The following is a 56,595-nucleotide window of genomic DNA, read 5'->3' on the forward strand; positions in this document are numbered from 1 at the left end:
CCAACGTCCACGCCCCCTGCTTGCTCCCCATGAGCTCCAGGAGAAAGTGGACGGACTCCCTCAATTTCGAGGAAAGGAAAAACTCGATCGGCAGGAGCAGCAGCTCCATGCGCTTATCCAGCGCTTCATCGTTGACTACCAGCTCTTCGTACAGCTTGCAGACCGCAGGGTCCAGCCGTTTGACCTGACTCCACAACTCCGGAGCCGGCTGTTCCCCCTCTGCGAACGCGATCCATCTCGCCCAGGCTTGCAGCGTTTTAATCAACGCCAGATAGGCGTCCAGCGGCATGCCCAGCTGGAGAAAGTCTCTGGTCTCCTGAAAATAACGAAGCATGCGCGAGTACTCCCGGCACAGCATCCGCTTTTGCAGCGAGTCGGACAACCGCCTCAACCGCTGAATCAACTGGATTGTATGGTCGTCCTTGGCCCAGACCAATTCCGCCCGCTCCATCCAGGTGGCCATCTGCTCACCCAGACCGTGAACCGCGCTCTTTTCCAGCTCCCAAGAGCTGATGTGCCGCTCGACCACCAACCGGTCAGACAGCCGGTACTGTTTGACGCTCCCGTTTCCGGCAGCCTGCATGATTACGAGGAGGTACAGGGGGTCCGCCTGAAACGGAGGGATTTTCAAATGGTCCGGCATGATCAGCACCGCTTGAACGTCCCGCCGCCGCTGCAGCAGTTTCAGATGAGTCTGGCAGTCTTCAGCCGGCGACCATTCAGTCACGATTTCCCCCTCCTCTTCCCGCAGTTTGAACTTATGGATTCTACAAGGCTTGTCCGTTTCCTGCTTGTCAACAGACAAAACCTTTCTATGCTATACTGGGAACAGGAGGAATGATAATGAAGAAAACTGACCGCCTGAGCAAGATCAAACGCATGCGTACCTGGGGCAACTGGAGCATGGGGATCGGCATCCTGCTGATGTATTCCGGGTATGCGTTTTTTGCCGGCTATCTGGACTTTATTCCGTTCTTTGGCACATGGTTGAAGGGTTCCTACGCGTTTATGACGCTCCTGTTGGTCATCGGCTTTTTGTTGACGATGGGCAGCACCGTCATGTTCATGATTTCCGGGATGGTGTCCATGTCCGCTCCCCAAGTGGAATGCCCCTCGTGCAAAAAAGTGACGAAAATGCTGGGAAAAAAAGACGCCTGTATGTTTTGCGGGCAGCCTCTCCTGCTCGAGGACGAACAGCCGCAGCAAAACCAGACCTGACGGGAAACAAAAAATCCACCTGCAGCCGATTGGCGCAAGGTGGATTTTTTCCTTGGTCACATGTCATTGCGGCCGGAAAGCCGCGCGCGAAATCACCGTGTATCACTTTCGATTCAGCCCGTCATTGATCGCCTTCCAGATCTCGGGCTGTTCGAAGCCGCGCCGCCACGAAGCGATGCCGGCCAGATTGTACTTGTGCACAAGGGCGACCCGCTTTTGCATGGAGGTGACGTCTTCCAGCCACATCTTGTAGACAGCTCCATCGGCAGGGTCTTCATAGCGGACAAACAATTGTCCGGAATCTTCGTCAAGCGTGGGAGTCAGTTTGCGCTCTTTCATCCATTCTGAGGCCCCGGCCATCGACAGCGCTTTGGATGTGACCTTGACGCTGCCGTCCGGCTGCTTCGTCTCTTTCCACAGCCGGGTGTAAAACGGCACACCCAGCAGCAGCTTCTCGGCGGGCACCTCTTCCAGAACGCCCTGCAGTCCTCTCTCCGTCCACGGCAAGGAAGCGACAGAGCCCGCTATCGGACTGGACGCCCAGTGCTCGTCATACGTCATGACCGCGATGTAGTCCACGACCTCGGCCAGTTTCGCCCGGTCGTAAAAACGGGACCATCGGTCGCTGGACGACTTGATCGTGACGTCCATGGACACGGCCAGTCCCAGCTCGTGCAGGTACGGCGTCATCTCACGGACGAATTGGACAAGTCGCTCCTTGTCCTCTACATAGACGTTTTCAAAATCGATGTTGATGCCGTCCAGATCGTACAGATGAGCGTAGTGCACGATCTGCGCAATCAGGTTTTCCCGCTTGTCGTAGCTGCCCAAAACGGACTGGGTCCAATCGGGGTTAAACCCGTTTGTCACCACCCCCCAGACCTGGTACCCGCGCTGATGGGCCCACTGCACGTACCCGGGGTCCGCCTTGTTGAGCAGCGTGCCGTTGCCGTCCTTCAGCTCAAACCAGGTAGGGGAGACGACGTTCACCCCCGGCATCGGACCAATGTTGGCAACGGCGGGATTGCGGTTGACCACGTGTTCCCAGGTCAAATTGATCTTTGTACCCTCCGGCTTCCACACGGTCGGCTGTTCCCGGCCGGGCTGGTCGAGACTGACTTTGCGCACCTCGGTCAGCGATACCGCCGATGTCGGCAGGTAGCCCGTAATCCCTTTGGAGGACAATACGCGGTACCACTTTTCCGATTCGCCCAAAATATCGACGGCCTCGCCATTGGACAGCTCAGCCACATAGGGGGAACGGTGCGTCGGCTCCAGGCGCAGGCGGACCGGCTCATCCCCGCTGACGACGCTCCCCTGCTGCACGGTGTACCCTTCCTTTTCCACCCGCAGCACCCCGGTGTCGGGATCGCGGCTGAACGAGACGCGGTACAGCTTTTCCAGTGGCTCGAGCGGAATGAAGCGGGTGCCGTTTACTTCCTTGACGGGCACCTGCAGGGAAACGGGCCGTTTGTTCAGGTACGCGACCAGTTCCCCGCTCTGCATGCGCAGCACCTTGTCCTTCGTGGTCACGATCACCGATCGGGTAGGCTCGTCCCAATAGATCGCAGGATCGAGATGTTCCTTGAGAAATTCAAACGGCAGCAGCACCTGCTCCGCTTCAAAGAGATACTTCTTGTCGTACAGGCCGCCCTGCCAAACGATTGCCTGACGGCTGCCTCCATACGGTTCGACATGTTCGTTGGACGGTTTGATGAAAAACCAGTACGCCGCCGCGGCAATAGCCGCCAGCAGCAGAAGGATCGGGGTCACGCGCTTTCTCTTTCGCTTGCGCTTGAAACGAGGGCGAGGGCCCAATTGCACTTCCAGACTCACAGATTTGCTCTCCTTGCACACGGTCCGCCTGCCAGAAAAGACAGGCATCCCGGTCATTTCCGCTTTTTTTGATCATAGGGCATTGTCGGTCGATTCACAACCTTTTGGCTGGAGGGACATGTTGGGAAACGTGCCCCTGTAAGAAAGACGAATCAGACGAAAAAAGGTTACACCAACAAAAAACACCCTCTCTCCAACAGGAACAGCCGGTTGAAGCAGAAGGTGTTGTTCCGGGGCGCACGCGGTTCAATCAATGAGCTTTCTTTTGGCACTCTTCGCACACGCCGTAAATCTCCATGCGGTGACCGGTCACGCGGAATCCGACCGACTCGGCAGCCGCTTCCTCCACATCCTGCAGGTACGGGAAGTGAAAATCGCGGATGGCTCCACACTTCGTACAGATGGCGTGGTAATGGTCTTCCTCCACGTTGGCGTCAAAGCGGCTGGACGCGTCCCCGTAGGTCAGCTCGCGAACCAGACCCGCCTCCTTGAACACGCGTAAATTGTTGTAAACCGTCGCCACGCTCATGTTGGGAAACTTGCCTTCCAAAGCCTTGTATATCTCGTCAGCCGTCGGATGCGACATGCTGTCCAACAGATAGGAGAGAATGGCATGACGCTGAGGTGTCATACGTACCCCGGTACTTTTCAGGATTTCAACAGCCTTTTCCACTCGCTGTGACATTGAGTTACACCTCACAGTCTTATGCAAGCCAAACAAACAAGCGTTGCTTGTTTGTGATTGATTAGAATTACTTTAAATAAGTGTACGTCTATTCTTCGAACGCTGTCAATATCCATTCCGCTGAAAACGGGAATGTCCGGAGCCGTTCCCCGTCATTTGGCCGCGGTCCGCTTGGTCGTTTTCTGTTTCGCTGCCGTGGATGGAGTCCGCGATTTTTTCGCCTCTGCCTGGGCATATCTGCACATCTCCCGCAGCGGACAGACGTCGCACTTGGGATTGCGCGCGGCACACACCCGACGTCCGTGCCAGATCAGCCAGTGATGGGCGTCGGACCACTTCTCCCGCGGAATCCGCTTCATCAACTGCCGCTCCACTTCGTCCACGTTGTCGCTTTTCGCCAGACCCAGCCGGTTGGCGACGCGGAAGACGTGCGTATCGACTGCAATTGCCGGTACGCCAAAAGCGTTGGAGAGGACGACGTTGGCTGTCTTGCGCCCGACACCCGGCAGCGCCTCCAGCTCCGCATGGGTTTGCGGCACTTCGCCGTTGTACTTCTCGTAGAGGATGCGACAGGTCTCCAGGATGTTCTTACTTTTATTCTTATACAACCCCAGCCCTTTTATATGCTCTTCCAGCTCTTCTTGCGTCAAATGGATGAAATGCTCCGGCTTGTTGAATTTTTGAAACAGGGGGCCGGTGATTTCATTTACCCGTTTGTCCGTGCACTGCGCAGAGAGAATCGTGGCAATCAAGAGTTCGAACGGCGTCGTGTAGTTCAGCTCGCAATGAGCGTCCGGGTACATTTGATAGAGGGTATCGAGAATTTGGTCGACTGGTACTTTTCGTTGCGCCATAGGTATGTCCCCCTTTCCTCTTCATTATACGTCCGCCGTCAACCAGTCGTCCTGTACGCCTGAAGCTGCTGCAGGTCATGGCAGGGATGTAAGCCCTGACGTCGAATACGATTTGGAAGAATGTTACACCGGGAAGGTGACGCTGATGAAGGTATTTCTCACGGGTGCAACCGGTTTTGTGGGAAAAGGCGTGCTGTCCAGGCTGACGGCATCCGGTCACGAGGTCACCTGTCTGGTCCGTCCCGGCTCGGAGGCGAAGCTGGCGCAGGCGGACACAGCGCATGTCACGATGGCCCCGGGAGACTTGTTCGACCCGGATTCGCTCCGGCGGGCGATGGAAGGCGCTGAAGCGGTGATTCATCTCGTCGGCATTATCCGGGAACAGCCGAAAGCGGGCGTGACGTTTTCCCGCATCCACGTCGAAGGCACGCGGAATGTGCTGCAAGCGGCCGCACAAAGCGGCGTCCGCCGATTCGTCCACATGAGTGCGCTGGGAGCGCGAGCCGGTGCTGCCAGCGCGTATCACCGCACCAAGCACGAAGCCGAGGAACTGGTCAAAGCGAGCGGCATTCCCTACGTGATCTTTCAACCATCGGTCATCTTCGGCCCGGGCGACGAGTTTGTGAACATGCTGGCCAATTTGGTCAGGCTTCCCGTCACCCCTGTTATCGGCGACGGTTCCTACCCGCTGCAGCCTGTCGCCCGCGAGACGGTAGCCGACGTGTTTGAACAGGCGCTGACACGGGAGAGCGTTACAGGCCAAACGTTTGAAGTGGGAGGTCCGACCCCTCTTAGCTACGCCGAGATTTTGGACGTCATCGGAGAGGTAATCGGCAAGCGGCACGTCCGCAAGCTGCACATACCGGTGGGGCTGATGAAGCCGGTTGTCTCGCTGATGGAAGGCTTCTCCTTTTTCCCGATAACCCATACGCAGCTCACCATGCTGCTGGAGGGCAACGCCTGCTCCGACACCGACGTCCTGTACAGCGCGTTTGATACGCCCAAGATCCCGTTTCGGGAAGGAATTGCCCGGTATGTACGATGACCAGATTACCCCTGAAAGTGTCATCAGGGGTTTTTAGCATTTAGCGTATCTCCAGGATGCCTTTGCCGCCGCGGTAGGCGTGCAGGAGACGAACTTCGCCAACGTCAGCGAAGCCGTACCGGCGGTAAAGGCGCGCGACGTGATCATTGATCGGGAAGACCAAAAGCCGGCTGCAGCCCTCCTCCAAAAACCGCTCCTGGGCATGGCGCAGCAAATGGCCGATCAAGCCGCGGCCGCGAAATGCGGGCAGGGTAGCCACGTTTTCCACCCGCATGTACTCCCCGGCGCGAAGCAGGCAAAGCGTGCTGGCCGGTTCGCCGTTGACGCGCAGCAGGTAATGCGAAAAATCGGGATGGGCAAACTCCCTGGCAAACGCCTTCTCCCTGACTTCGCGTCCGCCCAATTCCGGAATCGACTCGACGGTGAGGCAATCGTCGTAGTTGGCCGCCGTCACCGGTTCGATCACAATCCCTTCCATCGGCCGAGCCTCAGCCAATTCCCCCTGCCACAACTGCATGGGCGAAGGCAGGGATTCCATTTGAAAGCCGTGCCGTTCCAACGCCGCAATCAGCGGCTCTTTGTCCCCCTGTTCGTACACGTATATACGGGGAATGATGCCGCGCTCTGAAAAAAACGAGATGGTCTCACGGACAATCGCTTCCGCCTCAGCTTCCCCGGTGACCGGCTGGGACACATGGGCGTGATTGGCATCGTAGTGCATGGGATTTGCTTCATTCACAAACAACATCCCCCAGGAACGGACCTCCATTCGGGAAAACGCCCGCTTGTACGCAATGTCCGTCTGTTCCGTAATCGACAAAATTGCAGCCTGTGAGAAGACAGTCACTTTTGCTCACCCGCCTTACGTGTCATGTTCGAAAAACGGCAGACAGTGCAGCAGATAACCGATTTGCTGCGACACGCTCCATTTCCGGTGTGTTTAACGTCAGCAGCGAAACTGCCGTAAAAAGGGGCGATCTCTAAACGTCTGCCGATCCGACGGGATGCTCAAATCACGCTGATAACCTTTTTAAAAAATTGCGATTTTTCTGTCTGGAGGGAAGACATCATGATCCGCCATGCCCCTGATTGCTCTCTCACCAGTTCAGACATATAGCCGGACCGGCCGCTCCTGTTCACTGAGCGGCCGGCGACTGATCCGGCGACAGATCCTTTGCACTTGCAGAACACAAGCTGCCCGGGTGCTGACAGTCCTGCTGCCTTCTATCTGCTGTTGCACTAAGTACAACGCAGTCAGTCTGTTCCCTGTTCGTGCAGATGCTGCTCCGCTTGGCCCGTATTTCGGTTGACCCAGCGGGCGACGACAAACAGGTAATCGGAGAGTCGGTTCAAATACTTGACCACCGCAGCATTCAGCTGCTCCTGACTGCTGACCAGCACCGCCTTGCGCTCCGCTCTCCTCACTACCGTCCGCGCCACGTGAAAAGCGGCCGCAGCAGGGTGACCGCCGGGCAGGATAAAGTTGGAGAGCGGCGGCAGAGTCGCGTCAAGCTTGTCGATCTGTTCCTCCAAAAACTGAACATCCTCGTCACGAATCGGCCAGCCCACCGTTTTTCCTTCCGGCGTCGCCAGCTCTGCACCGATGTGGAAGAGCTTGGTCTGCACGATGTGAAACACGCCCCGCAGTTCGTTCCATGCTTCCCCGTCAGGAAGCAGCGACAGCGCCAGCCCAATGGCGGAGTTGGCCTCGTCGCACGTGCCGTAGGCCTCCACGCGGTCAGCGTGCTTGGGAACGCGCACGCCGGATACCAGAGACGTTTCCCCTTTGTCACCCGACTTGGTATAGATTTTCACAAACAGCCCCCCATTCCCGTTATTTCCCTGGAAATCGACAAAAACACGCGGCTTTTTGAATGCACCGCCGTTTTACATGGCTTCGGCGACCACAATCAGCTCGGTGCTGGAGGCGTCAAACGGCGCCTTGGCAAACGAGCCGAACCGCTGCGTCACTTTCAATCCATTAAGCCGAAGCAGGTGGTGCAGCTCAGCCGGAAAGATGTAGCGCAGTGTAAAGCGGCCCGTCACCCGCTCAGTCACCACTCCTTCCGGGGAGATCCGCTCGTAGGTCCGGGTCACTTCGGCCAACTGCTGAAAGTGGTCGTAGCGAGTGTAATCCCACATCGCGACCTCTTCGCCCGACTCCAGCCGATAAACCCCGCGCAAGGACATTTTTTCGCTCTCTTCGTAAAGATGAGCGATTTTCGGGACAAATACGTTCATCACGAATTTCCCGCCCGGTGCCAGGTGACGGCGGATACAGGAGAGGGCCTTCATCTGCTCCTGGATATGCAGCAGGTGCAAAAACGAGCGAAACGGAATCATGATCAGCGGAAAGGTTTTGCCCAGATCAAATGCCCGCATGTCTCCCTGCACAAATGTAAGCCGTCCCGATAATCCGCGCTCGTCCGCCTTTTTTTGGGCCCGCTCCAGCATTTCCGCCGACAGGTCCAACCCGGTAACGCTCACCCCCGCCTCTGCCAACGGAATGGCAATGCGTCCGGTACCGCAGGCGAGATCCAGCACCTCACCCCCGGCAGCGCGGGCCATCTCCAAGTAAAATTCGACGTCCCCCGGCAGACCGCGCTGCGTCAGATCGTAATACTGCGTCCAACGATAGATCTCACTCATCATCTCTTCACCTACGCCTGCATGACTTCCGAATCGAGGTAGGCCAGCACCAGTTTGGCCGTGTTTTCCAGTGCCTCCTTGTGCGTCCGCTCGTGGGAGTGGGACGCGTCCACGCCAGGCCCGATCAACCCGTGCACGATGTCGTATCCGGCACGAAGCGCGGCGCTGGCGTCGGAGCCGTAGTACGGGTATATGTCCACCTGGTAGTTCAACCCATGCGCTTCAGCCAGCTTCACCAGGTGCTTGCGCAGTCCATAGTGGTACGGACCGGATGAATCTTTGGCACAGATGGAGACGCAGTACTCGTCCGTGGTCTGTCCTTCGCCGATCGCCCCCATGTCCACCGCCAGATACTCCACTACCCGTTCCGGCACGCTGGCATTGCCGCCGTAGCCGATCTCCTCGTTGTTGCTGAAGAGGAAATGGGTCGTGTACGGCAGTGTGGCTCCGCTCTCCCGCAAGTGTTTCAGCACGCCAAACAGGATGGCCACGCTGGCCTTGTCGTCGATGTGGCGGGATTTGATAAACCCGTTCTCGGTAACAGTCACCCGCGGATCAAACGAAACAAAATCACCGACGCGAATGCCCAGCGCCAGCACGTCTTCCTCGTTTTTTACCTTTTCGTCCAGCCGCACTTCCATGGTTTCCTCGGTGCGCTCCATTTTGCCTGCTTCCCGGCCGTAGACATGGACCGACGCCTTGGTCGAGAGGATCGTGCCGGTAATGATCCGGCCGCTGTCCGTCTCGATCATGCAGTGCTCACCTTCCACGGCGTTCCACGCGAACCCGCCGATCAAGTCCAGTTTCAGCCGGCCGTTTTCCTTGATCTCTTTTACCATTGCGCCCAGCGTGTCCACATGGGCCGTCAGCAGTCGTTGCTTGTCGTCGTTTCTGCCAGGCAGGGTGGCCAGCACCGCTCCCTTGTTGGTGCGAACATAGTCGATGCCCAATCGGCTCAATTCTGCTTCGATCAGGGCCATTACTTTGGCGGTATTGCCGGTCGGACTGGGCGTGTTGGCCAGGCGGCAAAACATCTCCACCATGTAGTCGGTCGATACGGTCATCGTATTTCCTCCAATGTCTTGCATCATGATGCGTGCAGTATCCTTGAATGAAAAAGCCTTCCTCGCGTGAGCAGGCGCGACAGAGGGGCTAATGTTATTGCTGCTGCAGTTGCTCAATCGTTTGCAGCACTTCCTCGACGTGCCCCTTCACTTTTACCTTGGGCCACACCTTGACGATCGTGCCTTCCGGGTCGATGAGAAATGTAGAGCGTTCAATGCCCATGTATTCCCGGCCGTACATCTTTTTCAGCACCCAGACGCCGTACGCCTCCGCCACCTGATGATCCGGGTCGGCCAGCAGCGGAAACGGCAGCTCGTGCTTGGCAACGAACTTGTCATGCGATTTGACATCGTCGGGGCTGATGCCGAGCACCACCGTGTTCAGCTCGGCAAACTTCGGGTGATAGTCGCGAAAATCGCACGCTTCCGTCGTGCAGCCCGGGGTCATGTCCTTGGGATAAAAGTACAACACTACGTATTGACCGCGAAAATCCCGAAGAGAAATCGTCCGATTGCCGTTCGCCTGCAGGGTAAAATCAGGCGCCGCTTGTCCTACTGCTACCATCATGAAATCCCTACTTTCCGTTTCAATTTTTATTGACGCGTTTGTCTCATTTTACCACAAAGCGCAGATCCACTTCATCTGCTCGCACGTTGCGTATTTGGGAGGAAGACGATAAAATGGAAGGATAGGAAAATTGTCAAAAATAAAGAATTATAAAATTTGGCGTAGTAGCTGGATGGTGAATCAATCATGAAGGAGTTTTTTCAGGTAACCGAGCCGGATGCCCTTAAATCTCTTGCCATACCGGAGCGCGTAAAGATTTTGGAACTGTTTGAAGACCTGGAGCCCCGCACGGCGAAGCAGATCGCGACCGAACTGGGCGAAAACGCCGCTCGCCTGCATTACCACGTGAAGGAGCTGGTCCGCGTCGGTCTTTTGGAACAGGTGGACACCCGGGTCAAAGGCTCGATCGTGGAGAAGTACTATCAGCCTGTGGCCAAGGTGATCCAGGTCAAACTGCAGCTGATGATCGAAGAAAACGCACAGCAGTTGAGCGACATCATGTTTACGCCGTTCCGCACCACGGAGCAGGATTTGATGCGGACACTCAACCGGTTTGTGGCCAGCGATGTGGACGTGCGCAAAGAGTACAAGGACACGTTCGCGTTCAATTTAACTGAATTTTATTTAAATCAAGAAGAACGGAATCAGCTGGTGGACGAGATCAGCGAACTGCTGCAAAAGTACAAGGGGCTGAAAAATGAAAACGGCCGCCGCAAATTCAAGTTCTTTGACGTGCTGTTTCCGCTGATGCCGCCCGATCCGGCCGAAGACGAGGGCGACGGGGTTGAGGACAGCGACGAATAACCGCTTTGCCTGACGCATAGGAATGACTGTCACGCTGACACACGAACATCATGTTCGCGCGATGGTTTTCGCCCATGTTTGACGGCAAGGAGGTTGGCAATGCGCACCATCCTGTTTGATTTTGACGGCACCGTCGCAGATACGCTGCCGCTGATTTTCACCGCGTTTCGCTCGACGTTTCAGCAGTATCTCCACCGCCACTACACAGACGAGGAGATCCTCGCCATGTTCGGACCGACGGAGACTGACATTCTGCAGGCGATGATTCCGCCAGAACAGCTGGAACAGGCTCTCGACCACTTTTTCCGGGTCTATGCGGAAGGACACCGGCACGTGCACAATCCAGCGGAAATCGCGCTGATGCTGGACCGGCTGCGCGAGGCCGGCTTCGCCATGGGCATTGTCACCGGAAAAGGGCGGCGCAGCGCCGACATTTCCCTGCAGGCGTGGGGGCTGGACCGCTATTTTGACGTGGTCATCACTGGCGACGACGTGTCACGGCCAAAGCCCGATCCCGAAGGCATTCTGTCGGCAATGAAACAACTGGGAGCACGCGCCGAACAAACGCTGTACGTGGGAGACAGCGATGCCGATGTACTTGCGGGACGGGCCGCATCCCTGGTCACGGTCGGCGTGGATTGGCTGCCAGTCACACAAAAAGCGGGCTGCTTCCAGCCCGAACCGGATTACCTGTTTACAGACCCCGGGTCCTTTACAGATTGGGTCCTGGGTAATGAAAAAGCGGGCACCCGATAGACACGGGTGCCCTTTTGTGTTGAGGACGGTTTAATAGGCGCGAGCGAACCAGACAGTATGTTTGGCTTCCCCGCCGCAGGTGATGCAGGTATGCTTGACTGTCGGCGGCTCAAACGGAATGTTGCGGGAGGTGAACTTGGTCTCCTCTTTCACTTTCGCCTCGCAAGCGTCGTCGCCGCACCAGCCGGCCAGCACCCAGCCGGCAATGCGGTTTTCGCTTTCCGCCTTGGCGATGTGCTCCTTCAGCGCATCCAGGGTGTCGATGTCCAGGTGGGAGTGGGCGGTACGGAACGCCAGCGCCTTTTCAAACATGTTCCGCTGAATCTCTTCCAGCAGGTCGGCGACCGCTTCCACTGCCCGGTCCAGGGCGACCGTCACCTTTTCGCCGGTATCGCGACGGGCCAGGACCACCTGTCCGTTGTCCACATCGCGCGGACCAATCTCCAGGCGAATCGGCACGCCGCGCATTTCCCACTCGTTGAACTTCCAGCCCGGCGTCTCTTCACGCAGGTCTGCCTTCACCCGCACGCCCGCCGCCTTCAGAGCGTCAAACAGCGGATCGAACTTCTCCATCACCTTTTCCCGCAGTTTGGGCGGACCGACCGGGATCATCACCACCTGGGTCGGTGCCACACGCGGCGGCAGCGCCAGACCGCGATCGTCACCGTGAACCATGATCATCGACCCGATCAGGCGGGTGGACGTCCCCCACGAAGTGGTATGGACGTACTTGAACTGATTGTCCCTGTCGAGAAACTTGATGTCAAAGCCTCTGGCAAAGTTTTCACCCAGGTAGTGCGAGGTGCCGGCCTGCACCGCCTTGCCGTCCTTCATCATCGCTTCGATGGAATAGGTGTCCACTGCGCCGGCAAAGCGTTCGCTCGGCGTCTTCTGCCCTTTCCAGACAGGGATGGCCAGCTCCTGTTCGACCACCTCGCTGTAGATGTCCAGCATCTGCATCGTTTCCTGCCGCGCTTCCTCCTCGTTGGCGTGGGCGGTATGCCCCTCCTGCCAGAGGAATTCAGACGTGCGCAGGAACGGCAGCGTCCGCTTTTCCCAGCGAAAGACGTTGGCCCACTGGTTGATCAGCACCGGCAGATCGCGATAGCTCTGAATCCACTGGCTGTACATGTGGCCGATGATCGTCTCCGATGTCGGCCGCAGGGCGAGCCGCTCTTCCAGCTTTTCGCCGCCCGCTTCGGTCACCCAGGGCAGCTCCGGATTGAAGCCTTCCACGTGCTCCTTCTCTTTTTGGAAAAACGACTCGGGAATCAGCATCGGGAAATAGGCGTTGCGGTGGCCCGTCTCCTTGAACCGTTTGTCCATCGCCGCCTGAATCCGCTCCCACAGCTCGTACCCGTCCGGCTTGAACACGATGCAGCCGCGGACTGGTGTGTAATCCATCAGATCCGCCTTGGTAATCGTATCGATGTACCAGCGCGAAAAGTCTTCCGACTGCGGGGTAATCTCCTTTACATACGCTTTTTCATTCGCCATGTCACACACTCCTCTAAAATAAATAAACCCCCATCCCAATTAGGGACGGGGGAATTACCCGCGGTACCACCCTGATTGACCGCAACGGCGTGCTGCGGCCCACTCAACGCCCGATAACGGCAGGGCATCCGGCATGGCTCATCGCCAGCGGCTCCAGGATGGGGAGCAGATACGCCTGTGCATCGACCTTCCAGACAAGGGCCGACTCTCTGGAACACGGTCAGTACCTGCGGGTCCTTTCATTGCCTTTGATTAGGCAATATCATAGCAAGCCAAGAAATCATTGTCAATTTGTCATGCGAAGGTTGAGCCGTCCGGACAGCTTTACGTACAGCGGATACGCTGCCAGCGAGAGCACAACCCCTTTGAGTATGTTAAACGGCACGATGCTGTACAAAACAAACGACCAGACGCTGTCCGCCTGGAACTGGGCCAGCAGCTGTTCCAGCGACACCTGGTAGAGAGCCGCGTAGGCGGGCAGCAGGAAGTAGGCGTTGGCAGCCGCCATGACCGCCGTCATCAGCACGGTTCCCAGCACAAGTCCTGCGGCAAAGCCCTTTTTCCCCATGCCGCGGCGCTGCAGATAAATGGCCGCCAGGATAAAGCTGGCGCCGGCGACGACGTTGGCCGCCTCGCCGATCAGCAGGCCATCCGTATTTTTTAACAGCATGTGCAGCGTGTTTTTCAGCACTTCCACCAGGACCCCGGCCACCGGTCCGTACAGCAAGCCCCCGATCAACGCCGGCAGCGTGCTGAAATCCAGCTTCAGGAACGGCGGCAGCAGCGGCACCGGAAACTCGAGATACTGCAGAACAAATGCGACCGCCGCCAGCATGGGAATCGCCACCAGCCGCTGCGTCGCGTGTGATGGGCGCATCGTCGTTGCTTTCATCTGTACCATCTCCTCACGTGTTACTTCCTTCTGATGAGGAATGGCAACAGAAACGTCCACCCCTGCCCGGTCGTCTATCCGTACGTTCACCAAACAAAAACCCTGAGGACTGACTTCTCCTCAGGGCTTGCGAACGCGGACAGCTGACCATGCCAGTGCCACAGGTATGCGAAATGAAAGGGGCCACAACAGGCATACGCCCCCACATCCCGTACCCGCGCACAGACAAACAAGCACGTGCGGTGTACGTACTGTCGTCATCCTTCTCCCATCCAGACTGTACTGTCGGCTCCGGACTCGCACCGGATCCTGCACTCCAAGCGTTTACGCCGGGAGGCTCGCGGGCTTACGCGCCGTGCGCGATCACCGCCGGTCGGGAATTTCACCCTGCCCCGAAGGAATTGTATATTGGTTGTTACCAGCTTATTATACGACGACGCTGATGAAGTTGACAATGCCGGAAGTTTCCAAATCTCCAAATCATCAGGGAGCCCACATGGTCAAACCGCAGATGATGGAATCTACGGTTTGAACCGTTACTGCTTCGGCTGTTTTTTACTGGGTGGCCAAGCGTTCTACGATATTGTTGACCAGCATTTCTTTTTGCAGAGCTAATTCATTTGGTTTATCGCCGACCCAGAAGTATTTCGACACAGCGACAGCAAGGTAAATGGTTACTGCACCACCGGCATTCAAGGCCACTATATGGCTGTATATAGCCGCTGCACTGATCGCCGCAGCAGCGTACGCAACGTACAACACGCACTGTCCAGTTCCGTATCCTTCTTTTCCGCTTTTTACCCTTCGTTCATCTTCTTTGATTACCTGATCCAAAATTTGGCCGCCCTTGTCGATTGCCTTATTAATTTTGAGGTGGTCACCGCTGTATACTGCGCGCTCAAATTCCGCGAAGTAGGACGGAGATTTCGCCTTCATCCGCGCAACCAGGTGATCAATGACTTGCTTCGTTTCTTTTTGATTTACCTTGCTCAGCAAATCTTTCGTCCAGATTTCAGGGAAAAGGTGGGCAACAGGACCTTGTCCAAAGATAATGCCGCGGAAGAGCGTTTCCCCATCGTACTTCACTTTGGAAGGTTGAGTTGCGTAAGCATTTACGCTTACCAGCATAAGCAAAAAGGCCAGAAAAATGGGAAGTGCTTTTTTGAGATTCATCCCTACTCAAACCCCTTTTCACAATATTTTTTCTTCTCTGTGGTCAATTAGCGATGATTCAAAATCTTATAGGCGTCCCCTCCCTTTCAACATGGAGCAAAGCCAACCTGAATCCTTGCCACGTTGAAATGAAAAGTGCCGCTGCCTTCGCCATGGACAAGACGGTTGTTGCTGCTCCAACGTGTTGTTGTAAAGATTAAGCACCTTTCACTTGTTGAGGAGAAAGGTGATAATCTTTCTGCGTTGGGCTTGTCTCCTTCTTGAACAGTCTGATCCGATGCAGAGACGTGAACTCTTGCTCCACTGGCCGCAGATAAAGGATCAAAACGGCGCTCATGATCATGGAAAAGCTGATTAACCCGAGCATAACGGCAATCACTTCATGCATGAGCAGGGCAGCAATGAGGAAATATTTCCAATACTTCTTGGGGGCAAACAGCGCGCCAAACAAACACACTTGCAGAACAAGGGTGCCCCATGTCGGCAGGACGACCGCTGGCGATGTCAGGATGGGGTTTACCAGTTGCAGAAAGAATGAGGGCAGACCCAGCATCGGGTCCCGCAAATAGTAGTAGACGGAGGTTCCGTTGAGCCACGTTGACTCGAACATCTTGGCAACCGATGAATGAAAATATATGATCGCAACCTGCAAACGAATGGCAAAGAAGGTTACCAGTGCGATGATGCGCCGAATAATGACGTGATCGGAAACAACTTGCGGTTCATGGGCTTTTTGCCAATGCCATTTTCTCGAATCGGTCAGTGTGATCGGCAGCAGCAAAAACGTAAAGACAGCAGCTACCTGGTCTCCGCCGTCCAAGGTGATGGCCGACACGTTGAAACTGTAGCAAATCCACCAGTGAATGACCCCGGTAATTCGCGGACGCCATCCGGAAGCGACGATCAGCAGCAAAACGACCGCGATCCATCTGACCATGTCCAAATAGAAATAGTCGTTGGGAACGGTGCAAAACAGGCTGATCGTGTTCACGCAAGTGGGGTAGACATCCATGCCGGACGAAGGTCGGAAAAACGTATGGGCATCGTTTACCGCCAACGTCAGCGCGGTCGACAATGCCATCAACGATCTGGCCAAGCCATACACGTTTGTCCACGGGTTTTGCGTCAACGCCAGGTTGTAGGCAAATGATCCTAATTTTTCGAACATTTCACGTTCACCCTCACAACTTTTGATGGCATATCGATTTTCTTACCGCTGCGGCTCCACGCCCAGGGAACCGGTTCCTGATACACAAAGCCGATGTCTCCGCAAATGGTCGGATAAGGCGTAGGGTTGTCCAATTCCGCGTAGACAGCTGCCTTGTTCAAGCAAGCATAGGGATTTTCTTCGCAATCCGTTTTGGCGGACTCCGGTATTCTGGAACTGAGAAGACCGGCCTCGATCCCTTGACTTCTTCCAAAGCGCTTCAATCCAAAAAAGTTTTCAGACCGATTATTTGGCCAGGCGGCTGCCAGTGTCCCATTTGTTATGTCCACCACTTGAAACGTGAGGTCTCGCGCATCTTTGCTGTAAAAGCCCCACCCCTGCGGAAACCACGAGGCAATGTACAGTTCCTTTGCAAGCGGTAAAGCGGAAATGGGATTGGTGGGCATCACTGCGTGAATGGCTGCGACAAAGATGTAGAGCCAAAAGGCAGCCACCAGAGCGAAGATGAGCCCAAAGCGTGAAAATCTGGTTACACCGACAGGCTTCAACATGCTTCTCCCCTTTCACTGTTTTTTCATCTGGATTGGCCATGGTTTCGCTCCGTACACCCAGGATAGAAATGATTGAAAAAATTTATATATTTTTCCATCCATTAGTAGGATTGGACCATGACTTGCATCAGTTTTTGGGAGTGGAAAATCTATCATTTAGACACAGATTATTCCTTTTTTACTACTATATCCAATATTTTGAAAAAATCAACTATTATTATCGCAGCATGTCAGTCTTCTCGCGGTGCATCATGGAAATATCTGCATAAAATTGTATAATATATACTTGCGAGTTCTTTTTTGGGGTGAAGAGGTTACTTGTGGGGGAGGTTTGCGTATGGGAGAAAAGGTGTATCATCGTGAAGTCCAGCGCTTTCGCCAAAAAGTGCTGTGGACGATCGTCATCATCGTGGATGTGATCCTGTTGTCCGCATTTAGCTATGATTTGTACCAACGAATCGTTTTGCGAAAAGTGGTCAGCGAGCCGGTAACCGATGTGGAAGCGTGGATCATTTGGATTCTGTTTGGTATTGCTACGCCGCTGTTGATAACCTCGCTGTTCTTGACAAAACTCGTCGTTGAGATCAGGGAGAAAGGGTTGTACCTGCGTTTTTTCCCATTCGCGAAACACTTTATCCCCTATAACGAGATAGCAGCGTATGAAGTATGTCAATTCAGCCCTTTCTGGGATTTCGGCGGTTTGGGTGGAAGATGGATCTTTGGCGGATGGGCCTATACCGTGAGCGGAAATAGCGGAATCAAAGTACGCCTGAAGAACAACAAGGTATTTGTGATCGGTTCGCAACATCCTGAAAAACTGGTTGAAGCCTTGGCCAAAGCAATCGGAAATTCATAGTCTCCCGTTTGAAGGCCTGCACATTGATCTGCCAAAGTTGCTGGTCGGCTTTGGCAACAAAACTGGAGCGGGGTCACGACCCCGCTCCTCTGTATTTGCGCACACCCCAGTTCCAGATCGCCAGCCCGATGCCGAAAAAGATTACCCCCATGACCGGCGTAAACGCCGCGTACACGTACCACGTCTCCTTGCGCAGAAAGTAGGCGGCCGGATAAACGCCGACGAAAGCAAACGGCAGAATGTACGTCAGCACGAAACGAATCACCTTGTTGTACACGTCCACCGGGTAGCGGCCGTACTGCTGGATGTTCCAGATCATTGGCGCGATGCCCGTGCGCGAATCAGAGAAAAAGCTGACGGCGGCAATCGCCGTGTACACCCCTGCATAGATCAGTGCCCCGCCGATCACCAGCACGACAAACAGCAGCGGATCGTACCAGTGGAAGGACAGATCCAGCTTGAATGCGGCGTAGCCCATGATAATCAGCCCGGAGATGATGCCAAAGATCCGGTCCGGTGCCATCGATTCCAGACACACCTGGGCCAGGTTGTGCAGCGGCCGGGTCAGGATGCGGTCCATTTCGCCGCGGATGATGTAGCGCTCGTTGAAGTCCCAGAAGCTGAAAAACATGGAGAACAGCGCGTACGGAATCAGGAAAAAGCCGTAAATGAAGATGATTTCGTCCCGCGTCCAGTCTTTCAGCAGCGGCACGTGCTGAAAGACGACGATGATGAAGACGAGATTAATCAGCTCGTAGATCAGATTGGAGACCAGATCGCCGAAAAAGTCGGCCCGGTATGCCAGCCTGGTCTTGAAATACTGTCCGAGGTAATCGGCGAAGACGCCGATGATGTGTCGCGCGTTTTGCATCGGTTACCCTCCCTGCACGACCAGTTTGTGACGAGCCCGCCGCCACAGAATCAGGATCGGCATGAAAATCACCGCAATCCAGACCGCCTGCAGCCCGATCAGCTCCCACGCCTGCTCCGGTGAAATCGCGCCGGTGAAGATCAGGCTGGGATAGTAGTTGATCGCCTGGAACGGCAGCCACCCCATCAACGTCTGGGCCCAACCGGGGAAAAAGCTGATCGGCAGCACCAGGCCGGACATCAGATCGACAATCACCCGCTTGGCCCGCATCATCCCGTCGTTGCGGAACAGGAAAAAGGTAAACAGGCCGGTCAGCAAATTCAGCTCCGTGTTGATGACAAACGCAAGCGTCAGGCTGACCAGGTACAGGCCCCAGCCTTCCGGCGTTCCCGGGAAGCGGAACGGGATCAGCAGGCTGACCAGAAAAATGCCGGGCGCTGCAAAAAAGAGCAGGCGAAAGATGCCCTCGCCAAAAGCCTGCGCCGTTTTCACCGAAAGGTAATTGTAGGGCCGGATCATCTCGATGGCCACCTTGCCTTCCCGCACGTCCTGGGCGATCTCCATGTCGATGTTGTTAAAGTAGAACGCTCGGGACATCCAGGCGATGGCGACGTATGCGGTCATCTGCTCCACGGTGAGGCCGCCGAGCTGCTGCTGGCCGCCGTAGATCGCTCCCCAGAGGAAGTAGTAGGCGCCGATGTTGATCGCGTAGATAATGATGCCGCTGTAGTAGTTCACCCGGTAGGCGAGCATGGTGAGAAACCGGATGCGAATCAGTTCCAGATAAAGTTTACCCATGGCTGACAACCTCGCCGTCAGTCGAGTAGATGTTGCGCACGATGTCTTCCGTGCTGGCCTCCTTGATCTTCACGTCGCTCACCTCAAACGAGCCCATCACCACAGACAGGACGAACGGCAGCATCTCCTGGCTGCGCGCCACTTTTACCCGCAGCGAGAACTCGTTGTCCTGCAGGATTTCACAGGGCAGCTCGCCAAGCGCCGCCCGCATCTCTTCCGGCGCCGTCCGCTTCTTGAACTGGAATGCCACCTCGGTGCCGTTGCCCCACTTCTCTTTCAGATCAGTCAGTTGGCCGTCAAAGATCAGCCGGCCTTGGTCCATCACCAGCACCCGCTTGCAGAGCGCCTCGATGTCGGACACATCGTGCGTGGTCAAGAGAATCGTCGTATGTTCCGTTTCATTCAGATTGCGGAGAAATTCCCGGATTTTCTGCTTGACCAGCACGTCCAGTCCGACCGTCGGCTCGTCGAGAAAGAGCAGCTTCGGCTTGTGAATCAAGGCGGCGGCCACTTCGCAGCGCATGCGTTGGCCGAGGCTCAGCTTGCGCACCGGCTGGCTGACGAACGAGGCGATGTCCAACTCCTCGATCAACCGCTCCAGCCAGCGCTCTCCTTCCGTGTCGTCCACCTTGTAGACGTTTTTCAGCAGGCGGAACGACTCCAGCGGCGACAGGTCCCACCAAAGCTGGGAGCGCTGTCCGAAAACGACGCCGATCGAGCGGACGTACTGCTCCCGCTGCCGGTACGGCACGTATCCGTTGATGACGATCTCGCCGCCGCTCGGGGTGAGAATCCCCGTCAGCATTTTGATCGTGGTTGATTTGCCGGCTCCGTTTTCCCCGATCAGGGCGAACATCTCCCCCTCCTCAACGGTAAAGGAAATATCGTCAACCGCCTTGACCGTTTTGTACTCCCGGCTGAACAAGTCGCGAAACGCACCCGCCAAGCCGGCACGGGCCTGGTGGATGCGAAATTCCTTTTGCAAATGACTGACACGTATCATGACAACCCGTCCTTTGCTTAACCTCTACATAATCCATAGCTAAGTTTATCGAAGGCCATTCATTTCTGCAAAATCCAGTGTGCTGAAAAGCGTCGAGACGCCAATCTGTTCGACAGATCGCCATCCCGTCGTCCTGCTTTTTAACGGGGACAATTGCACCTTTTCCAATTACGCCCCCAAGCCGGCTGTGGTAAGATGATGGAGGACTTTGTGGACAGAAAAGAGGGAGTACATATGAAACGAGAGCGATCCGCACAGCTGCACGAAGAAGCGATGGAGGTCATCCTGGGCGGGGTGAACAGCCCGTCCCGCTCGTTCAAGGCAGTCGGCGGCGGCGCCCCCGTCACGATGGAACGGGCGCAGGGCGCCTATTTCTGGGACGTCGACGGCAACCGGTACATCGACTATCTGGCGGCGTACGGTCCGATTATCACCGGCCACGCCCATCCGCACATTACCAAAGCGATCAGTGAAGCGGCGGCCAACGGCACGCTGTACGGCACGCCGACGCCGTGGGAAATCCAGTTTGCCCGCATGATTCGCGAGGCGATTCCGTCGATGGAGCGCATCCGCTTCAACAACTCCGGAACGGAAGCGGTGATGACCTGCATCCGCGTCGCCCGCGCGTATACAGGTCGCGTCAAGATCATCAAATTCGCCGGCTGCTACCACGGCCACTCCGACCTGGTGCTGGTGGCGGCAGGTTCGGGGCCGTCCACGCTGGGCATCCCGGACAGTGCCGGCATCCCGCAGAGCATCGCCAACGAAGTGATCACCGTTCCCTACAACGACATCGACGCGTTTGCCGAAGCGATCCGGGTCTGGGGACAGGAGACCGCGTGCGTCCTGGTGGAGCCGATCGTCGGCAACTTCGGGATCGTGCCGCCCAAACCCGGTTTTCTGGAAGCGGTGAACCGGATCGCCCACGAGGCGGGCGCGCTGGTCGTCTACGACGAAGTGATCACCGGCTTCCGCTTCTGCTACGGCGGGGCGCAAAACCTGCTGGGCGTAGAGCCGGACCTGACCGCACTGGGCAAAATCATCGGCGGCGGGCTGCCGATCGGGGCGTACGGCGGCCGACGCGAGATCATGGAGCAGGTGGCACCGCTCGGCCCTGCGTATCAAGCCGGTACGATGGCGGGCAATCCAGCCTCAATCCGAGCCGGCATCGCCTGCCTGGAAGTGCTCCGGCAGCCGGGCGTCTACGAGGAGTTTGAACGGTTGGGCCAGCTGTTGGAAGAGGGCATTCGCCGCGCTGCCGAGACACACGGAATCACCATTCAGGTGAACCGCGTCAAAGGAGCGCTGGCCGTCTACTTCACGGACCAGCCGGTCACTGACTATGCCTCCGCTCAGGCGGCGGACGGAGAATTGTTTGCCCGCTTCTTCCGGCTGATGCTGGACGAGGGCATCTGCCTCGCGCCGTCCAAATACGAAGCCTGGTTCATCACCACCGCCCACACGGAAGACGATATTCGCGCCACCGTGGCGGCAGTGGACCGTTCATTTGCCGCACTCGCGAAGTAAGCGGTCAAAAATTGCCTGCGACAGCCGCCGGCCGCTCGGGCATACTAGCCTCGAACAGCATTCACACAGGAGGGAACCCCGTGTCCAAAGGCGAACACACTTACCCGCAGGCACCGGAAAAGACGATGGACCCAAAGATGAACTCCAAGATGATGGAGGTCGTCGGCTTTCAAAATCCGCGAAAAACCGAACATCACAAAACCCAACAGCACGACCGGTAACAAATGCAAATTAATGCGCATTCCTCTATTTACCACAGACGAATGCGCTTTTTTTTATGCGCGTGGGACAGGCGTTTTTATCGAACAAAAACATTTTATTTGCATAAAAACGCTTTCATTTGCATAAAAAGCCAGACGATTTCTTGTGTCCCCCTTATATTCGTGGTATTCTAAACATTACAATTTTGAACTTTCCGAATTGTACGCAGGGGAGGTGGAGGGTCAGGCCAACTGACCGGGACCATGCTAGACAACAGACAGAGAAATACGATTGAGCAGTTTCAAGGCTATCATGTGATTGAACACGACAGTTGCGGCATCATCTGTATCATCGAGAAGTCGGGAACGCCGACGCGGACCAACGTGCAGGAAACGATTCGCTCGCTGATCCAGATGGAACACCGCTCCGGCTTTATCGACGGGGAAGGAGACGGCTGTGGCATCCTCACGGACATCCCCCGCGCGCTCTGGTCCGCCTATCTGCACCAGGCCGGGCTGGACGGCGATCTGGCCCGTGATCCACGCTTTGCCGTCGCCCACATCTTCGTGCCGCGCTCGGGCCACGACCCGCAGGCCGTTCAGGAAGCGATTCGCGGACTGTTTGCCGCGCACGGTGTGGAGATCCTGCTGGAACGGGAAAACGCCGTCAACTCGGCAGTGCTTGGCAATAACGGCAAGCGGGACGAACCGGTTTTCTGGCAGTTGGCCGTCTTCGCGCCGGAAGGCTTGAACCAAGCTGCGTATGCCAGCCGCCTGTTTGAATTGCACGTCGCCATCGAAGCGGCCCACAACGTTCACGTCGCTTCGCTCAGCCCGGTGACCAGCGCCTACAAGGTAATGGGCGCCGCCAACATTCTGCCTCAGTATTTTCACGACCTGGCTGACGAACGCTTTGTCTCGTCCGTCACCATCGGTCACAACCGCTATTCCACCAATACCTTGTCCAACTTCTTCCGCGTTCAGCCGTTTTCCCTCCTGGGCCACAACGGTGAGATCAACACGATCAGCAAGCTGGAAGAAGAGGCACAGATGCTCGGCGTGCCTTTGGTCGACGGAGGGAGCGACTCGCAAAACCTCAACCGCACGATCGAAACCTTTATCCACCGGTACGGCCTGAGCCTGTTTGAAGCGATGGAAGTGGTGTTCCCGCCGATCCATCACGAGATGAAAAACCTGCCGGATGACCTGCAGGACTTGTACACGTACCTGCGCCAGGCTTGGGGTCACTTTGCCCAGGGACCGGCCGGGATCGTTTCGCGGTACGGAAATGAGTGCGTGTTCAGCGTCGACGCCCTGGGGCTGAGACCGCTGTGGATGGTGGAAAGCGCCACGTCCTATTACTTCTCCTCCGAGCAGGGAATCATACCGGTTCATCAAATGGCAAGCGAACCAAAACCGCTCGCCCCCGGTGAAAAGGTGGGCGTCATCCTGCACGCGGAGCAAGAGGTGGAAGTGATCCCCCACCACAAGCTGCAGCAGATCGTCCGTGACCGCTTTGCGGAAAAGGTGGAAGCAGCCGGTGCCCGTCAGCACCTGCACTTCGCCTATGAAGCCAACGCGCTCGTCGCCGAACCGGACACGTCGGCACCGACCTCTTCCGTCTACAGCGCATTTGGCTGGGACCGTGAACAGATTCAACTCGTGGAGCAGATGTCCGCCAACGGAGCCGAACCGATCCGTTCGCTCGGCCACGACGGCCCGCTGGCTGCACTGTCCAAGGAGCGGCAAAACCTGGCCGATTACATCAAGGAAAGCGTGGCTGTCGTCACCAACCCGGCGATTGACCGCGACCGGGAGATGGAGCATTTCTCCACGCGCGTCGTGATCGGGACCCGCGTACCGCTGTCCGGCACAGCCTCGGACGGCCTGCGTCTGGAGCTGCCCTCGCCGCTGCTCTTCGAAGGCCAGTCGCTGCAGGAGACGGCGCAGCAGCAGGGCACGCTGTCACTGGAACAGGTGATCCACTACTTCAACAACCACCCGTCCAGCATCGCGATCCTCTCGACCCACTTCGAACGGGAAAGCGGACTGGAAGGCGGGCTGAAACGGCTGCAGGAATCGGCCGTACAGGCAGTGCAGAATGGAGCCGTGCTGATTGTGTTGGACGACACAGAGACGCATCAGAACGGCCGGTACTGGATCGACCCGCTGCTCGCCGTATCCGTTGTCGACCAAGGCTTGAAAGCAGCGTTTGACGCTGATGGTATCAGCCTGCGCCGCCGGGCCGGCATCATCCTCCGCTCAGGTGCCGTCCGTTCGCTGCACGACCTGGCCTTGTCCTTTGGTTCCGGTGCGGACGCGGTTTCGCCGTACCTGATGTTTGCCACCGCCTTTGCCAAAGCAGGCGCGGCATCAGCCGCCAATCTCTACGCCGCACTGAACAAGGGGCTGGAGAAAGTGATCTCCACCATCGGCATCCACGAGCTGCGCGGCTACGGTCGGCTGTTCTCCTCCATCGGGCTGCAGGCAGACGTGGCGAAGGCTCTCTCCATCGTGAACTTCTGCGGTTCCGATCAGGTCGGCCTCTCCTATGCCGATCTGGAGGCGGACAGCATCAAACGGCACGAGGATTACGCCAGTGCAACGGCGAGGGAAGCCAAGACGTTCCACATTTTCCCCCGCCTGTGGAAACTGATCGGACAGGTCGCCGCCGGAGAGATTCCGTACGCCGACTACGCGTTGAAGCTGGAAGAAAACGAACGGGACAACCCGATTGCGATTCGTCACGTGGCCGACTTTGCCTTTGACCGTGCCGAGCAGCAGGTGGACCCGGCCCAGGTGGACATCAGCGTAGGCGATCATTCGCTGCCGTTTTTGATCTCCTCCATGTCGTTCGGCTCGCAGAACGAAACGGCCTTCCGCGCCTATGCCGAAGCCGCCGACCAGCTCAACATGATCAGCATGAACGGCGAAGGCGGCGAAATCAAAGACATGCTCGGCCGCTACCGCAAAACGCGCGGTATCCAGGTGGCGTCGGGCCGCTTCGGGGTCAACGTGGAGCTGGCCAACGCGGCGGATATCCTGGAAATCAAGATCGGCCAAGGGGCAAAACCGGGCGAAGGGGGACACCTGCCCGGCTCCAAGGTAACGGCGAAAATCGCCGCTGCCCGGAACGCCACGATCGGCTCCGACCTGATCTCGCCGTCCAACAACCACGACATCTACTCCATCGAGGACCTGGCCCAGATGATCACGGAGCTGAAGACGGCCAACCACGAAGCCAAGGTGTGCGTCAAGGTGCCGGTCGTGCCCAACATCGGGACCATCGCCGTCGGCATTGCCAAGGCAGGCGCCGATTTCATCACGCTCTCCGGTTTTGACGGAGGAACGGGGGCGGCACGCGTCCACGCCCTGCAGCACGTGGGGCTGCCGGCCGAGATTGGCGTCAAAGCCGCCCACAACGCCTTGCTCGAAGCAGGCCTGCGCCACAAGGTGGAACTGTGGGCCGACGGTGGCGTGAAAAGTGCAGCAGACGTCGTCAAGCTGATGCTGCTTGGCGCCAATCGCGTCGGCTTTGGCACCCTGGCGATGATCGCTGTCGGCTGCACCACCTGCCGCGGCTGTCACCTGGACACCTGCCACGTGGGTATCGCCACCCAGATCGACTCGCTGGAAGAGGCCCACGAAAAAGGGCTGCGCCGCTTTGTGCCGCGCCAGTTCGACCAGGCTGTCAACGGGCTGAAAACCTTGTTTACCCTGTTTGGCGAGGAAGTGCGCCGCATCACCGCCGCGCTCGGCTTCAGCCGTACGCAGGATCTCGTCGGCCGCTCCGACCTGCTGGTCCAAACCCGTCTGCTGGAGCGAATCAACCTGTCGGCGCTGCTGGCCGTCCATCCGCTGTACACGCCGGAGGCAGCCGCCGTTCGGGCGGAAGAAGCGGAGGAGCGCGTGCTGGTCACCGCCGGTGCTGCCGCCGCTTCGGAGAACCGCTACTTCAGCCCGGATCGACCCATCCGGGAGACGTTTGCCGGGATTTTGTCCAGTGAACGCGTGCTGGGCAGCCGCTGGTCCGGTTCCCGCGTGAAAAATTACCTGGACGGCAGTTACGCCTCGCTGCCGGAAGTGTCGCTCCACTTCACCGACGGCAGCGTGCCGGGCAACGGTCTGGCCGCTTACAACGCACAGGGCGTTACCATTCGGGTGGAAGGCGGCGCCCAGGACGGCGTCGGCAAAACCAGCTTTGGCGGCCGCGTCTCCATCCTCAAGCACAAGGGTCATAACGGTGCGTACATCAACGGCTCCGTCGGCAAGAGCTTCTGCTACGGTGCGCAAAAAGGCTTGTTCATCGTACAGGGCAATGCCGATTCCCGCGCCTGCATCCGCCTCTCCGGTGCAGACGTCGTGTTTGGCGGCGAGATTACCGAGCCGATTCGCGACGAGCTGGGCGGTATCGGAGCACGGGCCAATCTGAAAGGCTTTGCCTTTGAATACATGACCAACGGGCGCGCCGTCGTGCTGGGCGATCCCGGTCCGTGGATCTGCGCGGGCATGACCGGCGGTGTCGTGTACGTCCGCCTGCAACCTGAGATGGGCTTTGACCAGGCAGCTCTGGAGCGCAGGATCGCCAAAGGGGCAAAGGTGTTCCTCTACCAACTGGACGAAAAAGGCGTAAACGACGTGCGCGAGCTGCTCTCCGCCTACAAGGAGGAACTGCTTGCCACCGAGCAGTACGAAACAGCCGGCCGCATCCAGAAGCTGATTGACGATCCGGCTGCACACTTCCTGATGATTTCGCCGAAAAAAGAGCAGGCCGATCCGTCTGTCTCCACCGAGTAACCTCCCCGACAAGATCAGCAGCCTGCCAGAGAGGACTGACGTCCTGAAAACACTCGCACTCTTCCCACTATGGGAAGAGTGCTTTTTTACCACACATAAGCATTCACTGATATTGTCAAGATTGGTCAAAGACTGTACAATAAAAAAGTGAAACTGTCACCTGTGATGATCGTACAATTGAGTATAGGGCAAACTATCATACGTGCTCTCATTGTTCATGATCATATACGAAGGAGTGATTTTCCCCCATGTTCTTTCACCCCATGGACTTCCTGATTTTGATCGCGTTCGGCCTGTCGCTGTGGGCCCAGTTTCGCGTCAAGGGAACGTTCAACCGCTTTGCCGATGTTCCCGCGTCTTCCGGCCTGACCGGTGCGGAAGCGGCACGCCGCATGCTGGACGCCAATGGCCTGACGCACGTTCCAGTTGAACACATCCCCGGTACGCTGACCGACCACTACGACCCGATTTCCCGCACGGTTCGTCTGTCCGATCCGGTCTACTTTGGCAATTCCATCTCGGCAATCTCCGTCGCCTGCCACGAGGTAGGACACGCCGTGCAGCACAAGGTCTCCTACCCGATGCTGGTGGCCCGCCACCGCATCTTCCCGGTCGTCAACTTTGCGTCGGGGGTTGCACCGCTGCTGCTTTTGGCCGGCTTCTTCTTCAAGGCAGCCAATCTGCTGCTGCTGGGGATCATCTTCTTCTCCGCAGCCGTCGCCTTCCAATTGATCACGCTGCCGGTCGAGTTCAACGCAAGCAGCCGCGCCAAAGACATGATGGTCAAAATGGGCTTCATCCGCAACACGGAAGAACGAGGCGTCAACAAGGTGCTGGGCGCCGCTGCGCTCACCTATGTGGCCGCCGCGCTGATCTCCGTGCTCGAACTGGCCAAATACGTAATGATCTTCAACAGCTCCAACGAAGACTGATAAATCTTGCAGCACATGCACGAACAGGTACAGCCTCCTGTTTTTAAGGAGGCTGTACCTTTTTCCTTATATCCGCTACGATAGGTGATGAAGCTTTACATAGGTATAATGGATGTGAACGTGGCTCGGTAAGCCAAACACGTCCTGCCGAATGAACGATTGCAGTTTTCCGCAACAAGAAAGGAGACAGATGTGATGAAAATCGGATGGATCGGGCTGGGCAACATGGGGATCCCGATGGCCGGCAATCTGTTGGTTGCCGGATATGAGGTGAAGGTGTGGAACCGCACGCCCAGCAAGGCAGAGCCGCTGCTCGCGCAGGGAGCCACCCTGGCTGGCTCTTTGGCGGAACTGGCGGAATGCGATATCGTGTTTACAATGGTGAGCGATGACGAGGCCGTCAAGGCTGTCTACACCGGACCGGACGGTCTGCTCACTTCCGGTGCTCGCGGCACATTGGCCGTGGACATGAGTACGGTCTCTCCTCAGACGTCCCGCTATCTGGCCGAACAGTGCCGACAGGCGGGATTTCGCTTCCTCGACGCACCGGTCTCCGGCAGTGTCGGCCCGGCCAAGGAAGGCAAGCTGGTCATCATGGTCGGCGGCGACGAGAGCGACTATACCCAAGTCAAACCGCTGCTGGACAAGCTGGGCAAACTGGCACTTCACCTCGGCCCCAACGGTGCCGGCACGTCGGCCAAGCTGGCGATCAACCTGCTGCTGGGCATTACCGTGCAGGGAGCGGCTGAAACCCTGCTGTTCGCCCGCAGCATGGGTATCGAAGCCGAGCAGATGCTGACCATCATCAGAGAGAGCGCGGTCGGCACGCCGCTGATCCGCGGCAAGGAAGCGTCCATTCTCGCCGACAACTACCCGGCCGCGTTTGCCCTCAAACACATGGCCAAAGACCTTCGCCTCGCCCGCGAGGAAGGCGTCTCCACGCCGTTGGCCGAATCGGCGGCCGCCTGCTACCGCGCCGCGCTGGAGGACGGCCTGGGTGATCTGGACGTCATGGCAATCTTGCGTTTTCTGGACCGGCAGTAACGCCGGTCCTTCAGTATGTAGACAAAGTCCGTGGTGTCATGTGTGAAGGTGCCCGCTCGCTCGCTAGGCCCATCACTTCATGTCACGTACTTTTTCTCCCACTTCGGTTGATCATCATGTTTCCATTTCCCGCTGGGGCTTTTGACGGAAGAAGCTGAAAAACACCCAGCCGGCGTTGATGAACAGCAGGGCACTGGTCATCAGAAACACCCCGTTGATGCTGATGAAACCGGCCAGGAAGCCGCCGATCATCGGTCCCAGCATGCTGCCCATGCTGACAAAGCTGTTGTTGTACCCGTACACGCGGCTGATCATGTGACTGGGCGTGAGTCGGCGCAGCAGGGCATTGACAGCGGGAAGCAGGCCGCCAAGCGACAAGCCGAGCAAAAAGCGAAGCACCACCAACTGGGTGACGTTTGCTGCCAGAGCCTGCGGCACGAACAACACGGCTGCAAACAGCAGGCTGCCAAACAAAACGCGATGGGAACCGTAGCGGTCTCCCAACCGTCCCAAGAGGGGCGCCGCCAGCACGTTGGCGATGCCGGTAGACGCCTGGACCACACCCGCCCAGAAGGCGACGTTTCCCTGCTGATGCAAAAGCTGTGCAATGAAAATCGGCAGCACCGGTACGATACTGAACAAGGCAAACTGGATCATGATCGTCACGAAGAAGACCGTCGGCAGCTCCCTGGAAGAGAAAATCTTGCGAAAGTCATCAGACAGACTGGAGCGTTCCTTGGCCTTCGGGGGCACAAATGTTTCCTTTACGGTAAACGTAATCACCAGCGTCGCCAACAGGACCAGGCTGCCGGTCACGACAAAGATCATGCGGAACCCGATTCGATCGGCCAACACCCCGCCGATCAGCGGTCCCATAATGGAGCCGGCGGTCACGAACGACTGCAACAGCCCCAATGCCCATCCCGCTTTTTCCCGAGGGGCATTGGAGGCGACCAGAGCCGTGCTGGCCGGGACAATTCCTCCCACCGTTCCGTTCAAGAGGCGCAGGGCCAAAAGCTGCCACAAACTCCCGGCAAAACCGGTCGCCGCGATGATGACGGACATGAAGTAACCGGAGCGCAAGATCATGATTTTGCGGCCGTACTTGTCAGCCAGATTGCCCCAGATCGGGGACACCAGACTGGCGGTCAAAAAGTTGGCGCCAAAAATGACTCCTGCCCATGCGGTCACTTCATGCGGGTCTTCCACCCCGAAATCCTGCTGGATATACAGCGGCAAAAACGGCATGATCATGCTCATCGCCATCATGACGACAAACAGCGCCCCGCACAATACATACAAGTTGCGTTTCCACGTTTCCACGGGCGCCCTCCTCCTTTCCGGTGCGAGGAAACGCGACTGCCTCGCCGTCTCCTCGCGGCCCCGCGCGTTTCGTCCACTGGCCGGGTTCCCTATGACACCGGATGCTCTGCTGTGGGAGCGCCCAGATCCTGTACGCTCCACAAATTATGATACACACCTTTTAGCGCCAACAATTCTTCGTGTCTTCCCTGTTCGACGATCCGCCCCTCTTTCATGACCACGATCTTGTCCGCGTGGGTGATGGTGGAGAGGCGGTGGGCCACGATGATCGTGGTGCGCCCTTTGGTCAAGCGGGCCAGCGATTCCTGAATCATGTGCTCAGACTCCAGGTCGAGTGCTGATGTGGCTTCGTCCAGGATCAAAATGGCCGGATCACGCAGAAAGACGCGGGCGATGGCAATCCGCTGTTTCTGCCCGCCGGACAGCTTGACTCCCCGCTCGCCCAGCTCGGTGTCGTATCCATCGGGCAGTTCCATGATAAACTCGTGGGCGTTGGCCGCCTTGGCCGCTTCGATCACGGCCGCTTCATCCGCGTCGGGATCGCCCATCAGGATGTTTACCCGCGCTGACTCGCTGAACAGGATGTTGTCCTGCAGCACCATGCCGATGTGGCTGCGCAGATTCTGCTGCTGCACGTCGCGAATGTCAACACCGTCGATGGTGATCCGTCCTTCCGTCACGTCCCAGAAACGGGGCAGCAAGCTGATCAGCGAGGTCTTGCCTCCGCCCGACATGCCGACGATGGCGACCGTCTCGCCCGGATTGATCGTCAAATTGACGTGATCCAGCACCAGCGGCCCATCCTTGCGATAGCGAAACGAGACGTTTTCAAACCGGATTTCGCCGCGAATCCGCCCCGTCTGCGGATCGACCGGGAGCCGGCCGGCGCCGGGCTTGTCGACGATATCGTACGACTCGTCGATAAATTCAAACATCCGATCCATCGAAGCAACGGCCTGTGTCAGCGTGGTGGAGGAGTTGACCAACCGGCGCAGCGGCGTGTAGAGGCGTTCCAGATAGGCGTAAAACGCCACCAACGTCCCGATGGTGAGCGTTCCCCCGATTACCTGGTAGCCGGCGTAGGCGATCACCATGAGCGGCGCAATGTCCGTCACCGTGTTGACGGCAGCAAAGGTGTTGGCGTTCCAACGCGTATGCTCCAGCGCCTTTTGCAAAAAGCGGTTGTTCTCCTTGGCGAACACCCGGGATTCGTGCTCCTCCAGGGCAAAGCTGCGCACCAGCGACATGCCGTTTACGCGCTCGTGCAGGTGTCCCTGCAGGTGGGCCAGGGCGGCCGAGCGCTCCCGCGTAAGCTGCCGCAGCCGCTTGTAAAAGTATTTGACAGACATCGCGTACAGCGGAAAGACCAGGATCGCGACCAGCGTGAGCTTGACGTCCATGTACAGCATCACACTCAGGGTCAAACCGATCGTGATCAGGTCCAGCCAGATGTTCATCAGGCCCGTTTCAATAAAGGACTTGGTTGACTCCACGTCGTTGATTACCCGGGAGACCACTTCCCCTGTCTTGTGGTTGTTGTAGTAGCGCATGGAGAGCCGCTGCAAGTGAGTGAACAGTTGGTTGCGAATGTCAAACAAGATGCGGCTGGACACCCACTGGGCGAAGTACTGCCGCCAGTACTCCACAGGCGCTCGCACAACGGTAAAGACCACAAACGCCACGGCCATCAGCCAGAACAGTTGAGTCAACTTCTCCTCCCGGGGCAGGGGGCTGGGCAGCAGGTCATCAATCACGTACTTGATCATCAGCGGCAACAGCAGCGGTATCGAAAATTTGATGATGCCGATAAAAATGGTTCCCAGGATCTGTTTCCAATAGGGCATGACGTATGCCATGTAGCGCCGGATGCTGTTCACGGTCGTCCCTCCTTTTGCCAGTTCCCGCTTTCCCTCCTACATGTATTCGTTCCGGGACAGGTGATGACCGACAAACAAGGAAATCCCTCTCCCGGCCGTTCGGGAAAGGGATCATACCTCGTCATCGCGCACCAGCAGGTAACGCTCGTACCAGCGTTGGACAAATCCGTTTTGAAAAGGGCCACGCCGCAAACGGACCCAATCCAGCACTTCCCGGAGAGCGGTCTGCACGCGTTCGACGACAAACGGAGGGTAGTTCATCTGCTTGCTGTGCAGCAGAAACTCCTCTTCGTCGAGAATCGTGTAAGTCATGTCGGGAAATACCTTGACGTCCAAATCGTAATCAATGTAGCTTAACAGATTTCCTTTCAAGCTAAAAGGCGAACCAATGTTGCAGTAGTAATAGATGCCGTCATCGCGAATCATCGCGATCGTATTAAACCACTGTCCGCGGCCAAACGTGCAGATGGCAGGCTCTCTCGTCCGCCATTCCCGGCCGTCTGCCTCTGTTACCTTGACCCGGTCGTTGCCTCCAATCACGACCGCATCGCTGGAATGAATCAGCGTCGTCTTATCCCAGATGCGGTGCAGTGAATGGTCGTGTTTAAAACTTTCAATGCGGATAATGGAGCCTGGAGCTGGCGACATGACTCTCCCCTTTCTTCTCTTCTCTGTATGAATGGGGATAAGCCTCCCTTAACTTAAGAAGAGAGCTTTTTGGAAAGTGTAACATATTTTTGCATCTCGTAGCCAAGTGAATAGTAAAAAGGGAGAACCTCCGGGTTGTCCTGATTCACCATGATCAAGACGCGATGGACGCCCCGTTGCCGAAAGCGTTTTTCAATCGCCTCCACCAGCTTCCGCCCGATGCCGGTCCCCTGCAGGCGGGGAGTAACGGCCAGGCGGTAAAAGTAGGCGCGTGATCCGTCTATCGTGCCGACGACCACCCCTACCACTTCTCCATCCTTCTCCGCAACCATGACCAAATCGCTGTCCCAGGCCAACTGTTTGGCCAGGTCGTTCAATGACTCCGTGTCCGATTCTTCCAAACCGGTTTCCTGCCAAATACGCGTTATCGCCGAATAGTCACCGAGCCGAAACGGTCGAATCAGCATACGTTGCCTCCTTCGATGCCTTCTGTTCTTATTGTACACCACTTGGACAACTTTGTCTCCGTATGAACGCGAGAAACAGGTCGCAATTGGGAATACAAACCCGTCGGCCCGGCCCAAACGGCCCAAACGGACTTAGGTCAGCAGCGACAGACCGCCGTCCACGATGAGGGTCTGGCCGCGGATCATCCAGGCCTGATCGGACAACAGGAACATCACCGCATTGGCCAGATCGTCCGGCTCCACGATGCGGCCAGCCGGTGTACGCGCCGCTGAGTGGGCCAGGAGCTCCTCGCGGTTGGGGAAGTGACGGAGCGCGTCGGTGTCCACAGCTCCCCCGGACACCGCGTTGACGACAATGTTGTACGGCGCCAGTTCGACAGCCAGGTAGCGGGTGAGGGCTTCGAGTGCCGCTTTGGACACGCCGACAGCGGTGTAGTTGTCCAGCACGCGAATTGAGCCAAGGCTGGAGATGCTGACGATTTTCCCGCCCTCGCCGTTCTTCATCATTAGTTTGGCCGCTTCCTGTCCGCAGAACAACAGGGCCTTGCTGTTAATCTCCATCGTCCAGTCCCAGTGATTCTCTTCCAGCTCCATGAGCGGGCGCATTACGCCAGACGCGGCGTTGTTCACCAGTACGTCCAGGCGGCCGAACTCCCGGTCGATTTCGGCAAACAGTTCTTTGATTTTGGCCACATCGCCCACGTTTGCCTTCACCAGGTGAACGCGGACACCCAGGGCTTCCAGCTCCGCCGCTGTTTCCCCGGCGGCCGTGCGGTTGCGCAGGTAGTTGAGCACCAGGTCATATCCCTGTTCCGCAAGTCGACGGGCGATCGCCTTTCCGATCCCACGGGTTCCGCCCGTAACGAGCGCCACTTTTCGGTTTGTATGCATGAGGGTTCCTCCTATCACACCAACTATTAATATCAGGTACCAAAAAAGAACATTCTCATTATACACCGTGACTGTCTGATTTGCCACCTGACCACTTGCTCCCAGACAGCGCGACTTCAGGCATGGAAGCGGCAGCGGACAGCCATACTATGCGAAACAGCTTGTGCCTGACGGCGGGGAAGGAGTGTTTTCATGTTTATTGGCCGCGAACTGTCGGAACTGACGATGACACCGCTCTCCCAATGGGAAGTAAACGAATTGCTTTACTACCATCACGCCATGTCTCAACTGGCAGCCTATCTCAATGCTGAAGGATGTTCGCTCCACGCCCGCATCATCCGCGAACTGGAATCACGCGGACCAATCGGAGGCGATGGCGGCGGCTGGGATCACGCGTCTGCGCCGATTTACGATTGAACAAAAGGAGGGAATGAAAAATGAAAACAGAGACTCGTCAATGGGGCATCATCATCGGAATCGTGGCAATCAGCCTTGCCGCGATGATCGGACTTTTGTACATGTTTTGGTAACCCGCCACCAGGCTGTCCGGCTCCCGTTGTAGGCCGGCACCGCGCATTGTTGTCAGAAAATACTTTCTTCTTTAAATTGGGCAAAAAATACTTTACATCAAGAAAAAGTTGCCATATGCTAAGATTACGATTTTTCCCTCGAATGGAAAGGAGGTTGTGCTGCTATGATGTTCAAAGGAAATCTCGACCGAAATGATTGGCTCACAGTTGTTCCAACTTCATACGGCAACGCCTCCCGGACGGACGAATCGTAACAGGACTCGTTTCTTTGCCATACCCCTTTCGTCGCATACCCGACCGCAGGCGCTGTCGCTTGCGGTCTTTTTGTTTCCTCGTTGCTGGAAACACGACCGCAGCCGTTTGGCTTGCGGTTTTTTTCTTGAAAGGAGGTGAGACGGATGGTATTCCACTTCTTGTTTTTCACAGTGAGGATTGAGCGCAAAAAGTCCAGCGCCAATCAGCGTGCCGCCGAGTACCAGCGCTCCCGCTATCTGCAGGAACGCGCCGAAGCTCAGGCGCTCGAAGCCGCCCGATATCCGGAATTTCTCACTCGCGTGTAACGCGCATATATACCTTGAGGAGGGTGTTCTTATGAGCAGCAAGCAAAGACGTCAAAGGATGCGGTTCACGGGAGTCAAATCGATAGAGGGCGGCTGACTGAACCAGACAATTTGCACAGGAGGGATTGGGTCATGTACATTCCGATGATTTTCTTTGCCATCATCATCGAAAGACGCGTGATCTCTACGGATGAGCGCGAAGCCCGCTACAGGCAGCAGCAGGCGATTAAGGCATGGGAAGAGCAGCGCATCTATCAGGCGTCCCAGTTTCCCGAGTACTGTACGCGGCTGTAATCGCAAAGACACTTCACCTGCAAAAAAGCGACCGGTCACCGGTCGCTTTTGATCGTTTCCAGGATTTTTTGATGAGCCACGGGAAACGCGAGCCCAGCCAGTTCGTCCGCTGTCGCAAACCGGGCGTTCGGCGGCAAGTCGTCGCCCTCGATCCAGTCGCACTGCCACACTTCCATGTGCCACTGCAGGTGGGAAAACGTATGTGTCAGCTCCATCAGCGGCTCGATCACCTCCACGTCCACCCCGAACCGCTTCCTGAGCCCCTGTAAAAGCGCCTCCTGCTTCAGGGAACGGGTGTCAGCGTCCGTCTCCACCATGGGAAACTCCCACATGCCGGCCAACAGCCCCTGCTCCGGACGCTTGTTGATCAAGACGGCATCCCCCCGCTTGACCACCGCCACCTGCAATCGGACGAGACGCGGCGGTTTGGCCTTGCCTTTGACCGGCAATTCGTCCTGTACCCCTTCCTTCCGGGCGAGACAGTAGTCAAACACGGGACAGGTGAGACACTGCGGCGTACGCGGCAGGCAGACGAGAGCGCCCAGCTCCATCAACGCCTGGTTGAAATCACCTGCTCGGCCATGCGGAATCACCTGCCGCACGAGGTGTTCCACCTTGACGCGGGTCGCCGGCTTGGCGATGTCGTCCGTCAGGTAGAGCAGCCGGGAAAAGACGCGCATCACGTTGCCGTCCACGGCCGGCTCCGGTTTTTCGTAGGCGATGCTCAGAATGGCGCCGGCGGTGTACGGTCCGATGCCTTTCAGCGTGGCGATCTCTTCCGGCGTGTCGGGAATGACGCCGCCGTAGCGTTCCTGCACCTCCCGCGCGGCCGCCTGCAGATTGCGGGCGCGCGAGTAGTAGCCAAGCCCTTCCCATGCCTTCAGCACTTCCTCCTCCGGCGCTTCGGCCAACGCGGCCACGGTGGGGAACTTGGCCATGAAGTTCTGGTAGTACGGCTTTACCGTTTCCACACGCGTCTGCTGCAGCATGATCTCTGACACCCAGACGCGGTACGGATCGCGGTTGATCCGCCAGGGCAAATCCCGTTTCTGGGAATCGTACCAGGCCAGCAGATCGCGGGAAAAGCCAAACACGTGAAACTCTTCCGGTAACGTATACGTCAATGCCTTGCGTTTTTTACCTGCCATCAGATTCCTGCTTGCTCCTTTTGTCAGCCAAATCGATCGGGCGAAACGCCCAGATGTTCAGCTTGGCGGCCCCTCCCGCGATGCACTCGCAAAACGCCTGATCGGCACGCCGCCACTGTTTGATGCGCTCGTACTGCTCCACCGTTTCCACGTCAAACGCTTCGACGAACAGGCCCGGCTGCTCCAGGCCTTCCCAATGCCGGTACTGACGGGCACCCATCGCTTCCATCCTTCCGGCCATGGAAGCCAGCAGCTCCAGGCATCGGTCCCGCTTCGACCCGTCCGTCTTGTATTCGATAAACACGGTAAGCACAGCTTCTTCTCTCCTTTCGGTCCCTTCCATCATACCCGTCTGAGCGACAGGGAACAAGCGCGCATTTTTTTCGACTGTGAAGGGGAAATCTCACGCCCAAATCGCTATAATAAGGAATAGAACCGGCAGGATCAAAGGAGGGAGAACACGTAATTCATGGACACCGCCACACACTTTGTCATGGGCTTCGGACTGGCCGGTCTGGCCCACCTCGATCCCGTTGTGGCCGCGACGCCGGGTTTGGCGGAGGCGGTGGCGCTCGGCACCGTCATCGGCTCTCAGGCTCCTGATCTGGACGGTTTTACCCGCATCCGGGGAAGCGCCGCCTACATCCGCCATCACCGGGGAATCTCCCACTCCATTCCCGCTCTGTTTGTCTGGACGGCAGCGGTGTTTGCCCTGGTACAGGCGATAACACCGCAGACGCACTGGCTTCACCTGTTGGGCTGGATTTTTGCCGCGGTCGTGCTGCACGTTTTTGTCGACCTCTTTAACGCGTACGGAACCAAAGGCCTTTATCCCTTCCGCGACAAGTGGATCGCCTGGAACACCATCTTCATCTTCGACCCGTTTATTTTTGGCGTACATGTGGCCGGCCTGATGCTGTGGGGCGCAGGCGCGGCTCCGGGACCGCTGTTTTTCTGGATTTATGTGCTGATCGCCTGCTATTACGTCTGGCGCAGCCAGGCGCATAAGCGGACGACCGCACTGGTCAGGGAAAGCATCGGCAAGGAAGGCACGTACACCGTCATTCCCACGCTTTCCTGGAACCAGTGGACGTTTGTCATCAGGACGGAGCAGCACTGGTACGTCGGGGAAGTGCACGGCGGGGAGGTCACGATCCTCGACGTGTTTGCCGTCAAACCGGAAAACGAGCTGGTGGCAGCAGCCAAACAAAGTCCCAAGGTACAGGCGTTCTTATCGTTTACCCGCTACGCCCACGTGGAGACAAAGGAACAGCCCTTCGGCTACGAAGTGAAGTGGTTTGACCTGCGCTACCGCGCCCGCTTTCAGGGCAAGAGCCACTACATGTTTGTCGCCGTCGTCTATCTGGACAAGGAACTAAACATCCGCGACTCGTTTGTCGGCTGGATTCACCGCGGCGAGGAGCAGTTGGCCAAAAAACTGGACCCCGGAAAAGAGATTCAGCTTAACTAACGACCGTTTGACCGTAATAAAAGCGCGTGCCCTGAGAGGCAGGCGCTTTTTTGCATACCTTTGGCGCGTCATGTCACAACATCAGTCCGTCCCCGCGCCAAATTGCCAGATCACGTGGCTTAAGCTGCCCAACTGGAAGCTGAGGTGCAGCCGTTGGGCGCGGCGGTCGTCGTCGGCTGCTCCCATGGCGTAGAGAAGCGGAACAAAATGTTCGCTGCCGTGCCGGGGAACGGCCCAATTCGCATAGGGAGCCAGCTCCCGGTAGCGGTACAAGGCGGGCAGATCCCAGGCAGTCAGTGTTTCCGCGAGCCATTCTTCAAACTGGACCGCCCACTCGTCCGCCTGCCCTGGTTTGGCCCACATGTTTATTTTGGCAAAGTTGTGCACCGTACCGCCGCTGCCGATGATCAGGATGTCACGCCGGCGCAGCGCGCGTAATGCCCGGCCAATGTCGTACTGTTCTTGGGGAGTGAGGGCAGGGTTGACGGACATGGGCACTACGGGAATGTCGGCATCCGGGTACATCAGCCGCAGCACGACCCAGGCCCCGTGATCCAACCCCCGCGACGGATGGAAGCGGACCGAAACGCCTGCCGACCGCAGCAGGGTCGCCGTCTCTTCTGCCAGCAGCCGATCACCAGCAGCGGGATACTGGATCTCATACAGTTCGCGGGGGAAGCCGCCGAAGTCGTGAATGGTACTGAACACGTCAGCTGAACCGATTTCCTGAACCGGACTCTCCCAGTGAGCGGAAAAAATCACGATGGCCCGGGGACGTTTCAATTGGCCGGCCAACTCCTTTAACGCATCCGTATACGCGTTTTTCTCAACGGCCAGCGTGGGCGCTCCGTGGGCGATAAACAGGGATGGCAACATGTATGTTCACTCCAATTTACTTTTGTCAGTAGATTACTTTTTGTAACCATCATACCAGATGTGATCGTTTTTTACTATCCCCGTGTTTCTCCCATTTTTTCCGCGCTGAGAAACGGTGTCTGCCGCGCCCTTCGCTCAGGCGGTCGTCTTCACTGGGTTGACGGCCGCCCGTCATCTGCCTGCCGCATTTCGCTCGCCAACGTAAAAAAGGCATGCCGCACAAAAACGGCATGCCTCATTCATTCACGGACCGTCAATCGTAATTACTTTGCTGCTTCAAAGCGCTTGCTTACTTCGTCCCAGTTGACGACGTTCCAGAAAGCGTTGATGTAGTCCGGGCGTTTGTTTTGATACTTCAGGTAGTACGCGTGCTCCCACACGTCCAGACCGAGGATCGGCGTTTTGCCTTCCATGATCGGGCTGTCTTGGTTCGGAGTAGACGTGATGGCCAGCTTGCCGCCGTCTACGACCAGCCAAGCCCAACCGGAACCGAAACGGGTGGTTGCCGCTTTGGTGAACTCGGCCTTGAAGTTGTCAAAGCTGCCGAAAGCCGCGTTGATCGCGTCAGCCAGCGCGCCGGACGGAGTGCCGCCGCCGTTCGGGCTCATGATTTGCCAGAACAGGGTATGGTTGGCATGGCCGCCGCCGTTGTTGCGAACCGCCGTGCGGATGGACTCCGGCAGTGCGTCCAGATTGCTGATCAGTTCCTCTACGCTCTTGGATTGCAGATCCGGATGACCTTCCAGAGCAGCGTTCAGGTTATTCACATAGGTAGCATGGTGACGTCCGTGGTGGATCTCCATGGTTTGCGCGTCGATGTGAGGCTCCAGCGCGTTGTGCGCGTACGGCAGTTCAGGAAGTTGGTGTGCCATTCTTCATTCCTCCTCGTGATATGTATGGGTCAAGCTACCACTTATTATAATGCAAGCAGAGCACTTTTACAACAAATCGGTATGCTAAGTATCGTAATCTATCAGCATATATCACGCAATACTATCTTGCAATGCGGAACCGCCGTGCTAGACTTGGAGTATTCCATATTTCCAACAGACAGGGTGATTCTTCGTGGACTTGGACGTAACAACGATCTTGTTTCTCGCATTCTTCGGTTTCGTGGCTGCCTTCATCGACAGTACAGTGGGAGGGGGAGGGCTGATCTCCCTGCCGGCGCTGCTCGGTCTCGGCATTCCCCCGTATCTGGCACTGGGGACCAACAAGCTGGCGGGAACCATTTCGTCGGCGACCAGCTCGTTTACCTTCATCCGGATGGGCAAATACGACAAAAAGCTAATGATCCTGCTGTTTCCCGTTTCGCTGATCGGGGCCTACCTGGGGGCCAAAACGGTCCTGTTTGTCCCGCAGGAAGTGCTGAAAGTACTGGTCATCGTGATGATGGCCGCCATTTTTGTCTATACGCTTATCAACAAACGGTTTGGTGAACAGTCCAGCTATAAGGGACTGACCACATTTTCGCTGGGATTGGGGATTCCCCTGACGTTTTTGATCGGCTTTTATGACGGTTTCTTTGGGCCGGGGACCGGTTCCTTTTTCGTTTTCCTGATGGTGCTCCTGTTTGGCTACGACTTTGTGATCGCCGCCGGAAACGGGCGGATTCTCAACCTCGCCAGCAACATCGCCGCGCTGTTCGTCTTTATCGTCGAAGGCAAGGTGATTTTCCTCACCGGCCTGACAATGGGGCTCGCGATGCTCTTGGGCGCCACCCTTGGCGCGCGGCTGGCGATCAAGACGGGCGTCCGCTACGTCCGCCCACTGTTTTTGCTGGTGTCCATCGGCCTGATGACCAAAATGATTTACGAGCTGATTTTCACGTAGACGCGAAAATCGGCATGCCGGCTAGCAAACGGAGCCGGACCAATACAAAAAGCTTGGCGCATCGGCCAAGCTTTTTCATTTTTCATTCCCTTTTCGCTGTTTCAGGCGCACGATGATGCCGTCGATCAACAGACCGATCCCCGCGCCGTAAAACGGACTGGCGAAGCGAATGCCTTCGCTAATCGGCAGTTCTTTCAGATAAACGATGACCACGCCGAGAATAAACCCGATCATCGTAAAGCGCAGACGGGTCGGACCCATTCATCCCCACCGCCTTACTTGCCGAATTTGTTGGGCAGCTTCATGTTTTTCATGTTGCGGCTCATTTGCTTCAGCTGTTTTTGATTCAAATTGACGCCCATCGCGCGGGCCATCGCCTGCAATTGCTTTTCATCCATCTGCATGTTCTGCAATTGCTTCTTCAGGTAATACGTGCCGCCGGCAAATCCGCCCACCAGGCCAATAATCAGCGTAACGATCGGAATTACCCAGTTGTACCAAGCCATTGATTCATTACCATCCTCTATTGGAATTACAGTCGTACCTATTGTACCACATCTGCCGCCGCTGTACATCGCGGACATGGGGAAGATCGAAAGGTTGAAAGGTTACCCGCGGCATTCCGGCGCGAACCACAGGTGCACCGGTATCAATCCGCGGCGTACCGCGTCAGCGGGGTGTCGCTCAGCCCCGAATAATTCTCTCGGGCCGATACACTCAAAAGGTCGTCCTCGGGAAAACGGTAGGCGGTCAGCATTCCGCCAAACACGCAGCCCTGGTCGATATTGAGCGTGCCGTTTTTACGTTCCGGTTGGGGCCGGGGGTCGTGCCCCCAGATGATCAGCGGATGGGTCGTTTTTCGTTCTGCCGCCCAATCCCGGCGGATCGGCCGGCCGTCCGCTCCCGTGCCGGCCACGTCTCCGTAACGGCAAAAGGTTTGTACGGCTGGAGACTCCATCCCGATGTAATCGTCGCGGATGCCGGCGTGAACCGCTACCGCTTCCAGTTTTCCGCCGTACTTGATCATCATGTGCGACGGGGAGGAAAACAGCAGCCGCCTGCTCTGCTCTTTCAGGAGCAGCGCGTTTTTCGTTCCGTACTCCTGCTCAAAACGGCGAAACTCCTCTTCCACTTTTTCATCGCCATGCGCCAGCGTAACCGGTCGCCCGTCCAGCCAGCGGGCAATCTTCCACCCATGATTGCTGTCCACCATCTCCGCTACGCCGATTTCGACGTGGCGGATGAAAAACTGCAGCATCTTGATCGAATTCGGCCCTCGACTGGTAATGTCTCCAAGCGAAAGAAGCGTGCGGCCGCGGGGATGGCGGTACGTCCCGTCGTGACTGCGCTCGTAGCCAAGCCGCTGCAGCAGCTCCATAAATTCGTCGTAACAGCCGTGTACGTCGCCGATAATATCGACACCCTTGTCCGCTATCAGCATTTTGGAGCGCATCCTCGGTTTGCGTTTCATGCCCATCCCCTCCTTTCCACATAACTATTATTGTCTACTGTTTACCATAAAAAAGAAAAAAACTCACCCCCTTTTTTCCGGGATGAGCGGGACTGCCCCCATATCGTGAGACAAATCAAAACACCTTCAAGAAATTGCATCCATGTCGTAAGATATGGAGACAACCTTGGAGGTGTTTTTTCTGTGGCCACGAGAAGATCCCGCTAAGATCAAGTTAAAGGCTGTTGAAATGAGGCTGGCAGGTATCCCCATAAGGGAAATAATGGAGCAACTTGGGATCAAGAACAAGACACACGTGACAACATGGTTACTGGTACAAAAATGGCGAAACTCATCGCTTTACCCAGCCGGTAGGAAAACAGTACAGCATATGGAAAATGACCAGCGTTTGCCACTGAAGTTGAAAGGTTAAGACAAGAAAATCGTTTCTTAAAGCAACAATTGGATGTCTTAAAAAAGTACAAGGAGTGGGAAAGGAGGTGTCACCAGGCAACCGCATCAGATCGTAGATCATCTGTTGAAACGTAATTTTTACACGGAAAAACCGTTGCAGAAGCTTGTTGCGGATATTACTTATCTGCCTTTCGGCAGTAAAATGCTGAATTTATTGAGCATCATGGACTTGTACAATGGTGAGATCATCGCATACAGTATTGGGGATAAACAAGGTACAAGTTTGGTTATCGATAACATTGAATCAGTTGCCAGCAGTGACAAACTGCATGTTACATAGCGACAAGGATCGGTTTATACATCTTATGCGTTTCAACAGGCGGTAAAGGAAAAAGGCATTACCATGAGCATGTCCCGTAAAAGGTACACCTGCTGATAATGCCCCGATAGATTCGTTTCATTCCACGTTATCTCGAAGATATAACCTGTACAACGACTGCCATCGTTGAACAGATTGTGCAAGACTACATTCATCACTATAACTCAATTCGCATTCAAAAGAAACGAAACAACCAGTCACCGATTCAATATCGGCAACTGGCTGCTTAAAAACTAAGGTGTTTTGATCCCTGTCTTACAGATGGGGGTCAGTACCGGCCACTTCCATTTTACCAAAATTTACAATGTGAATAGTGTCTCTCTCCGTCATCCTAAATGACTTTTGGGACAACCCCTTGTCTGCATATTAGACTTTCCTACCTACTACTTTACGATAGGTATCGCTAAATGTAATATCCGAAAGGCTTCTTGAGTACCACGGGGAGGTTCCGCACCAGGAGTTTGCGTAATTCATTAATCTGTAAATATTTTCTCCATAGCAACTAAAGTTATTGGGAATCCGCCGCCCAGTAGCAGTTCCTCCATTTTCTGCTGAAAAAGGGTAAAAAGTGAGTGTATACGTACCACTACAAATACTTCCATTCCAATTTGTAGTTGCGTCTTTCACCAATCGGTCTAGTGGATACGTATCGGTAGAAGCGTCTAATGCTGTTAACGCGTTCGATATAAACTCTGCAAAAATTTTAATAGCTAGGTCGGCTGCTGCAGATTCGGTTTTGATAGTGGGACCATCCCCAGTTAAATCTGTTAGCTTATAAGACGTTTTTTTCGCTTTGTTGTACATGTCCAGGATCCCCTGTCCAATTTGGGTCAATCCAACATAAGAAGTTCCTCTTCCAGCCCCAACATTACCATTTGACTCTAAGCTGATAACAGCGAGAATCAAACCAGGATTGACCCCAAAGTGTTGGCCCCATCTGTTTGCATATGTTCTCCACTGTCGAATCATTTTATTGCGGATATCGTGCACTTCCCAACCTGATTCTGAACAAGGCGGACAAACTTCCACAGTAAATGGCATGCAATGCTCCTCCCATTCCTCACTAATTTGAGAACGACAGTTTGACCGGTCAATTAGTCGTTTCAGCTATCTAGGAAAAAATAGAAGACAATACGCAACCATTTTTTTCTCCATGAATTGAACTCCGAACGTAAAGTATTGACATTTCTAGAAAATAAATCTAAAATAGTACCATTCGTTACAATGAAAAAAATCTGCACAGGAGGAGGGCCTCTTTGCATAAAACGGTAACGGTGTACTCATTTTTACTCGTTACGTGCCTGTTTCTTATTTGCCTGGGGACTCCTAAAGAATTCTCTGCATCCGGAGAGAAACAGAATACAAAGATAAGAGAAACCGTCCAATTTCCCGCAGATTTTTTCTTGCCAAACCTGCAAGAACAAACCTTTGAGTTCGTCTACACGGTTTCTGGAGATAGTCTGCAGTACGAGTTGTACCGCTATCCTGAATTTCGGATTCTCACCCATGAGGAACATGCAAACTTGCAGCACCCTCACACCCTTCATGATTGTTTCTTCAGCTATGAACAAAGCCTGAAATCGCGTGAACTGCCCAGTCGTGAACAGGTTGGAGAGATGTTTCAGGTTGACCTCAACGATGTACGAGAACTCACGCCCAAGCTGCGCCTGTATGGCAACACGCTGCTCGAATACGAGGCTGACGGAATAACCGGGTACTGGGTGCTCAATCTTAACAGCACAGAACCGTTATCTGTACCCACGGCAAAACTACAGCAGCTTATGGATTTTTTAAAATCAGAGCAGATAAGAGACGGACGGATTATTGCAGTAGATCTGGAGAGGAATGATCAGTTCTGGTTCGTTTTTCCACGCCATCAGTGGATCTACCAGGTGATTGTTTATACCGATGATTTGGCAAGTCTCCCGAATCTACTTAAAGGGATTGGGAGAACCAATTTTCAGGAGAATGAACCGTCAGTACAAGCAGAAGAATGACTTACGGATTAGCTGATACAATTCCGCAGCCTTTGGGCTCTCTATACTCTACCAACTTAACAAAAATAAGCATCCCAACCATTCTTAGGTGAATTGGGATGCTTTTCTGTTTATTATGGAGTCTATAAACTATTTTGTGTAAACTCCTAACCTTCAAAATAGAGTACAATGAATTCTAAGAAAGGTTGGGAGAGCCCATGAGCCTGATGACCAAAGAGCAACTCAAGCAGTGGATCAAGGAAAAGAACATGCAATCGGTGGAAGACGTCCAATCGGCCCTGAAGGAGTTGTTTGCCGACACCCTTCAAGAGATGCTGGAAGCCGAACTGGAGACATCTCTTGGCTACGCCAAGCACGACACGAAAAACAAGAAAACCACCAACAGCCGGAACGGCTACAGCAAGAAAAAGGTGCGTTCCGAGTACGGCGATGTGGACATTCAGGTTCCGCGTGACCGGGCCGGTGAGTTTGAGCCGACCATCGTCAAAAAGAACCAAACGAACGTGACGGGTATCGAAGACCAAATCATTGCCATGTATGCCAAGGGTGTTTCTACCCGCGACATTCAGGATCACCTGCAGCAGCTCTACGGCATCGAGGTTTCTCCTACCCTCATCTCCAACGTGACCAACAAGATCGTCCCGCTGATCAAAGAATGGCAAAACCGTCCTTTGCAGGCGGTATATGCGGTCGTGTTCCTGGATGCCATTCACTTCAAGGTGAAACAAGACGGTGCCATCGTCAACAAAGCCGCCTACATGGCCATTGGCATTGACTTGGAAGGCCACAAAGATGTACTTGGCATCTGGATCGGGGAAAATGAATCGGCAAAGTTCTGGCTTCATGTCGTAAACGAGTTGAAAAACCGGGGCGTGCAAGACATCCTCATTACCTGTGTGGACAATCTTCGCGGCTTCTCCGAGGCCATTTCCGCTTGCTATCCCATCACGGAAATCCAGAAGTGCATCATCCACCAGATTCGCAACTCGATCAAATACGTTTCCTACAAAGACATCAAGAAGATCACGTCGGCCCTGCAGCCGATTTATAAAGCGGCCACGGAAGAGGCCGCCTTGGAAGAACTGAATCAATTCGAGCAGACGTGGGGACAAAAGTACCCCCTTATTGTCCGTTCCTGGCGTACGAACTGGGCGGAAATCTCCACCTTCTTCAAGTACTCACCCGAAATTCGCAAACTGATCTACACAACCAATGTCATTGAGAGCTACCATCGCCAACTGAGAAAAGTCACCAAAGGAAAAGCCATTTTCCCTACAGACGAAGCCCTGCTCAAAATGCTCTACCTGGCAACCATGGATGTGTTACGAAAGTGGACGGGGAGAGTTCAGAACTGGGGCCAAATTCTGTTACAACTGTCCGTTCAGTTTCCGGAGCGAGTTCAACCATATCTCCGCTGAGCCTAACGGCTATTGGAGTTTACACAAAATCATTGACAGACCCTTATTATGTGAGGTACAGCAGTCCGGTGTAACCCTTACCATCATTTTAAATGCTTGATGCGCCTGGCAAGAGTAATTTGTCCTTTACCGACAAGGGTCAGTAAAATGCAAGAAACAATTAAAACTAGTTCCATAATATTCCTTTCACCTCTTTCGTTTTGTGAACGTAAGCATTATGGGTAAGCAAAAAAGATTATCGCACATTCATTCTTTCTCTGCCCTTTTACAACTCCTTTGACTTGGAGGTTTCCCCTTCCTGCGGAACTTCTCCTTTTCGTTCAAACAGTTCGTTCTCTCTATTTGCTTTCAACCGCAGACTCAATATATTTTTGACACGAATTTGTAATTCTATATGCTTGCAAGTTACCACAAGCGTCAATACGCAAACAACAGCTCCCAAAACAGTCTGCCAATCCATTTTATTATTCTCCACACCCAAGATCACCGTGGCGTATCGCTTCTATCATTGCCAGTATCATTTCTTGAATACTATCTTCCTTCGACATTTTGATAAAACATGCGAGGTATTCTAAGTCCGGCTGAAGAAAGTCGATGATCTTCATCAGCTGTCACCGCCGGGATATAATTGACCCAGGTTCGCCGGAATGAAAATGACCCACCCTTAGCGAATATATCCCCTTCGGATTTAACCGGCAAGTTAATTTCGGAGGGAGACACATGCTAAGGAGTGGGATAGTGATATCGTTACATACCATGAGGGCAGAAGGCAAGAGTATTCGTGAAATTGCCCGTCTAACTGGACATTCTCGAAATACAGTTCGCCGATATCTCCGGGGTGAATCCTCCCCGAAAAGGGAACCCGTAAATCTCGTGGTTCCAAGCTTGATCCGTATAAACCGTTCCTGCAGGAACGTCTTCAAGAAGGTATCTATAACTGCGAGGTTTTATTCGATCTTCTACAAGAAAAGGGATACACCGGTGGACGCACCATCTTGAAAGACTATGTGAAGAACTTCCGTCCTCCCAAACACATTCCCGCTGTTCTTCGTTACGAGACGAAACCTGGTGAATATGCACAGGTCGACTGGGGACTGTGTGATTACGTAGATTTGGACGGCAACGTCCGGAAAGTGCCGGTATTTGTCATGGTATTGGGGTACTCTCGTGCTACGTATATCGAGTTTACAAAACGTTGTGACATCTACAGCTTTCTTCGTTGCTTGATTCATGCTTTTGAATATTTTGGAGGCATCCCAAAGGTAATGCTGACTGATCAGATGAAAACCGTCGTACTTGGTATGGGAGACGATCGAAAACCTCGCTGGCATCCGCTTTTTGCCGACTTTGCTGCAGCGATTGGGCTTGTTCCAAAAGTATGCAAAGTTCGACGCCCCGAAACAAAGGGAAAAGTGGAACGAGGCGTTCAATACGTAAAAAACAACTTTCTTCCTGGCAAACGCTTCGTTGATTTACAGGATCTCAATCAACAAGCCCTACACTGGTGCGAGCGGATTAACCGCCGTATTCATGGAACAACCGGCGAACGTCCCATCGACCGACTCCGTGAGGAAAATCTGTCGCCTATCCCTTCAGCTGAACGATGGGAAAAATACTTGCATGAACCAAGACAGGTCAGCCGAGACGGATTTGTTAGCTACGATGGTGTGCGATATGGAGTTCCATGGAGGTACAGTGGACGTGAGGTAACCGTTCGAGAAGTGAATGGGTGGGTGGAAATCTGGGCCGACGGCACATGTATTGCTCGACACCAAAAGGCCTATCGATCCCGCGCAACTGTTTTTTGTGAAAACCAGTATGCAGGTCTTTCGACCGCTCAAGGATATGCCTATCCGCGTCCGCAAGCCCGACAGATTTCATCGCAGCAAGTGGAAGTGCGTTCGCTGGATGTCTATGAGCAGCTAACAGGGGTGGGAGCATGATCGAACTGGAACAGGCACGGCTACGTCTCGAGGAACTTGGACTTCAGCAAGCGGCTCTACTCTTGGATGCTCACTTGGAAGCGGCAAGTCATGGACAGCCCACCTATCTGTCCTTTCTCAACACGCTCCTTGATGCCGAGATAGCGGAACGTCAAAAACGGAATATGGAGGTACGCACCAAACTTGCACACTTGCCTTACCGAAAAACGCTGGAGGATTTTGATTTTGCTTTCCAACCCAGCATTGACGAACGGTTGATTCGAGAGCTGGCCACGATGACTTTTGTAACCCGACACGAGAATGTCTTGTTCTTAGGGCCTCCCGGAGTAGGAAAAAGTCATCTGGCGGTGGCGTTGGCTGTAGAAGCCATCTCGCAAGGGATATCCGTTTACTTTGTCAGTCTCTCGCAACTCATCGAAGATCTGCGAAAAGCTTACACGGAAAACAGGCTGGATAAACGCATCCGTATCTATATTCGACCAAAGCTCCTCGTTATTGACGAGATTGGCTACTTACCGTTTGACAGTTTGGCAGCTAACCTCTTTTTCCAGGTAGTAAGTGCAAGATACGAGAAAGGGAGTATTCTGTTGACCAGCAACAAGAGTTTCGGTGAATGGGGGGAACTGATGGGCGATCCGATCCTTGCTACAGCTATTCTGGATCGACTCTTACACCATTCCCACATCGTCAACATTAGGGGGAATAGTTACCGCCTTCGTGAGAAGATGAGGACTGGAGCCTACGGCTCCCCCTCTACCACCTAACCAACAAAAAATCGCCGGGTGGGTCAATTCTAAACCGGCGATGGTGGGTCAAAATAAAGTCGGCGTTGACACAGCGCCTGATTATCTCCTAATTGAGCCTTTTTTACTATTGTGCTGAATGACTCAGTTTCTGTGCCAATTGGCGTAAGTACTTGTTTTTGCATTTGTTCACTCCCTGCCTTGTCATTTTAAGCTTTCGGGCCACTTCCTCCTCCGTCATGCCGTCAATGATGATACTCTTGATAATATAACGAGCTTTATCAGGAAGTTGATGTAACAACTGCTCAATGTAGACTTGAGATACTATTGTACCCATCGAATCTTCACCCATTACTTGTTCGATCATGGCCACCTCGCGGGTGTAGCGTTTTCTTGAGACATACTGAAGACGCCAAGCGATTCGTCTCAACACTCTTTTACAGTTCTCCTTCATCATCTCGTCAGTCAAAAGCATCACCGCCTGGTAAATCACTCCAGAAATATAGAACATATGTTCTTATTATACAACACACTTAAATTTTTCAATAGATCCATATTTTTTAAATTAATTGTTTAATATTGAATAAATTTTGCTGTGACACCGAGCACCTCCTTTTTAATTCCATTTGTTAAAGCAACTTCTAACAATATAGGAAAATAATAGGCATAAAAAGCAACTACCAGTTTTCCATATAGATTACGGGACTGCCCACAACGTGAGACAAATCAAAACACCTTCAAGAAATTGCATCCATGTCGTAAGATATGGAGACAACCTTGGAGGTGTTTTTTAAGTGGCCACGAGAGTAGTAAGTTATCCCGCTGAGATCAAGTTAAAGGCTGTTGAAATGAGGCTGGCAGGTGTACCCGTAAAAGAAGTAAGGGAGCAACTTGAGATCAAGAACAAGACACAGGTGGAAACATGGTTACGTTGGTACAGAAATGGCTAAACTCACCGCTTTACCGGTAGGCAAACCGTACGCATATGGGAAAGGCCCAGAGTATGCCACGGAAGTTGAAAGGTTAAGACAAGAAAATCGTTTCTTAAAGCAACAATTGGATGTCTTAAAAAAGTACAAGGAGTGGGAAAGGAGGTGTGACCAGAAGCCGCAGTTCAGTGGATGGATTCTTTTTAAAGGGAGAGGTCTCTGTAAAACAAGCATGCAAATGGCTAGGTATTGCTCGTTCCAGCTATTATCGATGGAAAAATCAACGAAATACACAGCAGTTTGCCAATCCAATTTTCACTCGAATTCGGAAATTGTGCATAGCCCATAAATTTCGCTATGGATACCGAAAAATCACCGCACTGCTACGTCAGGAGATCCAAGTGAATTATAAACGAGTACAACGAATTAGAGAGAAGAAGGCTTGCAATGTAGAGTGAAAGTCAAAAAGCGAAAGGGAACCGGGCAACCGCACCAGGTTGCTGATCATCTGTTGAAACGGAATTTTCATGCTGAAAAGCCGTTGCAAAAGCTTGTTACGGATATTACTTATCTGCCTTTCGGCAGTAAAATGTTGTATTTATCGAGCATCATGGACTTGTACAATGGTGAGATCATCGCATACAGTATTGGGGATAAACAAGGTACAAGTTTGGTTATCTATAACATTGAATCAGTTGCCAGCAGTGACAAACTGCATGTTACATAGCGATCAAGGATCGGTTTATACATCTCGCGGTAAAGGAAAAAGGCATTACCATGAGCATGTTCCGTAAAGGTACACCTGCTGATAATGCCCCGATAGAATCGTTTCATTCCACACTAAAGTCTGAAACATTCTATCTCGAAGATATTACCTGTACAACGACGACCATCGTTAAACAGATTGTGCAAGACTACATTCATATTCGCATTCAAAAGAAACGAAACAACCAGTCACCGATTCAATATCGGCAACTGGTTGCTTAAAAACTAAGGTGTTTTGATCCCTGTCCTACGGACGGGGGGCAGTCCCAGCACTCCACCGTCACACGAGATTGTGTTTATGCACGTAAATGGCGGCTTGTGTTCGGTCCTCCACATCCAGCTTGGCCAAAATGTTGCTGACGTGCGTTTTGACGGTTTTGATGCCGATAATCAGCTCATCGGCGATCTCCTGGTTGGATTTCCCCTGGCCGATCAGCTTCAGCACTTCCAGCTCACGCGGGGTGAGCTGCTCATGGGGCAGCGGCTCCTGACCGTGGCGAAAACGGGCCATGATCTTGCCGGCCACGCGGGATTCCAGCACCGGTTCTCCGGCCACGGCGGCTCGGATAGCGCGGGCGATTTCAGCAGCGCGCGAGGTCTTCAGCAGGTAGCTGAACGCCCCTGCTTCGATCACCGGGTATACCTTTTCGTCGTCGATGAAACTGGTCAGCACGATCACCTTGCAGGAGGGACACTGCTCCCGGATGCGGCGGGTGGCTTCCACGCCGCCGATGCCGTCCATGACCAAATCCATCAGGACGACATCCGGTTTCAGCTCCACCGCCAGCCGTACGCCTTCCTCTCCGCTCGCCGCTTCGGCCACCACCTCTATGTCTTCTTCCGTGGACAGATAGGCGGCCAGGCCCATCCGCACCATCTCGTGATCATCCACCAACAATACACGAATCACGGATGCTCACTCCCTTCCTGTTCCGTTTGCGGCATCACCGGGATGCGCACCTCGATTTGCGTCCCTTTGCCTACTGCAGAGTAAATGTCAAGCGATCCGCCCAATTCCGCCACGCGCTCGCGCATGCTCCGAAGACCATAGGAGGTCAGTTTTTCGCCTTCCGGATTAAACCCGACCCCATCGTCCGTCACCCTTAGCCGCACCTGTCCCTGCAGCGTAAACAGCTTCACCGCGATCTGGTTGGCGCGGGCATGGCGCAGCGTGTTGGAAAGGGACTCCTGCAGGATGCGGAACAGATGATCTTCAATGCCGCTGGGCAAGCCTTCGACGTCTTCGATTTCCCAGGAGATCGCGAGTGTATTTTTCCGCGACAGTTCTTCCAGCAGATCGACGATCGCTTCCTTCAGGGTCTTGTTCTGCAGCGTGGCCGGACGGAGATGCAGCAAAAGCGCTCTCATCTCCGCCTGGGCGGCCGCCGCCATCTCCTCCACCAGCTCTATCTGCTGGGCAGCGCGCTGCGGATTTTTCTCCACCAGCCGCTTCAAGGCGGCCGTGGTCATCGCGATGGCAAACAACTGCTGGCTGACGGCATCGTGCAGCTCCCGGGCAAGCCGCTGCCGCTCTTCCGTAACGGCTGCCTGTTTCAACTGCTCCGCCAGCGCCGCGTTGTGATTGGACAGCCGCTGCAGCGACGCCACCTGCTCTTCCCACTGCGACGCCAGGCGGTTAAACTGCCAGCCCAGCTCGCCGATCTCGTCCGCGCCCAGATCGGGAACGCGGTAGGACAAGCGGCCGCGGCTCAGATTCATGGTCGCTTCGCCCAGCACGTACAGCCGCTTTTTCAACAGATTGCCGAAAATGTAGCCGCTGATCACGCCCAGCACCGTCCCCACGGCAAGCGAGACGGCAAAGGCTGCCAGCATGATCACCCAATCCGGCTCCGCCGGCAGTTTTATTTGCAGATTGGCGGCAAGCCACTGGCTCAGTTCCGGGTCGTCTACCAATGTCGAGTAGAGGAGACGGATCTTTGGATCGTTGGCCCAGGCGATGTGCATCAATAGGAAACAGAGGAACGTGGCGGTTACCGTGCCGATGACCAGCATCAGGCCGAACCGCACATACTGCCATTGTACGCTCGCTAATCGCTGTCGACGCATCGGTCAGTACCCCCTAGATGTACTTGACTTTTATATCGCCGACAAGCAGCGAGAGTTGTAAATGGACTTTTTGAGCGGCCTGCTCGTACTGCTCGGAGCGGACCATCACACTGCGGCTGATGCCGCCTTGCCGGTGTCCAAACACTTCCAGGTCGCCTAAGCTCACCTCGGCTGTAACGGCAACCGGCATGTCGACCGGCACGTAAATGGTGACGTCCCCCACCCAGCCGTCGACAGTCAGGAACGCTTCCTCCTGCATCACCATCGCCCGCGACAGGTCGATCACCACATCCCCGATGCCGTGCCAGATGTGCAGTTCATTCAGCTCAAACCTGCCGGACGTAAGATGAAAATCGCCGATCAGGGAACTGCGGGTATCCTTGGGCCGCAGAATGCTGCCGGGGTGATGGGTCTTAACCCGTTCCTTGTAGACAGGCCCGTATTCTGTTGGCTTGGCCAAGCGTGCCGCCTTATCGTGAAACGACTTATCGTCGGGCGCGTCCCATTTCGGGGAGAAACTGCTCATGTCACCGAGCGTATCCACCCGTCCGTCGCGCCGCTGCGAGCGCCCCCGGATCAGGCGGAAGCCAAAGTAGATCAACGCCAGAGGGACGAAGAAATGGAACAGCTCATGGAATCCCACGCCGAACCACATCTCCAGCGCAATCAGGATGCCAAATCCGGCCAAAAGACCGCCTCTGATGCGTTTTCGCTTCTCCCACATGCGCGCGCCGACGTACACCAATATCATCGGCCACAGGCTAAACAAACTGAACGAAATGATATGCAAGGTGTCGAGCAACAGGCCAATGCCCGTCAAGATGATCAGAACACCAGCCGTCATTTTGTGCAAGCGGGACAGTTTCACAGGAGTCTCCTCTCTTACGCCCCATGCCGCTCATTTTCCTTCCAAACTGTTACGGCATGTATAGATAAACGCAGGCGGAATGTTCAACGGCGTGAAATCAGTCTCGACCCGTTGAAAACGCGCCTGCAGCTCCGATTTCAGTTGCAGTGAGTATTGAAACGTGATGAACAGCCCATCAGGGGCCAGCGCGGATTCAATTTGGTCCAGAATGCCGGTACGCAGCGTTTCCGGAAAGATGGCAAACGGAAGGCCGGAGATGATTACGTCGGCTTTGCCCAACCTCATTTCCTCCATATACTGCCCAAGCTTTAAAGCCTCTTCCCGAATCGGCACGTCGGGAAACCGGTCGCGCAGCATGGTCCGAAACTGATGATCACGCTCAACCAGAAGGTAACGGGCGTCCGGCCGCTTCTTTTGGAGAATGGCTTGCGTAAACACGCCCGTGCCCGGCCCCAGTTCAACGATGACGCCAGCGTTTGCCCAATCCACATGGGTCAGCATGCGCGCGCAGAGAAACCGGGAGCTGGGGATGATGCTGCCGACTCGGCCGGGTTCGGCAAAAAACCGTCGTAGAAACACCAAGAAGTCTGACAAAAAAAGGACCTCCTCTAGGGGAAAAGCAGCCTGTTTCCCAGGCTGCCTTAGGTTCAATTCTACATCAAACGCCGCCGTTCCTCTCGCTTACGCTTGTTCCGGATGCTGTGGCGTTTCCTTTTTATCAAGCAGGGAGGCTTTGATCTGCGCCAGTTCCGCATCCAGCTCGTCCTTCTCCCATTTGCTCAGCGAGTGGTCCAGGCCTGCGTTGGTCAGGCGCCACTGGGCGCTGAGATCCGCTTCCGCCTCCATGCGCATCACTTTTTCTTCCATCCGGGCAAATCCGCGGCTCGCCGTTTCGCTCCCCATCCCGACAATGGCCTGATTTACCTGTTTTTGCGTCTTGGCTACTTGGGCGCGGGCCATCAGGGTGTATTTTTTCGCCCGCATCTTGTAAAACTCTTCTTTCAGCTCAGCCAGCTTTTCGCGCATCTTTTGCGCCGCGTCCGAAGCAGACTGATAGAGCGTCTCGTACTCCCGGGCACGCGCTTCGTACTGTTTCTTGTCGGCAAGCGCGCGGCGCGCCAGTTCGTCTTCACCCTCGCTAAGCGCCAGTTTTACCTGGCGATCCCGTTTTTCCACGAAGGCCAGCGCCTCTTCCCACTGCTGACGGAATTTCTTCTCCAGCGCCACCTGGCGGGCGACGGCCACTTCCACCTGTCCGATCTCCACTTCCATGTCACGCATGTACTGGTTCAGCATTACTACCGGATCTTCCATAGAATCCAGCACGTCATTCACCGAAGCCACAGTCAAATCACGCAAGCGTTTCAAGATACCCATCGTCACTTCTCCTCCTCATCATACCATATGATTCTCGTTGGATTAACAACCTTGTCCTGCGATCCGGCAATGCCGATGCGAGGATTACGGCTGCTGCCGCCTGGTTACACTTTTCTCCCATCGATCCAATACGTCATCGTCTTGCAGCACGCGCTGTGCCCACTGCCGCTCCCCGACGGTCGGAACCGTTTGATCCGGCACATCCCGTTGGCGAAGCAGGCGGAAGCCCAGGTACATGACACCAATGGCCAGCACGGCGTGGAACAAAACATGCAATTTGCCGATCAGCATCAGGAACCCGATCAGAAGGATCAGGCCGCCGGTAAACCGGGAACCTGAGCTGCTCATCATTTTGCGGGCGCCGTACAACATGATCAGCCCGGGAATCAGCACGCGGAGCAGCTCACTGCTGTCAATGCCAAGCTGATCGAGTATGACTAATCCCCCAATGAGCAGCAGGATCAGTCCGAGAAGCACTTTTCCAGACCGTTCGCTCATTAACTGCTTACCCTCCCATCGACTTTGTTTGGGTGTCACCCTTATGGCTTTATTGTAGACGGCTGACAGGTCTCGTCATAACGGGCGGGCGGTTGGTTTTTCCCTCCGACCCGGGGCGGAGGCACCTTCCTTCCGCAATCGGACAAGCACCCTGGCGAGATGTGGTGAACCATGCGCTGACGTGATCTGACACGAATCGTTTCCTGCTTGAGGGTGCAAATTGTGACAAAATTATGAACTCCACCAAAAAAAGACAGGAAAAATCGGACAAGTGTTGAATTGTGCTGAGGTGCGTGTAAAAAACATCGAATTTAGCCGAATTCCGCGGTGCGGAAACGGGGGACCCACGTTTTTCGGGGTGAATGGCAGCCGCCTGCCGGCCGCCTAGGGCATTCCTTTCGACCGAACCCATCAGCTAACCTCGTAGGCTTAGGAAAGGAGCAGTTTCTTTTGCGCAAAACGGTGGTTACTCTCTTCATCGCCGGGATGCTTGCAATAGGAGCAGGCGCTGCACACGCCCAGGAGGAAAAAACCCTGATGGGTGTTGTCAACAGCCTGTATGGTGTTCCTTACAAGTCGTCCGGCACAACCAAAAACGGATTTGACTGCTCCGGCTTTACGCGCTATGTGTTTCATGCGCTGGGTGTAGATCTGCCTCATTCGTCGTCTGCCCAATTCAAGTTGGGAGTACCGGTGTCCCGCAACGATCTCCAGCCCGGTGACCTGGTCTTTTTCAACACCAACGGGCACAGCGTTTCACACGTGGGCATCTACATCGGAAATGGCTTGTTTGTACACTCGGAGAGCGGCAGAGGAGTCGTCAACACGAAGCTGAACGATCCGTATTACTGGAGCAAGCGCTTTGTGGGTGCCAAGCGGATTGCGCTGCCTGCCATTGCCGAAGCTCCGCAGAATCCACAGAAAAAGAAACCTGTACAAGCAGCATCGCTGCCCGAGGCCACACAGCCGTCGCAGCAGCAAGAACAATCGACGCAACAACAGCAGAATGCACAACAACAACAACAACCGAATCCACAACAA

Annotated in this window: 57 protein-coding genes, 3 pseudogenes and 2 riboswitches (2 of these 62 cut by a window edge); of the genes and pseudogenes, 22 read left to right on the forward strand and 38 right to left on the reverse strand. The window is 55.1% G+C overall.

What is annotated here, in order from left to right; genetic code table 11:
• Positions 1-727: the 5' portion of a hypothetical protein gene (locus tag Q7F15_RS16625; protein WP_304414689.1), read on the reverse strand. 152 nt of this gene lie to the left of the window's left edge; 727 of the gene's 879 nt are visible here — the first part of the coding sequence; the start codon lies at positions 725-727; its stop codon lies off the left edge, out of view.
• Positions 728-843: 116 nt separating this feature from the next.
• On the opposite strand from Q7F15_RS16625, the gene Q7F15_RS16630 reads away from it, so the two are divergent.
• A complete protein-coding gene (locus tag Q7F15_RS16630) occupies positions 844-1,218 on the forward strand; it encodes a DUF2614 family zinc ribbon-containing protein (protein WP_171565026.1) in 375 nt (124 codons plus the stop codon).
• Between the two features lie 102 nt (positions 1,219-1,320).
• On the opposite strand, the gene Q7F15_RS16635 is transcribed toward Q7F15_RS16630, so the two are convergent.
• From Q7F15_RS16635 to nth, 3 genes are all read right to left on the reverse strand, one after another.
• On the reverse strand, positions 1,321-3,054 hold the full coding sequence (locus tag Q7F15_RS16635; protein ID WP_304414690.1) for a glycosyl hydrolase family 18 protein: 1,734 nt from the start codon (positions 3,052-3,054) through the stop codon (positions 1,321-1,323).
• Between the two features lie 250 nt (positions 3,055-3,304).
• On the reverse strand, positions 3,305-3,739 hold the full coding sequence (perR, locus tag Q7F15_RS16640) for a peroxide-responsive transcriptional repressor PerR (RefSeq protein ID WP_212132677.1): 435 nt from the start codon (positions 3,737-3,739) through the stop codon (positions 3,305-3,307).
• A 152-nt stretch (positions 3,740-3,891) separates the two neighbouring features.
• A complete protein-coding gene (gene nth, locus Q7F15_RS16645; RefSeq protein WP_212132676.1) occupies positions 3,892-4,593 on the reverse strand; it encodes an endonuclease III in 702 nt (233 codons plus the stop codon).
• Positions 4,594-4,738: 145 nt separating this feature from the next.
• On the opposite strand from nth, the gene Q7F15_RS16650 reads away from it, so the two are divergent.
• Positions 4,739-5,638 (forward strand): complex I NDUFA9 subunit family protein, encoded by a 900-nt coding sequence (locus Q7F15_RS16650; protein WP_212132675.1) that lies wholly within the window; start codon positions 4,739-4,741, stop codon positions 5,636-5,638.
• Between the two features lie 40 nt (positions 5,639-5,678).
• On the opposite strand, the gene Q7F15_RS16655 is transcribed toward Q7F15_RS16650, so the two are convergent.
• From Q7F15_RS16655 to bcp, 5 genes are all read right to left on the reverse strand, one after another.
• The gene (locus Q7F15_RS16655; protein WP_304414691.1) at positions 5,679-6,485 is read right to left on the reverse strand and encodes a GNAT family N-acetyltransferase; all 807 of its coding nucleotides are present in this window, start codon (positions 6,483-6,485) and stop codon (positions 5,679-5,681) included.
• Positions 6,486-6,892: 407 nt separating this feature from the next.
• Entirely contained in the window at positions 6,893-7,453 is a 561-nt protein-coding gene (locus Q7F15_RS16660; RefSeq protein ID WP_171565032.1) for a cob(I)yrinic acid a,c-diamide adenosyltransferase, read from the reverse strand.
• A gap of 72 nt (positions 7,454-7,525) precedes the next feature.
• Entirely contained in the window at positions 7,526-8,287 is a 762-nt protein-coding gene (locus Q7F15_RS16665; RefSeq protein ID WP_304414692.1) for a class I SAM-dependent methyltransferase, read from the reverse strand.
• A gap of 11 nt (positions 8,288-8,298) precedes the next feature.
• On the reverse strand, positions 8,299-9,351 hold the full coding sequence (locus tag Q7F15_RS16670) for a M42 family metallopeptidase (RefSeq protein ID WP_171565034.1): 1,053 nt from the start codon (positions 9,349-9,351) through the stop codon (positions 8,299-8,301).
• A gap of 94 nt (positions 9,352-9,445) precedes the next feature.
• Positions 9,446-9,916, reverse strand: coding sequence for a thioredoxin-dependent thiol peroxidase (gene bcp / locus Q7F15_RS16675; protein WP_171565284.1), 471 nt, complete (start codon positions 9,914-9,916; stop codon positions 9,446-9,448).
• Between the two features lie 189 nt (positions 9,917-10,105).
• On the opposite strand from bcp, the gene Q7F15_RS16680 reads away from it, so the two are divergent.
• Positions 10,106-10,723: a winged helix-turn-helix domain-containing protein gene (locus Q7F15_RS16680; protein WP_171565035.1), complete on the forward strand. Its 618-nt coding sequence runs from the start codon at positions 10,106-10,108 to the stop codon at positions 10,721-10,723.
• 99 nt (positions 10,724-10,822) lie between these two features.
• Entirely contained in the window at positions 10,823-11,479 is a 657-nt protein-coding gene (locus Q7F15_RS16685; protein WP_171565036.1) for an HAD family hydrolase, read from the forward strand.
• A 30-nt stretch (positions 11,480-11,509) separates the two neighbouring features.
• On the opposite strand, the gene proS is transcribed toward Q7F15_RS16685, so the two are convergent.
• From proS to Q7F15_RS16710, 5 genes are all read right to left on the reverse strand, one after another.
• Positions 11,510-12,976 (reverse strand): proline--tRNA ligase, encoded by a 1,467-nt coding sequence (proS, locus tag Q7F15_RS16690; protein ID WP_171565037.1) that lies wholly within the window; start codon positions 12,974-12,976, stop codon positions 11,510-11,512.
• 286 nt (positions 12,977-13,262) lie between these two features.
• A complete protein-coding gene (locus Q7F15_RS16695) occupies positions 13,263-13,868 on the reverse strand; it encodes an ECF transporter S component (RefSeq protein ID WP_171565038.1) in 606 nt (201 codons plus the stop codon).
• A 256-nt stretch (positions 13,869-14,124) separates the two neighbouring features.
• A riboswitch (FMN riboswitch) is annotated at positions 14,125-14,272 on the reverse strand.
• Positions 14,273-14,423: 151 nt separating this feature from the next.
• Entirely contained in the window at positions 14,424-15,041 is a 618-nt protein-coding gene (locus Q7F15_RS16700) for a sporulation delaying protein family toxin (protein ID WP_304414693.1), read from the reverse strand.
• Positions 15,042-15,237: 196 nt separating this feature from the next.
• Complete coding sequence (locus tag Q7F15_RS16705) at positions 15,238-16,209, reverse strand: sporulation-delaying protein SdpB family protein (RefSeq protein ID WP_171565040.1); 972 nt, start codon at positions 16,207-16,209, stop codon at positions 15,238-15,240.
• Entirely contained in the window at positions 16,194-16,760 is a 567-nt protein-coding gene (locus Q7F15_RS16710; RefSeq protein WP_171565041.1) for an SdpA family antimicrobial peptide system protein, read from the reverse strand. Before Q7F15_RS16710 ends, Q7F15_RS16705 begins: the two co-directional genes overlap by 16 nt.
• A 337-nt stretch (positions 16,761-17,097) precedes the next feature.
• Between Q7F15_RS16710 and Q7F15_RS16715 the strand changes: the two genes are divergently transcribed.
• Positions 17,098-17,616 (forward strand): DUF6141 family protein, encoded by a 519-nt coding sequence (locus tag Q7F15_RS16715; protein ID WP_304414694.1) that lies wholly within the window; start codon positions 17,098-17,100, stop codon positions 17,614-17,616.
• Between the two features lie 73 nt (positions 17,617-17,689).
• Here the strand turns inward: Q7F15_RS16715 and Q7F15_RS16720 are convergent, their stop codons facing one another.
• The 3 genes from Q7F15_RS16720 to Q7F15_RS16730 are packed head-to-tail and all read right to left on the reverse strand — an operon-like array spanning position 17,690 to position 20,288.
• Positions 17,690-18,487: an ABC transporter permease gene (locus Q7F15_RS16720; RefSeq protein WP_171565043.1), complete on the reverse strand. Its 798-nt coding sequence runs from the start codon at positions 18,485-18,487 to the stop codon at positions 17,690-17,692.
• A 3-nt stretch (positions 18,488-18,490) separates the two neighbouring features.
• A complete protein-coding gene (locus tag Q7F15_RS16725) occupies positions 18,491-19,285 on the reverse strand; it encodes an ABC transporter permease (RefSeq protein ID WP_171565044.1) in 795 nt (264 codons plus the stop codon).
• Entirely contained in the window at positions 19,278-20,288 is a 1,011-nt protein-coding gene (locus Q7F15_RS16730; RefSeq protein WP_171565045.1) for an ABC transporter ATP-binding protein, read from the reverse strand. Before Q7F15_RS16730 ends, Q7F15_RS16725 begins: the two co-directional genes overlap by 8 nt.
• Positions 20,289-20,522: 234 nt before the next feature.
• On the opposite strand from Q7F15_RS16730, the gene Q7F15_RS16735 reads away from it, so the two are divergent.
• From Q7F15_RS16735 to Q7F15_RS16755, 5 genes are all read left to right on the forward strand, one after another.
• The gene (locus tag Q7F15_RS16735; protein WP_171565046.1) at positions 20,523-21,815 is read left to right on the forward strand and encodes a glutamate-1-semialdehyde 2,1-aminomutase; all 1,293 of its coding nucleotides are present in this window, start codon (positions 20,523-20,525) and stop codon (positions 21,813-21,815) included.
• A gap of 80 nt (positions 21,816-21,895) precedes the next feature.
• On the forward strand, positions 21,896-22,036 hold the full coding sequence (locus Q7F15_RS16740) for a hypothetical protein (protein WP_171565047.1): 141 nt from the start codon (positions 21,896-21,898) through the stop codon (positions 22,034-22,036).
• Positions 22,037-22,279: 243 nt separating this feature from the next.
• Positions 22,280-26,812 carry a glutamate synthase-related protein gene (locus Q7F15_RS16745; RefSeq protein WP_304414695.1) on the forward strand — a complete coding sequence of 1,511 codons (4,533 nt, stop codon included), beginning with the start codon at positions 22,280-22,282 and terminating at the stop codon, positions 26,810-26,812.
• A 248-nt stretch (positions 26,813-27,060) separates the two neighbouring features.
• Positions 27,061-27,744, forward strand: coding sequence for a zinc metallopeptidase (locus Q7F15_RS16750; protein ID WP_171565049.1), 684 nt, complete (start codon positions 27,061-27,063; stop codon positions 27,742-27,744).
• A 195-nt stretch (positions 27,745-27,939) separates the two neighbouring features.
• Complete coding sequence (locus Q7F15_RS16755) at positions 27,940-28,788, forward strand: NAD(P)-dependent oxidoreductase (RefSeq protein WP_304414696.1); 849 nt, start codon at positions 27,940-27,942, stop codon at positions 28,786-28,788.
• A 114-nt stretch (positions 28,789-28,902) separates the two neighbouring features.
• On the opposite strand, the gene Q7F15_RS16760 is transcribed toward Q7F15_RS16755, so the two are convergent.
• The 5 genes from Q7F15_RS16760 to fabL form a co-directional block, all read right to left on the reverse strand.
• On the reverse strand, positions 28,903-30,111 hold the full coding sequence (locus Q7F15_RS16760; protein WP_171565051.1) for an MFS transporter: 1,209 nt from the start codon (positions 30,109-30,111) through the stop codon (positions 28,903-28,905).
• A gap of 89 nt (positions 30,112-30,200) precedes the next feature.
• Positions 30,201-31,967 (reverse strand): ABC transporter ATP-binding protein, encoded by a 1,767-nt coding sequence (locus Q7F15_RS16765; protein WP_304415544.1) that lies wholly within the window; start codon positions 31,965-31,967, stop codon positions 30,201-30,203.
• A gap of 132 nt (positions 31,968-32,099) precedes the next feature.
• The gene (locus Q7F15_RS16770; protein WP_171565052.1) at positions 32,100-32,636 is read right to left on the reverse strand and encodes a DUF402 domain-containing protein; all 537 of its coding nucleotides are present in this window, start codon (positions 32,634-32,636) and stop codon (positions 32,100-32,102) included.
• A 53-nt stretch (positions 32,637-32,689) separates the two neighbouring features.
• Positions 32,690-33,103: a GNAT family N-acetyltransferase gene (locus Q7F15_RS16775; protein ID WP_171565053.1), complete on the reverse strand. Its 414-nt coding sequence runs from the start codon at positions 33,101-33,103 to the stop codon at positions 32,690-32,692.
• 132 nt (positions 33,104-33,235) lie between these two features.
• Positions 33,236-33,994: an enoyl-[acyl-carrier-protein] reductase FabL gene (gene fabL / locus Q7F15_RS16780; protein WP_212132667.1), complete on the reverse strand. Its 759-nt coding sequence runs from the start codon at positions 33,992-33,994 to the stop codon at positions 33,236-33,238.
• Positions 33,995-34,186: 192 nt separating this feature from the next.
• Here fabL and yfhS point away from each other — a divergent pair, with 192 nt between their 5' ends.
• From yfhS to Q7F15_RS16795, 3 genes are all read left to right on the forward strand, one after another.
• Positions 34,187-34,411 (forward strand): mother cell protein YfhS, encoded by a 225-nt coding sequence (yfhS, locus tag Q7F15_RS16785; protein WP_230077799.1) that lies wholly within the window; start codon positions 34,187-34,189, stop codon positions 34,409-34,411.
• A 511-nt stretch (positions 34,412-34,922) separates the two neighbouring features.
• Entirely contained in the window at positions 34,923-35,084 is a 162-nt protein-coding gene (locus Q7F15_RS16790; protein ID WP_171565056.1) for a YrzI family small protein, read from the forward strand.
• 132 nt (positions 35,085-35,216) lie between these two features.
• Positions 35,217-35,378, forward strand: coding sequence for a YrzI family protein (locus Q7F15_RS16795; RefSeq protein ID WP_171565057.1), 162 nt, complete (start codon positions 35,217-35,219; stop codon positions 35,376-35,378).
• A 35-nt stretch (positions 35,379-35,413) separates the two neighbouring features.
• Here Q7F15_RS16795 and mutY read toward each other — a convergent pair whose 3' ends face one another.
• The gene (gene mutY, locus Q7F15_RS16800; protein ID WP_171565058.1) at positions 35,414-36,526 is read right to left on the reverse strand and encodes an A/G-specific adenine glycosylase; all 1,113 of its coding nucleotides are present in this window, start codon (positions 36,524-36,526) and stop codon (positions 35,414-35,416) included.
• Positions 36,516-36,839 (reverse strand): hypothetical protein, encoded by a 324-nt coding sequence (locus Q7F15_RS16805; RefSeq protein WP_304414697.1) that lies wholly within the window; start codon positions 36,837-36,839, stop codon positions 36,516-36,518. Before Q7F15_RS16805 ends, mutY begins: the two co-directional genes overlap by 11 nt.
• A gap of 156 nt (positions 36,840-36,995) precedes the next feature.
• Here Q7F15_RS16805 and Q7F15_RS16810 point away from each other — a divergent pair, with 156 nt between their 5' ends.
• Positions 36,996-37,997: a metal-dependent hydrolase gene (locus Q7F15_RS16810; protein WP_304414698.1), complete on the forward strand. Its 1,002-nt coding sequence runs from the start codon at positions 36,996-36,998 to the stop codon at positions 37,995-37,997.
• Between the two features lie 81 nt (positions 37,998-38,078).
• Here the strand turns inward: Q7F15_RS16810 and Q7F15_RS16815 are convergent, their stop codons facing one another.
• Both Q7F15_RS16815 and Q7F15_RS16820 read right to left on the reverse strand, forming a co-directional pair.
• Positions 38,079-38,873: a dioxygenase family protein gene (locus Q7F15_RS16815; RefSeq protein WP_304414699.1), complete on the reverse strand. Its 795-nt coding sequence runs from the start codon at positions 38,871-38,873 to the stop codon at positions 38,079-38,081.
• Between the two features lie 263 nt (positions 38,874-39,136).
• A complete protein-coding gene (locus tag Q7F15_RS16820) occupies positions 39,137-39,745 on the reverse strand; it encodes a superoxide dismutase (RefSeq protein ID WP_171565062.1) in 609 nt (202 codons plus the stop codon).
• Between the two features lie 193 nt (positions 39,746-39,938).
• Between Q7F15_RS16820 and Q7F15_RS16825 the strand changes: the two genes are divergently transcribed.
• Entirely contained in the window at positions 39,939-40,706 is a 768-nt protein-coding gene (locus Q7F15_RS16825) for a TSUP family transporter (protein ID WP_171565063.1), read from the forward strand.
• A 75-nt stretch (positions 40,707-40,781) separates the two neighbouring features.
• On the opposite strand, the gene Q7F15_RS16830 is transcribed toward Q7F15_RS16825, so the two are convergent.
• The 3 genes from Q7F15_RS16830 to prpE all read right to left on the reverse strand — a co-directional run bounded on the left by Q7F15_RS16830 (position 40,782) and on the right by prpE (position 42,177).
• Positions 40,782-40,967: a hypothetical protein gene (locus Q7F15_RS16830; RefSeq protein WP_171565064.1), complete on the reverse strand. Its 186-nt coding sequence runs from the start codon at positions 40,965-40,967 to the stop codon at positions 40,782-40,784.
• Between the two features lie 14 nt (positions 40,968-40,981).
• On the reverse strand, positions 40,982-41,212 hold the full coding sequence (locus Q7F15_RS16835) for a YneF family protein (protein WP_171565065.1): 231 nt from the start codon (positions 41,210-41,212) through the stop codon (positions 40,982-40,984).
• A 143-nt stretch (positions 41,213-41,355) separates the two neighbouring features.
• Positions 41,356-42,177, reverse strand: a complete 822-nt coding sequence (prpE, locus tag Q7F15_RS16840) for a bis(5'-nucleosyl)-tetraphosphatase PrpE (RefSeq protein ID WP_171565066.1) — start codon at positions 42,175-42,177, stop codon at positions 41,356-41,358.
• Between the two features lie 154 nt (positions 42,178-42,331).
• Here prpE and Q7F15_RS16845 point away from each other — a divergent pair.
• Positions 42,332-43,179, forward strand: a pseudogene (locus Q7F15_RS16845) (IS3 family transposase).
• A gap of 136 nt (positions 43,180-43,315) precedes the next feature.
• On the opposite strand, the gene Q7F15_RS16850 reads toward Q7F15_RS16845, so the two are convergent.
• Entirely contained in the window at positions 43,316-43,990 is a 675-nt protein-coding gene (locus Q7F15_RS16850) for a membrane-bound lytic murein transglycosylase EmtA (protein WP_304414700.1), read from the reverse strand.
• A gap of 215 nt (positions 43,991-44,205) precedes the next feature.
• On the opposite strand from Q7F15_RS16850, the gene Q7F15_RS16855 reads away from it, so the two are divergent.
• Together Q7F15_RS16855 and Q7F15_RS16860 are read left to right on the forward strand one after the other, a co-directional pair.
• Positions 44,206-44,946 carry a hypothetical protein gene (locus Q7F15_RS16855; RefSeq protein ID WP_304414701.1) on the forward strand — a complete coding sequence of 247 codons (741 nt, stop codon included), beginning with the start codon at positions 44,206-44,208 and terminating at the stop codon, positions 44,944-44,946.
• A gap of 197 nt (positions 44,947-45,143) precedes the next feature.
• The gene (locus Q7F15_RS16860) at positions 45,144-46,364 is read left to right on the forward strand and encodes an IS256 family transposase (RefSeq protein WP_230076618.1); all 1,221 of its coding nucleotides are present in this window, start codon (positions 45,144-45,146) and stop codon (positions 46,362-46,364) included.
• Between the two features lie 265 nt (positions 46,365-46,629).
• Here the strand turns inward: Q7F15_RS16860 and Q7F15_RS16865 are convergent, their stop codons facing one another.
• Positions 46,630-46,824, reverse strand: a complete 195-nt coding sequence (locus Q7F15_RS16865) for a hypothetical protein (RefSeq protein ID WP_304414702.1) — start codon at positions 46,822-46,824, stop codon at positions 46,630-46,632.
• A gap of 260 nt (positions 46,825-47,084) precedes the next feature.
• On the opposite strand from Q7F15_RS16865, the pseudogene istA reads away from it, so the two are divergent.
• Both istA and istB read left to right on the forward strand, forming a co-directional pair.
• Positions 47,085-48,307: pseudogene (gene istA / locus Q7F15_RS16870) on the forward strand (IS21 family transposase).
• A complete protein-coding gene (gene istB / locus Q7F15_RS16875) occupies positions 48,304-49,071 on the forward strand; it encodes an IS21-like element helper ATPase IstB (RefSeq protein WP_304414513.1) in 768 nt (255 codons plus the stop codon). The pseudogene istA and the gene istB overlap by 4 nt, the downstream one beginning before the upstream one ends.
• Before the next feature lie 106 nt (positions 49,072-49,177).
• On the opposite strand, the gene Q7F15_RS16880 is transcribed toward istB, so the two are convergent.
• Positions 49,178-49,483 carry a sigma factor-like helix-turn-helix DNA-binding protein gene (locus Q7F15_RS16880; protein ID WP_304414703.1) on the reverse strand — a complete coding sequence of 102 codons (306 nt, stop codon included), beginning with the start codon at positions 49,481-49,483 and terminating at the stop codon, positions 49,178-49,180.
• A gap of 361 nt (positions 49,484-49,844) precedes the next feature.
• Between Q7F15_RS16880 and Q7F15_RS16885 the strand changes: the two are divergent.
• A pseudogene (locus Q7F15_RS16885) lies at positions 49,845-50,966 on the forward strand (IS3 family transposase).
• 58 nt (positions 50,967-51,024) lie between these two features.
• On the opposite strand, the gene Q7F15_RS16890 reads toward Q7F15_RS16885, so the two are convergent.
• The 6 genes from Q7F15_RS16890 to Q7F15_RS16915 form a co-directional block, all read right to left on the reverse strand.
• Positions 51,025-51,654 carry a response regulator gene (locus Q7F15_RS16890; protein ID WP_171565067.1) on the reverse strand — a complete coding sequence of 210 codons (630 nt, stop codon included), beginning with the start codon at positions 51,652-51,654 and terminating at the stop codon, positions 51,025-51,027.
• Complete coding sequence (locus Q7F15_RS16895; RefSeq protein WP_304414704.1) at positions 51,651-52,811, reverse strand: HAMP domain-containing sensor histidine kinase; 1,161 nt, start codon at positions 52,809-52,811, stop codon at positions 51,651-51,653. Before Q7F15_RS16895 ends, Q7F15_RS16890 begins: the two co-directional genes overlap by 4 nt.
• A 13-nt stretch (positions 52,812-52,824) precedes the next feature.
• Positions 52,825-53,679, reverse strand: a complete 855-nt coding sequence (gene liaF / locus Q7F15_RS16900) for a cell wall-active antibiotics response protein LiaF (protein WP_304414705.1) — start codon at positions 53,677-53,679, stop codon at positions 52,825-52,827.
• Between the two features lie 30 nt (positions 53,680-53,709).
• Positions 53,710-54,273, reverse strand: a complete 564-nt coding sequence (locus Q7F15_RS16905; protein WP_171565070.1) for a class I SAM-dependent methyltransferase — start codon at positions 54,271-54,273, stop codon at positions 53,710-53,712.
• A gap of 87 nt (positions 54,274-54,360) precedes the next feature.
• Positions 54,361-55,056, reverse strand: coding sequence for a PspA/IM30 family protein (locus tag Q7F15_RS16910; protein WP_304414706.1), 696 nt, complete (start codon positions 55,054-55,056; stop codon positions 54,361-54,363).
• Between the two features lie 84 nt (positions 55,057-55,140).
• Positions 55,141-55,554 (reverse strand): LiaF transmembrane domain-containing protein, encoded by a 414-nt coding sequence (locus Q7F15_RS16915; RefSeq protein ID WP_171565072.1) that lies wholly within the window; start codon positions 55,552-55,554, stop codon positions 55,141-55,143.
• Between the two features lie 303 nt (positions 55,555-55,857).
• Positions 55,858-55,999, forward strand: a riboswitch (cyclic di-AMP (ydaO/yuaA leader).
• Between the two features lie 92 nt (positions 56,000-56,091).
• Here Q7F15_RS16915 and Q7F15_RS16920 point away from each other — a divergent pair.
• On the forward strand, positions 56,092-56,595 hold the 5' portion of the coding sequence (locus tag Q7F15_RS16920) for a C40 family peptidase (RefSeq protein WP_304414707.1). It continues 27 nt past the right edge of the window; 504 of the gene's 531 nt are visible here — the first part of the coding sequence; it begins with the start codon at positions 56,092-56,094; its stop codon lies beyond the right edge, outside the window.

Source organism: Brevibacillus aydinogluensis (assembly GCF_961514395.1).
GTDB classification, from domain to species: Bacteria; Bacillota; Bacilli; order Brevibacillales; family Brevibacillaceae; genus Brevibacillus; species Brevibacillus aydinogluensis.

Coding starts and splice junctions, on each gene's coding strand:
- Q7F15_RS16730 (WP_171565045.1), bottom strand. CDS start 20,288: ATGATACGTGTCAGTCATTTGCAAAAGGAATTTCGCATCCACCAGGCC.
- Q7F15_RS16680 (WP_171565035.1), top strand. CDS start 10,106: ATGAAGGAGTTTTTTCAGGTAACCGAGCCGGATGCCCTTAAATCTCTT.
- Q7F15_RS16775 (WP_171565053.1), bottom strand. CDS start 33,103: ATGCTGATTCGACCGTTTCGGCTCGGTGACTATTCGGCGATAACGCGT.
- Q7F15_RS16820 (WP_171565062.1), bottom strand. CDS start 39,745: ATGGCACACCAACTTCCTGAACTGCCGTACGCGCACAACGCGCTGGAG.
- Q7F15_RS16850 (WP_304414700.1), bottom strand. CDS start 43,990: ATGCCATTTACTGTGGAAGTTTGTCCGCCTTGTTCAGAATCAGGTTGG.
- Q7F15_RS16715 (WP_304414694.1), top strand. CDS start 17,098: ATGGGAGAAAAGGTGTATCATCGTGAAGTCCAGCGCTTTCGCCAAAAA.
- Q7F15_RS16810 (WP_304414698.1), top strand. CDS start 36,996: ATGGACACCGCCACACACTTTGTCATGGGCTTCGGACTGGCCGGTCTG.
- Q7F15_RS16745 (WP_304414695.1), top strand. CDS start 22,280: ATGCTAGACAACAGACAGAGAAATACGATTGAGCAGTTTCAAGGCTAT.
- Q7F15_RS16910 (WP_304414706.1), bottom strand. CDS start 55,056: ATGGGTATCTTGAAACGCTTGCGTGATTTGACTGTGGCTTCGGTGAAT.
- Q7F15_RS16720 (WP_171565043.1), bottom strand. CDS start 18,487: ATGCAAAACGCGCGACACATCATCGGCGTCTTCGCCGATTACCTCGGA.
- istB (WP_304414513.1), top strand. CDS start 48,304: ATGATCGAACTGGAACAGGCACGGCTACGTCTCGAGGAACTTGGACTT.
- Q7F15_RS16665 (WP_304414692.1), bottom strand. CDS start 8,287: ATGAGTGAGATCTATCGTTGGACGCAGTATTACGATCTGACGCAGCGC.
- Q7F15_RS16755 (WP_304414696.1), top strand. CDS start 27,940: ATGAAAATCGGATGGATCGGGCTGGGCAACATGGGGATCCCGATGGCC.
- Q7F15_RS16830 (WP_171565064.1), bottom strand. CDS start 40,967: ATGGGTCCGACCCGTCTGCGCTTTACGATGATCGGGTTTATTCTCGGC.
- fabL (WP_212132667.1), bottom strand. CDS start 33,994: ATGCATACAAACCGAAAAGTGGCGCTCGTTACGGGCGGAACCCGTGGG.
- perR (WP_212132677.1), bottom strand. CDS start 3,739: ATGTCACAGCGAGTGGAAAAGGCTGTTGAAATCCTGAAAAGTACCGGG.
- Q7F15_RS16835 (WP_171565065.1), bottom strand. CDS start 41,212: ATGGCTTGGTACAACTGGGTAATTCCGATCGTTACGCTGATTATTGGC.
- mutY (WP_171565058.1), bottom strand. CDS start 36,526: ATGGCAGGTAAAAAACGCAAGGCATTGACGTATACGTTACCGGAAGAG.
- bcp (WP_171565284.1), bottom strand. CDS start 9,916: ATGGTAGCAGTAGGACAAGCGGCGCCTGATTTTACCCTGCAGGCGAAC.
- Q7F15_RS16765 (WP_304415544.1), bottom strand. CDS start 31,967: ATGGCATACGTCATGCCCTATTGGAAACAGATCCTGGGAACCATTTTT.
- Q7F15_RS16630 (WP_171565026.1), top strand. CDS start 844: ATGAAGAAAACTGACCGCCTGAGCAAGATCAAACGCATGCGTACCTGG.
- Q7F15_RS16915 (WP_171565072.1), bottom strand. CDS start 55,554: ATGAGCGAACGGTCTGGAAAAGTGCTTCTCGGACTGATCCTGCTGCTC.
- nth (WP_212132676.1), bottom strand. CDS start 4,593: ATGGCGCAACGAAAAGTACCAGTCGACCAAATTCTCGATACCCTCTAT.
- Q7F15_RS16685 (WP_171565036.1), top strand. CDS start 10,823: ATGCGCACCATCCTGTTTGATTTTGACGGCACCGTCGCAGATACGCTG.
- Q7F15_RS16770 (WP_171565052.1), bottom strand. CDS start 32,636: ATGTCGCCAGCTCCAGGCTCCATTATCCGCATTGAAAGTTTTAAACAC.
- Q7F15_RS16790 (WP_171565056.1), top strand. CDS start 34,923: ATGGTATTCCACTTCTTGTTTTTCACAGTGAGGATTGAGCGCAAAAAG.
- Q7F15_RS16700 (WP_304414693.1), bottom strand. CDS start 15,041: ATGAATCTCAAAAAAGCACTTCCCATTTTTCTGGCCTTTTTGCTTATG.
- Q7F15_RS16695 (WP_171565038.1), bottom strand. CDS start 13,868: ATGAAAGCAACGACGATGCGCCCATCACACGCGACGCAGCGGCTGGTG.
- Q7F15_RS16650 (WP_212132675.1), top strand. CDS start 4,739: ATGAAGGTATTTCTCACGGGTGCAACCGGTTTTGTGGGAAAAGGCGTG.
- Q7F15_RS16710 (WP_171565041.1), bottom strand. CDS start 16,760: ATGTTGAAGCCTGTCGGTGTAACCAGATTTTCACGCTTTGGGCTCATC.
- Q7F15_RS16725 (WP_171565044.1), bottom strand. CDS start 19,285: ATGGGTAAACTTTATCTGGAACTGATTCGCATCCGGTTTCTCACCATG.
- Q7F15_RS16670 (WP_171565034.1), bottom strand. CDS start 9,351: ATGACCGTATCGACCGACTACATGGTGGAGATGTTTTGCCGCCTGGCC.
- Q7F15_RS16750 (WP_171565049.1), top strand. CDS start 27,061: ATGTTCTTTCACCCCATGGACTTCCTGATTTTGATCGCGTTCGGCCTG.
- Q7F15_RS16705 (WP_171565040.1), bottom strand. CDS start 16,209: ATGTTCGAAAAATTAGGATCATTTGCCTACAACCTGGCGTTGACGCAA.
- Q7F15_RS16735 (WP_171565046.1), top strand. CDS start 20,523: ATGAAACGAGAGCGATCCGCACAGCTGCACGAAGAAGCGATGGAGGTC.
- Q7F15_RS16865 (WP_304414702.1), bottom strand. CDS start 46,824: ATGGATTGGCAGACTGTTTTGGGAGCTGTTGTTTGCGTATTGACGCTT.
- Q7F15_RS16815 (WP_304414699.1), bottom strand. CDS start 38,873: ATGTTGCCATCCCTGTTTATCGCCCACGGAGCGCCCACGCTGGCCGTT.
- Q7F15_RS16895 (WP_304414704.1), bottom strand. CDS start 52,811: ATGCGTCGACAGCGATTAGCGAGCGTACAATGGCAGTATGTGCGGTTC.
- proS (WP_171565037.1), bottom strand. CDS start 12,976: ATGGCGAATGAAAAAGCGTATGTAAAGGAGATTACCCCGCAGTCGGAA.
- Q7F15_RS16860 (WP_230076618.1), top strand. CDS start 45,144: ATGAGCCTGATGACCAAAGAGCAACTCAAGCAGTGGATCAAGGAAAAG.
- prpE (WP_171565066.1), bottom strand. CDS start 42,177: ATGAAACGCAAACCGAGGATGCGCTCCAAAATGCTGATAGCGGACAAG.
- Q7F15_RS16795 (WP_171565057.1), top strand. CDS start 35,217: ATGTACATTCCGATGATTTTCTTTGCCATCATCATCGAAAGACGCGTG.
- yfhS (WP_230077799.1), top strand. CDS start 34,187: ATGTTTATTGGCCGCGAACTGTCGGAACTGACGATGACACCGCTCTCC.